Raw genomic sequence first — 57,088 nt, forward strand, 5'->3', positions numbered from 1 at the left:
AACGCGCTTTTTGGTTACTTTTTGGCGCTCGGCCAAAAAGTGACCCGCCCAGCAGGGCGGAACCATGCGGTCCAACAGCCGACAGCATGTCACCAACAGCGCCCACCCCCGACACCCCAAACACACTCAATAAACACCCCAGAATCCCCCCCCCCAAATCAGCCACACACCTTTGCACCCTGCAACACCCCCTCCCCCACCACCTCCATCCCCTCCAACGTCCCCACCACATGCTTGACCACCTGGTCGCAGAAGACCTCCCTCCCCTCCGCCAGAAACAACGCATGGTCCATACACCCATGCCGATGCACGGTGATATGCGCGAACGTCGCCAGCGCCTCAAGATCCCTGCCAAAACGCAACCGGGCCTCTTCGAGCCCCATGTCGTCCGACCCATACAGCATCGCGATCCGCACCCCACGCTCATCCAGGCTGCGCATCGCGGCGCGCGCGTAAGCCGTGGCTGACGCCAGATCTTCGCCACCGCGCAGCCGCGTCAAACGGAACGCCACGCGCTCGGTGGCGTTCCGGTATGCATGTCGCGCCATCGCCGCGGCGAGCGGGCCGATCCTCACATGTCCCTGCAACATCCGCTGCCAGTTGCCGCCGCGGCGCGCCGCCGAGAGCCAGCCCTGCCATGATCGCGTGCCCTTGCCCGCGCTCCGGTCGTCGGCGCGGTCCCAGCGGAATTTCACCAGGTTGGCCAGCACCAGTCCGTTCACGCCGGAGTTGGCCAGGGCGGCGTGCAGGCTGAGGAAGGCGCCGGAACACACCCCGGCCAGCACGATGTAGCGGAACCCGCGCGCGCGCATCCAGTCGACCGCGGCGCTCACGTCCGCGCGCGGCCCGGGCGAGTAGATCTCGGCAATGCTCATGCTGCGCGGCGCGCGCGGGCTGTCGCCCAGCGCGGACACGTCCAGCCGCAGCGACGCCACGCCCAGCCTTGCCAGCCGGCGCGACAGCATGACGAACATGCGGCCATCGCCGACATGGTGGTTGCCGCCGGTATTCGGGAAGATCACCGCGACCGGCGCGGGTGCCGCGTCGGGCGGCATGCAGAGGATGCCGAACTGGCGCCGCGCGTCGAGCCAGACCGACTCTTCCACCACGCCATCGACAGCCGCGCGCAGGGACGCCGCGCGCGCCGCACCGATGACGTGCCGCCGCATCGCCGGCAGCGCGGGCGATGCGGCCGACGCAGCCGACGCGGCCCGCATGGGCGCCAGCCACTGCACCAGTTGCCGCCACGTCTGCGCCGGCACCCCGGCAAACTCGGCCGATTGCATCATGTCGGCGTAATCGGGAAACGCGGCCGCATCGACCTGCGCGCCGCCGTCGGTGTAGTACTGCGCCAGCGCGCCGGTCGCGGAGGCGGTGCCGGGCCAGGGATCGAGCAACAGCACCCGCGGCGCGGGGCAGTCCGTGCCGCGGTCGAGCCGCAGCCGCTCGAGTTCGCGCACGGTGTCGGCGCCGAAGCGGAAGGCCAGCACGTCGAGCGCACCAGCCGGCGGCGGTGGCGGAGGTTCGGTCGGCCCCGCGCTGTTGAGCCAGTTCAGATGCAGCGCACGCAGCTCGCGCAGGTAGGCGCGGCCATTGACCACCGGCGCGAGCAGCACCAGCGCGGCAACGCCGCCGTGCCATGCCGGGTGCGCGCGCATCGCCTCGGCGGCGTGCACCGCGAGGCTGGCGCCGGCGCGCAACCCGCACAGCACGATGTGCTCGACACCGGCCAGCGCGCGCAGCTGCGCGGCCGCGGCGACGATGCTCGAGACGGCGCGGCCGAGGAAATGCGCCGCCTCGCAGGCCCCGGCGGAATCGCCGGTGCAGGGATAATCGAAGCGCAGCACCGGCATGCCGGCCGCGGCGAGATCGTCGGCGAGATGCCGCCATGCGCGGTGCGACCACATGGCCTCGTGGCCCAGCGGCGCGCACAGCACTACCCCGGTCTTCCCTTGTGCCTCGTGCAGCCAGCCGGCACAGCCTTCAAACATAAGCCGCCTCATGTCGCCTCCTGGCGAACGCATGTCAGCCGCTGACCTGTGCAACCGGTCCGGCAAGCGCACGCAGAAACGGGTACGCCCGCCGGCCGCAGCGGCCTTTATTCTCTCTTTTCTTCGCCATGCATCGCCTGGCCGATCCTGCGCGACATCGGCGCGGTTGCCGGCATGCCAAGGTAAGGATTGACGCTGTTGAACTCGGCCCGGTTGCTGCGCTTGGCGATGACACAGTTGAGGATGCCGCCCAGCAGGCGCGCGTCGGCCCGCTGCAGGCGCTTGAGCGTCTCATCGACCTGGCCCGGCAGCGTGGCATCGGCACGCAGCACCACCAGCGTCGAGCCCGCCAGGTTCGCGACCAGGCTGGCATCGGCCACCGCCAGCACCGGCGGCGTGTCGACCAGCACCAGGTCGAAGCGGGTGGCGCACTGCCGCAGCATTTCGGCCATGCCCGGGCGCATCAGCAGCTCCGACGGGTTCGGCGGCGGCAAACCCGCGGGCAGGATCGACAGGCCGTTGACGACGGTAGGCCGCACCGCGGCCGACAGCTGCACGCGCCCGGTCAGCAGTTCGGCCAGGCCGGATTCGGCGGGCTGGTCGAACCAGCTCGCCACACGGCCGCGGCGCAGGTCGGCGTCGATCAGCAGCACGCGCTGGCCGGCTTCGGCAAACAGCACGGCCAGGTTCACCGACGCAAAGGTCTTGCCGGCGCCGGGGGCCGGGCTGGTGACGGCGATGACATGGTCGGGCGCGCTGCGCAGCGCGAAATGCACCGCGGCGCGGATATTGCGCAGCCCTTCTACCGCCAGCGAGTGCGGCGCGTTGCGCGCCAGCAGGAACTGGTCGTGCAGGCCCAGCCGCAGCATCCGCTCGGCGCTGTCATCCTCCAGCGCGGAGACGTCGATCACCGCGCTCGACGGCCGCGGCCGCTCCAGGCGCGCCGACGGCGGCGCGGCATAGCCCGCGGCCACGCCCAGCAGGGCCTTGGCCGAAACCATGCGCTCGAGCGCCGCCTGTTCGCGGCTGAAGGCAATGTCGCCCAGCATGGTGATGCCGAGCTTGTCCTCGGCGTCATTGGCGGTGGCCACGGTGGGCCGCACGCGCTGGCGCAGCGTCAGCGCCCCGGCCGCCAGCAGCATGCCCAGCAAGCCGCCGCCCGCGGCCGGCGTCCACGGCCCCATGCCGACCGGCACGGTGGGCGTGAGTGCGTTGTCGACGATGCGCACTTGCCCGGTGCGGTCGAGCTGCGCCAGCGACAGCTGCTCGACCTTGTGGCGCAGCGTCATGTACATGTCTTCGGCCACCTTGACATCGCGCGTCAGCGCCACGGATTCACGCTCGGACGCCGACAGGTTCTGCATGCGCGCGTCCATTTCCTGGCGCTCGCGCGTGAGCTGCTGGATCTGGCTGTCGACGGTGCGGACCTCGTTGGCTTCGGTGGTGAAGCGCTGCAGCAGCTTGGTGCGCTCCAGGCGCAGCAGCGCGATCTGGCGCTGGTATTCCATGCTGCCGTTCAGGTAGGACTGCACGTCCTGGCTCGGCGCCAGCGAGCCCGAACGCGAGCGGTAACGCGTCAGTGCGCTTTCGGCGCGCTCCAGCTCGGCCTTGACCCGCGGCAGTTCGCCCGACAGGAAGGCCAGCGTCGCGGCGGTGTCGTCCTGGCGCTGCTCGGCCTGGCCCTTGATATAGGAATCGGCGATCCCGTTGACCAGCGCGGCCGCGGTGGCAGGGTCGCGGTTCTGCCAGCTGATGCGCAGCGTGGTGGCGTCGCTCGACTCGCTGTCGACGCGCAGTTCGCGCGTGACGGCATCGACGGTCAGCGTCAGGTCGCGCCGCGTGACCAGGAAGCGCGTGCCCGGGCGCGCCTCGATCCGGCCCACCAGCATCGAGATGCCACCGGCCTCGGCCACCTGGCCCGCGCGGCCCTCGAGCTGCGCATCCGGCCCGCTCAGCCGGAAGCCGTTGTCGGGCAGGATCTCCAGCGTCAGCGGCACGTTGAGCAGGCGCGCCGGCACGTTCAGGCGCTCCACCGCCACGCGCTCGCCGCCCCACGCATAGCCCAGCTCGGCCGGCCACGGCCCGCGCAGCTTGCCGGGCTCGGCGAAGTGATTGACCAGGCTGCCCAGCAGCGGCGCGCGCAGCGGCTCGATCTCGATGTCCAGGTGCAGGCGCTCGACCACCGGGCCGACCACGGCGCGGCTCTTCAGCATGCCCAGGTCGAGCTGCGGCGTGGCCATGCGACCGGCGGCGTCGCGGGTCTGCAGTTGCACCAGCGACTTGGCGCGATACAGGTCAGGGGTGGACAGCCACGCCATCCAGGCAAGGGCCGCGCCGGTCAGCCCGGCGGCGAGGATCCAGCCTGCGTGGTCCAGCAACACGCGCGCGTTGGCGCCGCTGCGCGGCGACACCTGGTCGGGTACCGGCACGGCTCCGGCAAATGACATTCTGCTCACGACATCTCTCCCGCCACACGCTGCCTCACGCCAATCACGCAGCAACCGGTGCGCGCCCGCGCGCATGCACTGGCCGCCGACCCCTTACTTGCGCCCGTAGTTGTCTTCGAACCTCACGATGTCGTCTTCGCCCAGGTAGGCGCCCGACTGCACCTCGATGATCTCCAGCGGCGTCTTGCCCGGGTTCTCGAGCCGGTGCAGGGTGCCGATGGGGATGTAGGTCGACTGGTTTTCCGAAAGAATGCTGATGTTGTCGCCGCAGGTCACGCGCGCGGTGCCGCGCACCACCACCCAGTGTTCGGCGCGGTGGTAGTGCATCTGCAGCGACAGGCTGGCGCCGGGCTCGACCACGATGCGCTTGACCTGGAAGCGGTCGCCGCGGTCGATCGAGTCATAGCAGCCCCAGGGCCGGCGCACCTTGCGATGGTTCACCACTTCATTGCCATGTTCGGAGCGGATGCGCTGGACGATGTTCTTCACGTCCTGCACGTGGGCCTTGTCGACCACCAGCACCGCGTCGGCGGTTTCCACCACGACCACGTCCTGCACCCCGACGCACGCGATCAGCCGGCCTTCGGAGTGCGCCAGGCAAGAGCTCGCGCCGTCGAACAGCACGCGTCCGCGTCCGGCATTGCCGCTGGCGTCCTTGGGGGCGATGTCCCAGATCGCCGCCCACGAGCCCACGTCGGACCAGCCCGCATCCAGCGGCACCAGCATGCCGGCGATATCCGGCAGGGTCTCGAGCTTCTCCATCACGGCGTAGTCGATCGAGTCGGACGGGCAGGCGTGGAAGGCGTCCTTGCCCAGGCACAGCACCTCGCCGGCGCAGGCGGCTGGTTCGCTCGCCGCATAGGCGGCGCGGCATTGGCGCGCCATCTCCGGCTGCAACTGGGCCACCGCGCGCAGCCATACCGAGGCGCGCACCACGAAGATGCCGCTGTTCCACCAGAACTCGCCGGACTCGACATAGTGCTTGGCCAGCTCCAGGTGCGGCTTCTCGACGAAGCGGTCCAGCATGAACGCGCCGTGGTCGGCGCCGCCGGCCGCGCGGATGTAGCCGAAGCCGGTCTCGGGCGCCACCGGCTTCACGCCCAGCGTGACGATGGCACCGTGGTCCGCATGCTGGATTGCCGTGGCAATGGCCTCGCGGAACGACGCCACGTCAGCCACGCTGTGGTCGGCCGGCGTCACCACCAGCACCGCATCGCCACCCTCGCCCGCGCCCGCCAGTGCATGCAGCGCGGCCACCGTCAGCGCCGGCGCGGTATTGCGCCCGCACGGCTCGGACAGCACGCGCGCCGCCTTGCCGGCGCGCTTCATCATGTCGGTGATCATGAAGCGGTGCTCTTCACCGCAGACCACGATCTGCGCCGCTTCCATGCCGTCGGGGCGGCCCGCCAGCGCGGCCACGCCGGCGAGGCGGTTGGCGGTGGCTTCCAGCAGCGTGTCTTCGGCAATCAGGTTCAGCAACTGCTTGGGGAACTGCTCGCGCGACAGCGGCCACAGGCGCGTACCGGCGCCGCCGGCGAGGATCACGGGCTGCACCACCGGCAACGCGGCGCAATGCGCCGCGCTGTCGCCCAGCCCTTGCAGCGCTGCATGGATTTCGCCGTTGACCGGCGGCGGCGTCTGGTTCTCTTCCCGGGTCCGAATTCGCATCATGCCTCCTGGCGTGTCGGCTGTTCCAAGCGTCCCGCGCGTTGCGCCCGGCCCTGCGCAGCCATTGCCGGCACTGCGGCGGTCTCGCAGAAACGGGTACGCCCGGCAGCGGTCCCTGACCGCCGTGACGGGGATGCCAGCCAGTCTAGGCAGGCGTCCTGGCGCAATCTGTTCGATTCCGCACACGCTACTTGCGCCGCCGCGGCGGGCCGCGCGCATGCGTGCCGCAGTGGCTCGCGATCGCGCGCGCTCTGTTGGAGAACGCACCGATGGCCACGGCCACCGGCGTTGCAATACAGTGGGCCGTGCAGGCGCTGCGCCTGCCATCGCGGCCCGGCGGCATGCGCGCACTGCGGAGGAACGACATGGAGCGGGCGGTGGCAACGACGGCTACGACGGCGACAATCGCGCCGAGGACAGCGACCACGGCAACCACGGCCACCGACCGCGGCGGCTACCGCTACGCGCGCCAGTCGCCCCACCTGGCCAGGCCGGTGCAGCGCTGGCTGCACCATGAAGCCTCTGTCTGGCAGGAGAGCAATTGCTACATGGACCTGTGGATCGAGCTGCTGTATGGCTGGGGCCTCGACCCGCGCGCGGCGCTGGCCTTCACCGTGGCGCAGGACTACGAGGGCGACCATTTCACCTTCTTCAAGTACCCGCCGGCGGACCTCGAACTGCTGTACGGCACGGTGGTGCAGGAGATGGCGGTCTACGACACGCTGCAGGCCCACCTGGCCGAACAAGTCGGGCGCGGCCACACCGTGCTGGTGGAGGTCGACAGCTACTACCTGCCCGATACGCGCGCCACCGCCTACCGCCAGGCGCATGTGAAGACCACCGTCGCGATCGACCGGATCGACCCCGCGGCGCAACGGCTCTCCTACTATCACAGCCTCGGCTACCACAGCGCCGAAGACGAGGACTACCGCGGACTGTTGCGCCTGACCCCCGCACTGCGCGACGGCAACATACTGTTCCCCTACGCCGAATGCGCCAAGCGCGTGCGCGCCCCGCTGCGCGACGCGGCCGCGGCCGACGCGGCGGCGGCGCTGATGCGCCACCACCTGGGCCGCCGCCCCGCGCTGAACCCGGTCACGCGCTGGCGCGCCGACTTCGACCAGCACGTCGCGGTGATCCTGGCGCGCGGCGATGCCTACTTCCATCACTACGGCTTCAACCTGCCGCGCCAGCTGGGGGCGAACTTCGAGATGCTGCATCACTGCCTCGCTTGGTTCGGCGAGCATGGTTACCATGTGCCCGCGCGCGTGGCACGGGCGGCGATCAGCCTGGCTTCGGAATGCAAGGTGCTGCAGTTCCGCCTGGCCCGGGCCATGGCGCGCGGGCGTCCGGACCGCTGCGCCGGGTCCCTGGATACGATGGAGTGCGCTTATGAAACGGTCATCGCAGGCCTGCTGTCGTCGTTCGGCGCCGCCGATCCGGCGCAGCCGGCGTACGCCTGACGCCAACGGCAAGTGCCGCGGGCGCACGCTGCCTGCCGTGCCGGGCGACGATGGCACGTTACGCGTGGGCCAGCGCGGGCAGCAGGCGGTCGTACTCGCGCTTGACCAGCTTGTAGCATTCGCAGGAATGCTTCTCGAGCCCGCAATGATCGAGGATGGTGATATGGCCGCGGCTGTGGTGGATCAGCCCCAGGTTTTCCAGCTTGCCGGCCGCTTCGGTGACGCCTTCGCGGCGCACCCCAAGCATGTTGGCGATGACCTGCTGGGTGATGACCAGCTCGTTGGAGTTCATGCGGTCGCGCGCCAGCAGCAGCCAGCGGCACAGTTGCTTGTTCAGCGAGTGGTGGCGGTTGCATGCCGCGGTCTGCGCGATCTGCGTCAGCACCGCCTGCACATACAGCAGCGTGACGCGCTGCAGGGTCGGCAGGTACGACAGCTCGGCGCGCAACGCGCGCGCGGGGATGCGGTAGGCGAAGCCGGGGCTGCGCACTTCGACGCGGCTGGGCATGGTATCGCCGCCCGTCACCACCGGAATGCCGACCAGGCCTTCATTGCCGACCGCGGCGAACTCGACCGTGGCGCCGTCCTCGAGCAGCGACAGCAGCGACACCACCGAGGTGGTCGGGAAATACACATGCACGATGCGCTGGCTGGTGTCAGTCAGCAGTTCGCCGGCACGCAGCCGGACCAGTTCAAAGTGGCGCGACAGCGTTTCCCATTCCTGCCGCGGCAGGGCATTGAGCAGATGATTGACATGCAGGTCCGACCGTTGCGTGATCATGCTGATTCTCCCCGTTGACCCGGGACCGGCACTGGGCCGCCGCTCGCGCACTGGCTGCGTGGTGCAAAGCCCGGCTGTACCGCTCCACCCGTGACTGATGCTTTCCGACTTGTTGACACCGCGTATGACTGACTGATGACGGCCCCAATCCGCTTTCCGTCCCGACGCGCAAGCCCTGCGGTGCGCTGTGTGCCTGCCTCGTCGTTTGACTGTATTAAGTGCTATGGCGCACTGAAGCGACAGTAGGCAGACGGCTGGTACTCGTTCATCCTTTGGTTGGTTGGTAGCAGGCCGGCGCGGCGCCCGCGGCTGGCGGCGAATGCAAGTACCGGGGCGCCGGAATGCCGGCGCAGGGCCGACGGCGGGCCGCCGGCGACACGCTGCCAGGCAAGGCATGACAAGGGAGGAGCCGGCCCGCAGTGGCGGCCGGTGGGGCCTGTACGCCCTATGCGCCCGGTGCGTCGTAGCTGGCGGGCCGGTCGGCGTTGATGGCGTAGATCTCGCCCGAAGGGATGGCGCCGGCCGCCGCGGCCGGGCCGCTCTCATGCATCAGGCGGATGCGCCGCGTTTCACCGGGGCCCAGGTGGAACCAGTCCTGTTCCGGCAGGAAGGCGTGATCCTCGATATGCACCCAGCGCGCGAAGCGGCGCGTGCCGACGCTCAGCCACCACTGGCCCTGCGCGCATTCGACGCTGCCATGCAGCTCGGGCGCCGCCAGTGCGGCGGCGCTGCGGTCAGGCAGGTAGACCGCCTGGCTCAGCGGCGTGCCGGCGCTGTCGTCATCGGCATGCAGCGTGGCCAGCACCACATCGTGCGCCGGCGGCCCGAAGCGGTAGGCGTAGGTGAAATCGAAGAACTGGTCGAGCATCGCCGCCGCGGCGATGCGGCAGGATGCGCGCGGAGGCAGCCTCAGCACCTGTTGCGCCTGCGCCGCCACCGCCTCGCCGTCGCGCAGGCAGCGCAGCGCCAGCCGCACCGTGCGCGGCTGCGCGGTTTCATTGATGACATGCACATGCAGGCCGTTCAGGCCCTCGTCGGTCAGCAGCACCTGCAGCGGCTGCCACACCGTGCGCAAGGCGTGCCAGGGTGACTTGGGGCGCCCGCACGCGTCGACGATGCCCCAGCCGGCACCGGGCAGCAGGTCCTGCAACTGCCACACCAGCCCGCCGGCGCAGGTCGAACCCACGCGGCGCCACTCGCTGAAGACCTCGGCCATCAGCTCGGCCACCACCGCGCGCGACAGCGCCAGGTAGCGCGCCGGATGCTCATAGCGCAGGCGCGGCGGATCGACCTGGTACAGCGCGCGCAGGTAGAAGTCGCGGATATCCTCGAAGTCCCACGCCGCGCCGGCATCGCGCGGCACCCGCGCCTTCCAGCGCGGATCGTGCAGCGGCTGGGTCAGGCCGTGTTCGCGCAGCGTGCGCGCGCATGGCACGTTGGCAAAGGCCAGGCACTCGGAAGCAAAACGCACGCTGGCCAGACGCGCATCCGCCAGCGGGCGCTGGTAGGCGCCCACGCCGTAGTAATGCGTGACGCCGGTGTCGGGCTGGAACGGCCACGCACCTTCGCTGGGCGAGTTGCGCACATAGACCACGTCGGCACGGTGCCTGGCCACCAGGCCGGGGATCAGTTCGTCGAACAGCGGCTGACGCCAGTCGCCGCGCGGCGTGCCCAGCATGGCCGCCTGCTGCTCGGCTTCGCTGCCGCCGCACAGCACCGCGATGGCCGGATGCGCGCGTGTCGACTGCAGCCACTGGCCGACTTCGCGCGCGGCATCGTCCATCAGGCCGCGCGACGCCTGCGGGTCCGCGCCGTAATCGAAATTGGCGAACATGAAGTCCTGCCACACCAGCAGGCCCAGCGCGTCGCAGCCGCGGTAGAAGGCCTCGCCGGGGTAGCAGGTGACGCCGCTGACCCGCACCATGTTCATGCCCGCGTCGCGTGCCAGCCGCAGCCAGTGGCCCACGGCCTCGTCGCTGTCGGCCAGTCCGGGCAGGTCAAGGCTGGACACGCAGGCGCCGCGGCAAAAGATGCGCTCGCCGTTGACGCGCAGCGCAAAGGCGCAGGGCTCGCCGTCGCGGTCTTCCGCCACGGTGCGAAAGCCCACTTGGGCGCAATGCAGCGCCTGCGTGCCGAGGCGGGCCTCGACCCGGTACAGCGCGGGCTCGCCATGCGTATGCGGCCACCACAGGCGGGCATGCGGCACGCGCAGCGTGCCGGCGAGCACATGTTCCGACGTGCGCGCCAGGCTGCCCCAGACTTCGCTGTCGCCATGCGCCGCGAGCCAGCGCGCCTGCGCCGGGGCCGGACCGGGGAAATGCAGCGCCAGCGCGATGATGCCGTCGGTGCCATCCAGCCTCGTGCTGGCCTCGGCGCGCACGCCGTGCAGCGGATCGGCACTGGCCGGATCGAGCAGCTCGATGCCGCGCCACGGCCCGACCGCATGGACCGGCGGACACCACCCCGGCATATGGCCCAGCAGCGTGGTGCGGACCGCGCGCAGCGTGGGCGGCACGATCATGCGCGGCTTCCAGCGGACCTGCCCGCGCTGCGTGCGCAGCCACGGATGCAGCGCACGAAAGCACAGGTGCAGGGTGTTGTCGCCGGACAGCTGCACCGCCACCTGGTGGGCGGCGAACATATGGCGCGTGGTCAGCACCAGGACCCCGTTGAGCCAAACCTCGGCCAACGTCGCCAGGCCATTGCAGCGCAGCGTGCGCGCGCCGCTGCCGGCAAAGCGCACGCGGTACCAGTAGTCATGCCGGTGCAGCGGCGGCGGCGCGCTGTCGTCCCAGCGGCCCGCCGCGCGCATGGCCGCGGCCACGGTGCCGGGCACGGGCGCGGGCAGCCACGGCGCATCTGGCGCCAGCTCGGACGGCGCCCGTGCCGCGCCCGCCAGCGTTTCCAGCCAGCACCATTCGCCGGCCAAAGCGCAAGGGCCCACGGCCACGCCGGGGGTTGGCGCCGGCTCGGTCGAGGCCGTTGGCACGGGGGCGGGAGCGGGGGCGGGGGCGGCGGCGGCGGTGGCGCTGGTGATTCCCGCGGACTGGCCTGGCACCAGTGCCGCCGGGTCGCGCGCGCTCATGCCACGCTCGCGCCGAAGTGCGAGGCCAGCGCCGGCACCGTGCCCTGGTAGGCCTGCTCGAGCTGGTCCAGGCAGTCCTGGCAGGGATCGGACTTGCGGCTGATGACCGCGCGCATCAGCCGGAACTGCATCACCATGGCTTCTGAGGCCATGGTGTAGCAGGCTTCGCCGATGCAATCGGGCAGCGAGTGCCCGTGCATCACCAGCCAGCGCAGGTAGCGGCCGAGCAGCTCGAAATTGACGCCCAGCTGGCGCAGCACGCTGGCCGCGTAGACCTGGAAGTTGGGCTCGCCGCGCGCCATCAGGTGTTCGAGATGGCCCGGGAACGCCATGCGGAACACGCTGATCGGGTTGTGCTGCGGACGGCGCGACAGATGATGGCGCAGCAGCTCCAGCGAGGTCCGCATCAGTGCGGCATCGGTCAGCGCGGCAAAGCGCCGCCGCGCCACCGAGGCATGCGGAAACGCCGCCACCTCGCCGTAGCCCACCGTCTCCGGGCGGAAGATGGCGGCATAGTCCTCGCCGCTGGCGGTGTGGTAGCCGTCGCCGTGGAAGTAGCCGACGGCGGCGGCCTCGGGCACCAGCACGTCGATGCCGATGCACGAGCGCATGTGCTGGCGGCGATAGGTGCCGGCCGGCTGCGGCAGCTGGTAGCTGTCGACTTCCAGCAGCACCACGTTGCCGCGCGCGGTCTGGGTGGCCACATGCGCCTCGAGCCGGTCATACATCGACAGCTCGTGCGTGACGATGCCGTACAGGCGTTCGAGGTCGTTGGCGGGGAACGCCGAGAGCGTGAACTGGTCACCCTCGAAGTCCTGCGCCACGGTGAACGGCAGCGCGGCAATGGGCTCCAGGTCCCAGCCCTGCAGCAGCTCGACCCACAGGTCGATATGCTGGTTCGCATGGGACCAGACCGGATTGCCGCCATGCCAGGTGGAGCGGCCTGCGCGAACCCTGGCCCTGCCGTCGCCGTACATTTATCCCCCCCACAGCGTGTCGCGCACGGTCTGGGGCCAGCGCGCCGGATCCAGTCCGTGGTGGCGCAACAGCGCCAGCGCCATGCGCTCGACCCCGATGCCGACGCAGCCCGTGTGCGCAACGGCGCCGTCCGCGCTGCGCAGGTCCCACATGTGGCCGAAGTGGTCCAGGTGGTAGTTGAAGCTCATGCACGCCGTGGGCGGCGCGCCATCGTTGATGGGCACCAGCAGCTCGAACTTAAGCCTGAGTTCGCGCTGGCTTTCGGCGACGAGCTTGCCGCCGCGGCCGAAGAACGGATCGTTGGCGACGTCGATCTGCACCGGCAGCTGCAGCGCCGCGGCCAACTCGGGCACGCGCTCGAGCCATTGCTCGCGGAACGCGGCGATGCGCTGCGGCGTCCCCAGGCAGACATACTCGCGCTGGCGAAACAGCTGCATGCGGGTCGGCTCGAGCGAGGACTCATGGCGGAAGCAGTACGACATCACGTCGACCACCTTGCCCTCCTCGGGCAGCGGGCCGCGCCGCGCGATCACCGGGTAGACCGGATAGCACGCGGCCGGGGTCAGCACTACGCCGGTCGGCTGCTGCTGGTCGGTCCAGTCGTCCTGGTCTTCCAGGCGCGCCAGCAGGCGGCGGTGGCCCTTGTCGTCGCCGCAGAAGCTGTGGACGGTGCCCGCCAGCTGCGGAAAGCTCTTCATGTAGCCGCTGGCCTCGAAGTCCGCCTGGCCCATGGCCGGCGGGAAGTGCAGGGTTTCCGCGCCGAGGCCGTGCCCGAGGCGCGTCATGACGGTGTTCATGCCTGCGCAGATCGATTCGAAGGTGGTGTTGCGACCATACAGTCCGGGCACGCCGGTCGGGATCATCAGGCCCTCGGCCACCAGCTGCTCGAGGAACGTGGGGCCGGATGCGCGCGGCGCCGGCTTGCCGCGCTGCGTGGCGGCGCTTGGCTCGGCCGCGGCGCCACCCTGGGCGGTACCGTCGGTCAGGGTATGGAGGTCCATGCGATCTCCCCTCAGGAACGATCGGCCAGCAACAGACTGGCTGTGTTGGTCAGGATGCGATCGTTGTTGATCATCAGCGGCGCCGACCACAGATCGCGCAAGTGGCGGCCCAGGCTGAACGGCGTGCCGTGCTTGTAGCCCGCCATGCCGCACACCAGCATGGCCTGCTGCACCGCCTCCAGCGCCAGCGTGGAGACCGCGGTCTTGAGCCCGTTCATGCCCGCGGCCAGCGCGAACGCGCCCGCCACCGGCGGCTCGGCATGGCGCCGGCGCTGTTGCTCCAGCGCCAGCTCCAGCCGCCCTTCGATCAGCTGCAGCAGGCTCACCGCCTCGGCCACGCGCGCCGCCGACGGCGGCAGCGCGCCGGGTCGCGCGCGCGCCTGCCCCTGGAAAAAGGTCTTGGCGCGCGCCACCGCATCGCTGCAGATGCCGAGCCACAGCGCACTCCACAGGATGTGCGACACCGGCGTCATGGTGGCGTCGGCGATCTCGCCGAACGGCACCGGCAGCACCTGCGCCAGGGTGCCGGTGGCCTCGAGCCGGAAGCCGTTGCTGCAGGTGCCGCGCATGCCCAGCGTGTCCCACGCGTTCAGGCTTTGCAGCGTGTAGTCCGGCTTCAGCGCGCACACCAGCACCTGGTCCGATGGCGCCGCATCGGCATGGCGGCGCGACGTGATCAGGATGCCGTCGGCATGCGCGCCATACGAAATCGTCGGCGCCATCTTGAGCAGATGGAAGCGTTCGTCCGCGACGTTGAGCGCGCAGCCGCTGCTGCGCAGCGCGCCGCCGATGGCTTCCTCGGAAGTCGCCGAAGCCAGCAGCAGCTGCTCGGCGGCTATGCGAGCGAGCAGCGCCTGGTGCCAGGGGCTTCCGCCGCCGTGTTCGATCACGCAGGCGACCTGGATCTGGTGCATGGCGTAGATCATGCCGGTCGACGCGCACGCCGCGCCGAGCACGCGGCAGATGGCTGCCACCGTGGCCAGCGAGGCGCCGGCACCGCCGTGCGCGGCGGGCACCATGGCGCCGATCAGGCCGTGCTCGCGCAGGCTGTCGATGGCTTCTTGCGGAAAGCGCGCATCACGGTCGACGGCGTCGGCATGGGCCTGCGCGACTGCGGCAGCGGCCTGGGCTGCGACCAGCAGCGCCTCGGCGCGCGCGCACACGGCGCCCGCGCCGGCATGTGCCAGTGCCACCCTGGCCACGGAGGTCATGCCGCCTCCTGCTGCCGCCGGATCTGCTCGACCGCGGTGGCCAGGGAATCGATGCTGCGGAACAGCTGGCGTGTCAGCATCTGGTCCGGGATCTCGATGTCGAAAGCGTTCTCGAGCGCGAGCATCACGTGCACGGTGGCCAGCGAGGAGAGGCCGGCGGCATACAGATCATCGCTGTCTGCCACGTCGGCGAGCGGCACATCGAGCCGGGCAACTTCGCCCAGAATGCTGCGGATGGTTGCTTTCATGGAACGTCTCCGGATTTTTATGGGTGCGGCCTATTGCACGCTGAACAGCCTGCGGCTTCGGTACGTTTGCGCACCAATCCGTGCGCCCCCCGGCACGCCGCAACTGCGCGCCTCAATACGCACTGGCGCCGGTCCAGCCATGCAGCGCGGTGCGCAGGATGATCTGCAGGTCGAGCTGGAACGACCAATGCTGGATGTAGTAGATGTCGAACTCGATACGCCGGCGCATCTTCTCGACGGTATCGGTCTGGCCGCGCAGGCCGTTGATCTGGGCCCAGCCGGTGATGCCCGGCTTGACCCGGTGCCGCAGCATGTAGCGGTCGATCAGTTCCTTGTAGAGCTCGTTGTGCTCCATCGCATGGGGGCGCGGGCCCACCACCGACATCTCGCCGCGCAGCACATTGAAGAACTGCGGCAGCTCGTCCAGGCTGGTGCGGCGCAGGAAGGCGCCGACCCGGGTCACGCGCGCATCGCCGCGTACCGCCTGCGTGACGCCCACGTCGGCGTGCTGGCGCATGGTGCGGAACTTGAAGACATCGAACGGGCGCCCGTCCATGCCCAGCCGCCGCTGTCGGAACAGCACCGGCCCGGGCGACGACAGCTTCACCAGCACCGCCACCACCAGCAGCAGCGGCGCCAGCCCGACCAGCGCGGCCAGCGCGAAGGCGCGGTCGAAGCTGGCCTTGAGCAGGCCGGTGATGCCCGACACCGGCGGGCTGTTCAGGTCGATCACGGGCAGGCCGAGGAACTCGCTGAAGCGGTGCCCGAGCAGCTCCACCGACATCACGTCGGGAATCCAGCGGATGTCGATCAGCTCGTTGCGGAACTGCCGCACCACGTCGTACAGGTCGCGGCACGCCACCATCGGCAGCGTCAGCCAGATCTCCCTGACCGCCTGGCTGCGCACGAACAGGTTGACCTCGTCCATGGTGCGCAAAGAGACCACCCCGTCGGGCACGGCGATCGGCTCCTCATGGTAGATGCCGACCACGCGGTAGCCCGCGGCGCGGATCTGGTCCACGCGCAGGTACATCTCGCGCCCCAGCGGCCCGTAGCCGAAGATCACCACGCGCTTGGCATTGATGCCCTGCTCGCGCACATTGCCCAGCATGCGGAACATGACGGCGCGCACCCCCGCCAGCGCCAGCAGGCTCGAAGCGAACCAGCCCAGCGACCAGACCCGCGACACCGCGGCGATCTGGTGCATCAGGAACGCCGTCATCAGCCCGACGATGAACACCGTGGTCCACGCAGCCAGCAGGCGCAGCACCAGCGCCGCACGGCTGCGGCCGCGCCACGATTCATAGATGCCGAAGGCGGGAAACACGGCCAGCACCGCGATCGAACAGAGCGCGGCAAGAAAGCCATGCACCGGCGCGGCGCCGCGGATGCCTTCCGGAAAGTACAGCGCACCGATCATCACCGCGCAGGCGCCGACCAGCACCGCGTCGGCCAGCCGGTACAACAAGTGCAGCGCCGTGTGGCGCTCTGCCGCAAAGGTCGAACTGGATGCCATGGCTGTCCACCGCGAATGCAATGCTCGATGCAGCGATGGTTGCCGAGCCGCCCGCCAGTGTCTGTTGGCGGGCGCACACAGTCCGTGGCGGGAAAATCGGCGCGGCGCGGCCGCGCTCAGCAGGGTCCGGTGCGCGCCGCGGCGTGCGCCCTGGCGTACCCGGGCGCCCGCCCGTGCATGGCCCATTCGCCGCGCTGGAAGGGGCGGTCGCGGCCGGACAGCAGCATGGCAAGTTGCTGGATCAGCGCGTGCGAGGCGCCCACGGTGCCGGTCATCGGCATCACCAGCGCGGTGGCCAGCACCGCGCTCGCCAGCACCATCGCCAGCGGACCATGCGGGGTGGTGCGCCGCAGGATGAACGGCACGCTGACGCACAGCCCCAGGCCCAGGCCGCCCGCCACCTCCGACACCGAGTGCGCATGCAGCGCCAGCCGCGACACCCCCACCAGCAGCGCCATGCCCAAGCCCGCGGCCGCCGCCAGCCAGCCCAGGCGCCGCCACGCGGCCGGCACCGCCAGGTAGAGCAGCACCGGCAGCACCGACGCCGCCATCATCGCGTGACCGGAGAAGCCGGTGAAGTTCAGCGCCGCACTGCCGATGCCCCAGCCCATGAACGCGAGCTTGGATGCCAGCACCAGTAGCGCGGCCGCGGCGAAGGCCAGCACCCAGTGGCGCGCGCTGGCGGGTGCGCCGCGCCAGTACAGCCACCACGCCAGGAACACGGCGCAGGGCAGCAGGTACGCGGACTCGCCGAACAGGGAAACGAGATGCCAGTGGCTCATGGGCGGGCGCAAGCGGTAAGCGTCAGGGTCTGGGGGTGCAGCGTATCACTGTGCGCACGTGCAGCGCGGCCCCGGCCTCGCCGAGCAGGGTGCAGACAGGTTGAGAGTGCATGACTGCATTGGCCGTCTGGTGGATAGAGAGTCTTTGCGCAATTCGATATGTTCAATCGGGATCGCTGCCCTTGCATCACCGGGGCAGCGTTTTCAAAGCCCGCATGGTCCCCCGGTCGGCGGGCTTCTTTTTTTGCCGGCCGGGAAGGCATCGTCGCGACGGCGGCGGATCAACGGCGAGGTCATGCGGCCCACGCAATGCGGCCTCCACCGGGGCGGCTCCACCGAGGCGGCCAACACAATGCGGCCCGCACAAAAGCACAGCGGCACCGGGCGCTCGCGCCGGGTGCCGCTGCACAACAGCTGCGCGTGCCTGCTGCTTCAGCTCACCAGTGACGGCGGCACGCGGTGCCGATGCTGCGCGATGATCAGCGCCTTGAGGCTCTCCACGCGCAGCAAGGCTTCGCGCTCGCCGGCCGCGCGCGCGGCATCGGCGGCGGCCAGCTCGCAATCGAACTGGCGCCCGTGCAGTTCTCCCCGGTACAGCAGCGGCTCATCGCTGCCGGCAGCGCCATCCGCGCCGCAACCTTGCCCTCGATGGGCGGCGAGCCTGATCTCGAAGCAGCACGCCCACTTTCCCCGGCCCTCGCGCACCGCAAAGCCGCGCACGACGAGGAACTCCAGTCCGGCCTCCATACGACCCCCTTCTCCCCGGGACGGCCAGCCTGCAAACGAGGGCCAGCTTCTGCCTCCGGGCGAATCAAGCATAGGCCATCAGCAATATTGCGCCCTCATCCGGTGGTTGTAGGAGGGATCGCACAAAGGAGGGAGGACGCGGGCGCACGGGTCCCGCCCAGCGACAGCGCCATGCGCGGGAAACACTGTCCGCCGGCCCACACCAGCGCCGTGGCCGCGCACACCAGGTCCATCGCCGCGGGCAACGCAAGACAGCCGCTGGCGCCGAGCAGCGCCGCATGCAGGATCAGCGCCGGATCGAGGCGATCCGACAACACCAGCCAGCGCCGCGGCGCCAGGCGCGCGTGCAGCTGGTCCAGCCATGCGCGCGGATCGCCTTCGAGGCCGCTGCAATCGATCACCGCAATATCCGCGGGATCCGGCGACGGCTGCGCGCCGGCGTGCGCAGGCGTGAAACCCGGGACGGCCTGCAGGTCCTGCGTTGCGGTCTGCATCGGCGCGGCCGATGTCGGGGCGTGCGCCGAGGCTTGCAGCCATTGCGGCGTGCGGCAGTTGATCGGCTTTGGCAGGTCCAGCGCGTGCAGGCGTCGCGCCAGGACCCGGCACATCATTTCATTGCTGGCGATCAGGTAGGTCGGCATTGACTCGGTCCGGCGGCAACCCGGGCGACCATGGCAGTGGTCGCGCGGTCGGGGCCGGGCTGCGGGGCGGCCCGGTGGGGAAGCCATCGCGCCAGCGCCAACCCGCCGGCGTCGGTCTGTGCGGATGTCTTCCCTCAGAAGGTAGCAAGCCGCTGCCACCCCTGCCTCATGCTTTTGGCGGAGCGTCGCGCAGCAGAAGGATGAGGCGCGAGTGGGCCCGCGACCGGCGTCGCCCGCACGGCTCAGGCCGCCTGTCCTACCGGCGCCGGCAGACGCGCCGGCGGTGCGGCCGGTTCCGGTCCTGCCCAGTTGAGCGTGGCGCCCCTTTGCAGCGCCACGTAGACCGCTTCGCCCTTGTTGCGCACATGCAGGCGCTGGTACAGGGTGCAGGCATGCGTCTTGGCCGTGGCGATCGAGATGTTCAGCATGCGGCTGACGGTCTTGATCGGATAGCCGCGCGCCAGCAATGCCAGCACTTCGTACTGGCGCTCGGTGATGTTGAGCAGGTGCGCGCCCGCCGAGGGCGTCTCGTACGCGGTGGCGTGCGCGGCGAACTGCCGTGGCGCCGCGGGCGCCGCGCTGTCGTGGCCGGCATTGTCCACACCGGGGCGCAGCGCCACCACCCGGGCATCGCCGGGGGCGGCCGGCGCCACGGGCGCCGCGACGGCCTCCGTGCCGGCGTGCCGGACCGGCAACGGCTGGCTCGACGCGGGGAAGCACTCGCCGCCGGCGAGCACCAGCCGCACCGCCGCATCCAGCGCGTCGGCGCTGCAATGCTTCGGTACGCAGCCGCGCACCGGCTCCGGCACGCCGGCCTCGGGCAACGCCGGCATGGCATGTTCGCTGAGGACCAGCACCCGCCGCGGCCGCAGCCGCAGGCACAGCTGCTCCAGCAGGGACCAGCCGCCGGCCTGGTCGGCCGGCAGTCCGTAGACCATCAGGTCAGCATCGTTGAGCCACAGGTCGGAATCGATGGGCGCCAGCGGATCGAGGTCCAGCAGGTCGCCGTCCAGGTGTGCTTGGGCCAGCAGATGGCGCAGACCCAGGCGCAGGAGGGGGTGAGGCTCGATCAAGAGGATGGTGGCCATGGCCGCTCTCTTATTATTGCGGCAAGCCCGGACCCCGCGAAAATCCGTGCCTGCTTGTCGGACGTGCCCCGCTATCCTGCGGTTGCACCTCCATACGATCCGCCATGGCTCCGGGCCCGCCGTGCAACCTTCCCGTCTGGCTGCATTTCGTCCTTACCCTGGAGATACCGGATCGCCCCGGTTTGCGTGTGAAACGCTTATGTTGCAAGAGCCTTAGATTCGGCTGAAGTCTGATCTAAGTATTTATAACTCCTGAGCTGCAGCATATGAAACGTGCCCGGCGAATGCAAGGTAATGGTGCGCTGCGGCGGGTAATCCCCAACCTGCGCCTTGCGCCATCGCGCGGCCGGTCTATGCCGGCTGAGGGCAGCATACGGACGAAACCTTGCCGGCGGCCCTGTGCATCCTGCGCCATCGCGCATAAAATTATCGGCATTGCATTTTGCTATGCATTTCGGGTCGGACGATTTCTGCCTCGCTCCGGGTGCCTTATAAATCAATAAGTTAGCGATACTGCGCAAGCTGCCGATGATTCCTGCCGCGCCCTCTGTCAGCCTGACCCGCAGCGAGTTCGCCGCCGTGCGTGCCTATGTCCAGGGCATGCCGGCCGCGATGGTGGTCCCCCGCTATCTCTCCGACGATACGGACGACGATGACGCCGGCGCCGAGTCGGCGCTGCGCATCCTGCTGGCCCTGCGCGACCGCATGGTCCAGCTCGCGCACCTGCACGGGCGCGCGGACCTTGCCGAATTGCTGCTGGCCGGCCCCGGGCGCTCGAATCGGGGCATGGACCGCCGCGTCGATGCACTCGGTGAGCTCGAGCGGCTCGGCACGGCAGCGCCCCAGCCCCAGCACAGTGTGGAATTGTGGTTTGCGCCAGCGCTGGCGCGGCGTCTGCGCGACGCCAATATTGTGACTCTTAAAGCTCTTTTGGATCTTGCCAATCGGCGCGGCACCGCCTGGTGGCGGGCCGTGCCGCGGATTGGCGCGCTCGCCGGTACGGCCGTCAACCGCTGGCTCGGCGAGCATCGCACCGTCTTCAAGGGGGCGGATGGCGCGCCGCTGCTGCATGCGCACGTCGGCAACCGCGCGCCGCTGCAACCGGCGTCGCTGAGTCCGGCGCTGCGCCAGCCATTGCCGCTGGAGCTGATCAACGACGCGCCGGCCGGTGACGGCCATACCGCGCGTACCGATGCCTGCCCGTACAGCCACGGCGTGGCCGTAGTCAAGGCGTGGCTGCGCGCTGCCACCGGCGGGCACGGCAGCACCTTTGCCGCGTATCGCAAGGAGGCGGAGCGGCTGTTGCTGTGGGCGGCGCTGGAGCGCAGCAAGGGGTTGTCGCAACTCGACCTGGACGACCGCCAGGCTTACCTGGGTTTCCTGGCCAGCCCCGAACCCGCGAGCCGCTGGTGCGGGCCGCGCGCACCGCGCCACCTGGCCGGATGGCGGCCACTGACCGGCGCGCTGAGCCCCCCCAGCCAGCGCCACAGCCTGCGTGTGCTGGCTGCATTGTTCCGGTGGATGCACGACAACGGCTACCCGTGCGCGGCGCGCTGGCCCGCGCAGACCGACGCTGACATGTCAGCGGCACCGGCGGCGAAGGCCGCTGCGCCCCCCGCCCGCGCTGCGCTGCCGGACGACAGCATCGCTGCCTTCCTGTCATGGCTGGCGTCGCAAGCCGAAGCCAGCGACGGGCAGCGCTACCGCGCCGCGCACGCCGCCATCCTGCTGTTGCGCGAGCAGGAGCTCAGCCTCGACCAGCTGTCATCGGCGACACTGCGATCGCTGTCCCTGGCCGGGCCCGCGGACGGCATGGTCGTCGAATCGGCCCCCCTCGGCAATCCTGTGGACGCGCCCGCCGCGGCGAGCGGCCTTGCCCCCGCGACACGGATGGCGCTGGCGCGCCACTGGCTGGACCGCAATTTGCAGTGGGGTGGTCCATGCATGGAGGACGCCTGCCTGATCGGCCCGGCGACGGCGCCGCCCACCGGGCGTGCCCGCCGCAAGCGTGCGGCACAGCCGCTGGGCGGCTATTCGGTGCGCGGCCTGCATGCCGTGCTGGCGGCCACCCTGGCGCGCTATCGCGAACGCTGTGATCCGGCATTTGCGGCACGTTCACCGCGCGATCTGCTGGCCTGAAACAAAGAGGGGCAGTGTCGCCACTGCCCCCCGTAAAGTCGTCCCGCCAGGCATGTCGGCGCGGAGCCGAAGCGGCGGTCTTTCAGCGTTTCAAAGCAACGTCTTGTCGAGTCCGAAGCGAGACTTCAGGGCTTCGACCAGCGCCTCGCGCGCACTGCGGTCGGTCAGTTGCACGTCCAGCATCACGCGTCCGGAATCCCATTCCTTGATGGTTCCCAGCAGCTGGCCGCTGTCGGTGCGGATCTTGTACTGGCGGCTGATTTCCTTGACCTTGCGCGCCTTGCCTTCCTGCGCCTGCTTGCGGATCGCCTCGACCTCGCGGCTGGACAGCCCGTCGTGGATGATCCGCCCCGCCAGTTCGCGGGTGCGTTCTTCGCCCGCCAGCTTGAAGTACAGCGTCAGTTCATAGCCGGCGGCAATGCCAATCGCGCTCGGGCATTCGCGCATCACGCCCAGCACCGACTCCGGCAGGCGCAGCAACGCGAGGGTCTTGTTCACGGTGCCAGCGGAAATGCCGGTCAGCTCGCAGATTTCCTCTTCCTTCTGGACCTTCCCTTCATCGAGCAGCTGGCGCCAGGCAATGGCATTGTCAAGCGCAGACTGGTCCGAGCGCTGCTCGTTCAGCATGAACGACAGCCGGTAGAAATCCAGGTCGCTCAGGTCGTTCTCGACAAAGCATTCCATCTCGAGCTTGCCGGCCGATGCCAGGGCTCGCTTGCGGTAATGACCGTCGATCAGGATGTAGTGGCCCGGGCGCGCCGGATCCGGCGCCGCGAGGCCCGGAGTCTTCTGGCCGTGCGTGGCGATCGACGCGGCCCGCTCCTGCACCACGGCAGGATCGTAGATGCGGCGCGCGTTCAGCGGGTTGTCATGCAGCTGCGCCAGCGGAATCCGGATCAGCTGCCGGCCCGCGGCGACGTCGTCGAGACTTTCAGCGCTGAAAGCGGCCAAGGTTTCGGCAGCTCCCCTGCCATGCAGCAGGCCATTGGGATGCTGGGAAATGGCCGCTTCCGCCCGCGCGAAGCGGTCCATCGTATCGTTCCGGCTCTTCTCGGCCGCCATGCCGGCGAGCATGCCGGCCTTCAGGCTTTTTAGTTTGGTAGCCATGCCTATTGCTCAATCAAAGACAACACTTCGTCGACCATCATGTCGACCTCCTGCACCGCCTCGCGCGCGCCAGCCACGCCATGGACGGTGCAGCCGATCGCCTGGCATTCTCGGAATGCCGAACGCGAGCCGATCATCGAATTCAACAGCGGGACGTCCCCATCATCGCCAAGGATTTCAATCGCCTGGCGCGCGATCGATACCCGGCGCTGGACCATATTGGCCATGACGCGAATCAGCAGCGATTCATTCTGTACCTGGGCGTGCTGGGCCAGCGTCTTGGCGGCCACCGCTGCCCACAGGTCCGGCGGGGACGGCACGACGGGAATGATGGCGAGATCGGAAATCAGCAACGCGCTGGATGGCGCCGCCGAATGGACTGCAGGCGGGCAGTCCACAACGATGTAGTCATAATCCTGGACGAATTTTCGGACCTCGCGGTGCATGGCGCCCCCGGATGGCGCCAGCCCGATCACCGATGCCGGGAACGGCCGCTCGTCGCTGGCCTGTGCCGCCCATCGGGTGGCGGTGCCTTGCTCGTCCATGTCGACCAGCATCGAGCGCGCACCGCGCAAGCCCAGCGTGCCGGCAAGGTGCATGCTGACCGTCGTCTTGCCGCAACCGCCTTTCTGGTTGAAGACCGTAATGATTTTGGCTGGCACTGCGACCTCTCTTTCAGCGCTGAAAGCGCGGTTGATTCTTAAGGCGCAACTGTAGCCAAAACCAGGTGACGTATCAACCTTTTTCCAATTTAACAAATATTGTGTTTCAAGGGCGTGGGCGCCGGACTGCGCTTTCGGCGGGCGAAATCAGGCAAGTCGGTAAAATTGCTTGAAAATCGGACCGGAATGTGCCTAAAGTATCTGTAGTGCGCATTACGCCGCACATGACACCGTAATCCAAAGTGGTTATGATGCGCGCTACAGTCGAGTCAAGTCGTGTCACCTCGTCGGCTTCCGTTCGGTATCTACGAGAACTCAACGTGCTTGAACGGTTGTTTGCGTTGTGTACAAGAACTTGCTTCGAAAAGGAAATTCCTATGGCAACCGGTACGGTCAAGTGGTTCAACGAGACCAAGGGCTTTGGCTTCATTACCCCGGACGACGGTGGTGCAGATCTGTTCGCGCACTTCTCCGAAATCCAGGGCTCGGGCTTCAAGACCCTGAAGGACGGGCAGCGCGTGACGTTTGAAGTCAAGCAAGGCCCGAAGGGCCTGCAGGCTTCGGCAATCAAGCCGGCCTGATCCAGCCTCGGCTGAGCTCTCACCCGCCGCGACGCGTTCGCGGCGGGCAACAAAAAAGGCAAGCGCTTCGCGCTTGCCTTTTTTGCGTCCGGGACCCGTGCGCCCGTGGTGCGCGTCAGCCCAGCTTGCGCACGCTGGTGCGCGACGGCTGCAGGATCAGCGCCTTGGACGAATCCGCGTCTACCTTGGCACCGGGGTAGACCACCAGCACGTCTTTCAGCGCCTTGCGGAACAGCGCGCGGAACTTGCGTTCACTTTCGGTTTCCGTGCCGAACTGCATCTGCAGCGCTTCCCAGGGGATCTCGGTGCGGCGCTGGATCGTAAAGAACCGGTAGGTCAGCCACGAATACACGTCGAGCGCGAACGGTGACTGCTTGAGGGCCTTCAGCGCACGCATGTCCACCGGCACCGGGCGGTTGACCAGCTCGTTGAAGAACGGCTCGGACAGCACCACGAAGCTCTCGAACATCGAGCCCTGGCCCGGCTGCATCGGATCCCACCAGGTCGACAGCTGATCGGCCAGCAGGTAGCCCACGCGATCGATCGACAGCGGCTCGTGGTTGGGATTCTGATTCTGGCTCGGCGTCGACTTGTTCTGCACGATGGCGATGGTCGCCGAGAACAGCCGGATCATCTGCTGGCGCACCAGCGTCATGGTGCCCCGCTTGCCGCCGGTGGCCATCGGGATGCCGAGGTTGTACATGAACTCCGACAGCGAATTACCAAGCGAAATACGCCGGTCTTCCACCGTGCCGGTGAATTCGCCGCGCTTTTTCTTCGCCATGATCTCCTTGCCGATCCAGGCCAGCATCAGGCGCGGATAGGAGCCATACGGGTATCCCAGCGATACCGTCTCCGACACCAGCTTCTGGCGGCCGTTGGCGGCGCGCTCGGAGCGTTGCTGCGTGAAGTAGCCCGGCTGGATCATCAGCGAGATATTGCCGCTGGTGCGGGTCCAGACCGGCGGCGCGCCCTTAGGCGCGCGATATGGCAGCGTGACCTGCACGCTGGCGCGGCTGAGAAAGCCGACCTCGCCGCTTTGCCAGGCGTCTTCGCGCTCCATGGCCTGCGCTTCGTCGAACAGGCGCTGGAATTTCTCGGACGGAACCAGGTTGTTCTCGTTGCCGGGAACAATGATGCGCGAGGGTTCGGCGTCCAGGTCGAGGACGCTTCGATCCCCCGTGGCGGCCGGGGAGCGTTTGATGGGCATAGTGGCTTGCTTCGGATTACCCGCCTTTGTACTCGAAGCCGCAAAGCTTGTCACGCAGAAACAGGTACACAAGCGATCGCATTGCCAGCGGGGTTCTTGCCAGCCCGGAGGATCTAATGGCTGGTCGCATGGTGGCGGACGGTGGGCAACCCGGCAGGGTTGTCCACGGTTCGCCAGCCATCAGCTACCAGTAAACGATACCGATACGGGTTAACTACTTGTAAACCGTATACGTGAAGCCAAGCCCTTTGATTCATAAGGGGAAATCACCGCCCGGCGAACCCGATTCTGCGGCGTTCCGTACCCGATTCAGCGAAGGGCCGAACCCGTATCTGCGGCCACCCGAACCCGTATCTGCGGCAGGCGCGAACCGGATTCTGCGGGGATAACCGCGGTCGCCCACAGGCTTCTCCACAGGCAAGACCGCGCAAAGCGTACCCGATTCTGCGGGATCGACGCGGGCCAGGGGCGTCGGGGCGCAGGTTCCCGCCAGAAACGGTGGATAACTGCCCCGCCAGGCTGTTATCCACGCAGAAACAAGTTCGCGTCGGCGTGCCCAACTGGCGCAACGGACCGCGCTGCGTACCCATTTCTGCGAAAAGCCCTGCCAAAGCGTACCCGTTTCTGCGCCAGCCTCAGATCGACAGCGGCCGGCTGTGCCAGCGTACCTGTTTCTGCGGCGTACCCATTTCTGCGACCGGCCTGATCACCCCGGCGGCGCTCGTCGGCGTACCTGTTTCTGCGTGCTCGGGCCATGAAACGATCCCACGGGGCGTACCCGTTTCTGCGTCCGATTTTGCCGAGGTGTGGGCGGAGCATTCACCAAGTTTCCATTATACACGGGACTTATCAAGAAAGCTAGTACTTACACCCAGCGTATACGTGATGAAATGGGGATTTATTTCGGCGTACCCATTTCTGCGACGCTTCCGGCGGGCGTTCCGGCATCCTCAAGCAGCTCCAGGCCGATGCCTGCTCGATCCGTACCCGATTCTGCGAACACGCATGGTGACCAATCGGCGCAAAGGCGTACCCGATTCTGCGAACGGACCACGTGGGGAGGCGGCAGCGACCGGGTTCCGCAACGCAATATGGTGCGTACCCGTTTCTGCGCCGGCAGATCCGAACTGCGGATGTGGATAGATCAGGCCTGGACGGCCTGGGAGAGCGCAGACCGGGGCACGAAAAAAAATTCGCTGCGTACCCGTTTCTGCGTGCCAAGAGGAAGCGCGGGCCGAGGCGGGGCGAATGCGTACCCGTTTCTGCGTGGTAATGGGCCGGAAAGCCGGAGGCTCACGGAGGCGATGCGTACCCGATTCTGCGAGCGTTGGCCAGGTGGCTTGTCGCCCCGCGGCGCAACATTGCGTACCCGTTTCTGCGAGGCAAATCGCTCAAGGCGACCAGCGGCTCGCGCTCAGGGGTGGCGCGCGAAGAGACGGAAAAGAGGAGGGAAGAAGGAGGAGGAAACCCATGTCGCGCCCTGATGGCGCGACAGAAAACAAAAAACCCCGCCGTGGCGGGGTTCTTACGCTGTACGGCGCACACCAGGTGCGCCGGGGCGGTCAACGCTTACAGCGGGGTGATGTTCGCGGCCTGCAGGCCCTTCGGGCCGTTCTTGACTTCGAACTGCACGCGCTGGTTTTCCTGCAGCGACTTGAAGCCGTCGGCGCGGATTTCCGAGAAGTGAGCGAAGAGGTCGTCACCACCTGCGTCCGGCTTGATGAAGCCGAAGCCCTTGGCGTCGTTGAACCACTTGACGATACCGGTTTGCATGATTTGCTTTCCAGAAAAAGGACAAAAAAGATCGCAATGACGAACACGTCATCCGACACGGAACTCAAGGAAAGGACACCATGGACAACCGAAGTACCAGACGGTGGCTAACGAATGAACTGTTGCCTCGTCGCTTGAATCTAGCCGCGTTTATACGGGGGATTGCCGCCAGCGTCAAGATGGGGACGGCCCCATGGCACCTGCTGGCCGCCTGCGTCCCGGGGCTGGCCCGCCCTGGCGGCGTCGTGGGATCATCACGCCTTTTGCATGTTGCTTATTCGTGCCCGCCGTGACGGCGCCGGGCCGGGCGGTACAGAGTACGCCTGCCGATCGGGGGGGCGCGGCGTCAGGCCCAGCCCGATCGGCACCGGTACGGAGCCATGGGTTCCAGTTGCCGCGGACACGATAAGACACCAGGAGACCATTCATGTCGATGCCGGATCCCGCTTCCAAGTCGGGCACCTCCACCCCAGCAGCGCCCCAGGCCGCGCCGTCGCTGTTCGAGCGGGTATTCAGGCTGCGCGAGCACCAAACCGATGTCCGTACCGAGATCCTGGCCGGCATCACCACGTTCCTGACGATGGCGTACATCATCTTCGTCAATCCCTCCATCCTCGGCGACGCCGGCATGCCCAAGGACGCGGTGTTCGTCGCCACCTGCGTGGCCGCGGCGATCGGCACGCTGATCATGGGCTTCTACGCCAACTATCCGATCGCGATGGCGCCCGGCATGGGCCTGAACGCGTACTTTGCGTACACCGTGGTCAAGGGCATGGGCTTCCCGTGGGAAGCGGCGCTGGGCGCGGTCTTTATCTCCGGCTGCCTGTTCCTGCTGGTGACGCTGTTCCGCGTGCGCGAGATGATCGTCAATGGCATCCCGCATTCGATCCGCGTGGCGATCACCGCGGGCATCGGCCTGTTCCTCGCCATCGTTGCGCTGAAGAACGCCGGCATCGTCACCGCGAGCCCGGCCACGCTGGTGACCATCGGTGACCTGCACCAGCCTTCGGCGGTGCTCGCGATCGTCGGCTTCTTCGTGATCGTGGCGCTGGACCACCTGCGCGTGAAGGGGGCCATCCTGATCGGCATCCTGCTCACCACGCTGCTGAGCTTCGCCTTTGCGGGCAACACCTTCCACGGTGTCTTTTCCGCGCCGCCGTCGCTCAGCCCGACGCTGTTCAAGCTCGATATCTCCGCGGCCTTGTCGATTGGCATCATCAACGTGGTGCTGGTGTTCTTCCTGGTGGAGCTGTTCGATGCGACCGGCACGCTGATGGGGGTCGCCAACCGCGCGGGCCTGCTCAAGGCCGGCAAGATGGACCGGCTCAACAAGGCGCTGATGGCCGACAGCACTGCCATCATGGCGGGCTCGTTCCTGGGCACGTCGTCCACCACCGCGTATATCGAAAGCGCCTCGGGCGTGCAGGCCGGGGGACGTACCGGCCTGACCGCGGTGACGGTGGCCGTGTTGTTCCTCGCGGCACTGTTCATCGCACCGCTGGCCGGGACGGTGCCCGCCTATGCCACCGCGCCGGCGCTGTTGTATGTGTCGTGCCTGATGTTGCGCGAATTGCTGGAAATCGACTGGAACGACGTCACCGAGGTGGTGCCCGCGGTGATGACGGCGCTGGGCATGCCTTTCACCTATTCCGTCGCCAACGGCGTGGCGTTCGGCTTCATCACCTATGCGGCGCTCAAGCTGCTGACCGGGCGCGCACGCAGCGTGCCGGTGATGGTGTGGATCATTGCCGCGGTGTTCATCTTCAAGTTCTATTACCTCCCGGGGCACTGACCGGCGCGCGAGCGGACCACGACAGGTCTTGCTGTCAGGGCGGCCCCAGGGCCGCCTTTTTTATCGCGGTGACGGCACGCCGTGCAGCGCGCACGATGTGGCGGCGTACCCGTTTCTGCGCGCTTCCGATGCGGCGCGACCGGTGCAGCGTACCCGATTCTGCGTGCCCGCCGAGGCCGCGGATACGTGACCGATTCATGGCTGATTCATCACCGATGGATGGCCGCAGCGTGCGCATGTCCCTGCCGTGGTGGGGTGTCGGTGCGTACCTGTTTCTGCGTAGTATGTCCGCGGCCGTATGCGCGCGGGGGCGCGCTGCGTCGCGGCTGCCAGCATGCTCGCGTGTGTGCGCGAGGGCTCATACCAACGGATGAGATTGGCTGTAAGTCACCCACTCAGAGCTGGACAAACCGCCGCAAATGCACTGAACTATAGGCGTGGCAAAGAGGGGCGCGGCAAGCGCCCCTTCTTGACTCCGGTGTATGCGGGCAGGGTGGCCGGGGCCATGCTGGAAGCGCGTCGGCGCAATGCGCCAGGGCGGCAGCGCTTTCGGAACAGAGACCGACAAGAGCAATGACGGCGCCGTCCACAATCCGGGAGCGTGCGGACAACATGCGCGCCACGCAGACAAGAAAATTCAAAACTGAAAAGTGGTAAACCGTAGACGTGCAGTGCCGGGGGATGTTGTTCAACGGGGATAATCATGACCGCAGGAGAGATCCGGCGACCCGTCATCGGGCCTGTCAGGGAGTCCAGTAACCGATCCATCCGATCCATGCATCCGGCCTGGGCTGCCGTGGGGGAAGCCGCAGGCGAAGTGCCCGCCAAACGCAACGTCTGCGAGGCGGCGACCGCGGATGTTGCCGCCCTGCTCGCCGAAGACAGCGGACTCAGCGATAGCGCCCGTGCGGCGGTGTCCAACCTGCTGCGTCGCCATCGGCTGCTCGAAGGGGAACTGGCGCGCCAGCGCACGCTGCTGCAGGAATGGATCCTGAGCCAGCTGACCTACAAGACCCTCTACTATCAATACTCCGGCCAGTCGCCGCAGGCGCCTCGCGTGGAGCTGATGCGCGAGAAGGAGGCCGTGCGCCGGCGCATCCGCGCGCAACTCCAGCCGGGCGCGGATTACCTCGCCGCGCCTGATGAAGCCACCCGCAGTCTGTCCAGCTCGTGACACCGACGTCGACCGCGGGCCCATGCCCGCAGCCAGTTCAGCCCCACCGTCCGCCACGGACGCGCGCCGCTGCGGCGGCCGCGGGTGCCGGCACCAAGAACAAGCCTAACGTCCGGGAGATCGTGATGGACCGACTGTGCAAGGCGTCACGCACTGCACAGCTCGTGGTCGTGTCGCGTCATGAAGATTTTGGTTTCGACCCCTCCGTGATCGGCACGGAATGGGAAATCCGCCGCGTCTCGCAGGTTCGCGACGCCGAGCGCGCGGTGCGCGCCTGCCCGCCCACGGCCGGCGTGATCGACCTGCAGTCCGACTACAGCGAGGCCGAGTTCGCGCAGCTGGAACAGGCGCTGCAGTACCTGCATATCACCTGGGTGGCGATCACCTCCGACGCGATGCTGGCCGACGAGCGGGTACGGCAGATGATCCGCGACTATTGCGTCGACTACGTGCGCCTGCCGTTCTCGATGCCGGAGTTGTTGTACACGCTGCGGCATGCGCGTGGCATGGCGTCGCTGCACGGCACGCGCCCGCAGGAGAGCGCGTCGCGCGGCACCATGATCGGCGAATGCGCGGCGATGCGGGCGATGTTCCGCTCGCTCGCCAAGGTGGCGCACAATGAAGCGCCGGTGTTCATCTCGGGCGAGTCCGGCACCGGCAAGGAGCTGGCGGCGCAAGCCATCCACGATGCCTCGAGCCGGCGCAAGGGCCCTTTCATCGCCATCAACTGCGGCGCCATTCCCTCGCACCTGGTGCAGTCGGAGCTGTTCGGCTATGAAAAGGGCGCGTTTACCGGAGCCAACCAGCGCAAGATCGGCTGGATCGAACAGGCCCAGGGCGGCACGCTGTTCCTCGACGAAATCGGCGACCTCCCACTCGAAAGCCAGGTGGCGCTGCTGCGCTTCCTGCAGCAGGGCACGATCACGCGGCTGGGCGGACACCAGTCGATCCCGCTCAACCTGCGCATCATCTCGGCCACGCACGTGGACCTGGTCGCGGCGCAGGGCGACGGGCGCTTCCGTTCGGACCTGTTCCACCGGCTGTGCGTACTGACGCTGTCCATCCCGGCGCTGCGTGAGCGCGGCGAGGACATCCTGCTGCTGGCCAATGCGGTGCTGGCCGAGCACGGCCACGAGGCGCACCGGCGCATCCGCGGGTTCTCCGCGTGCGCGACGCAGGCAATGATGCAGTACGCCTGGCCGGGCAATGTGCGCGAACTGATCAACCGCGTGCGCCGCGCCATCGTGATGACCGACAACCGCAAGATCACCGCCGAAGACCTGCAGCTGCACAACGGCGCCGAGTTGCCGCGCAAGACCCTCGATGCGATCCGCGAAGAGGCCGAGCGCGAAGCGATCCGCACCGTGATGGCCAGCCACGGCTTCCACGTGGTGCCGGCTGCGCGTGAGCTCAACGTGTCGCGCGTGACCCTGTACCGGCTCATGCACAAGCACAACATCCGTGTGGAGAGCCACGCGACCGCGGGGGAATAGCGGAAAAGAGGCAGAAGGGAGTCAGGACATCGGTCGCGCGCGTGCCGCACGGCCGGTCCCTGTGCCAGCACGGGCGCCAGCGGGAAAGGGGAACCGGCGACGTCCGCTCGCCGGTTCCGCCTTTCCCCGTGCCGGCCGGCACGTCAGCGCACTACCCGCGGGGGCCTTGCGGCCCCCTTTCCGTCCGCGAACCCGTCCGCGAACCCGCCCGTGAACCCGCCCGTGAACCCGCCGCCGGACGCCTGCGCGGGCGCGGTGGCAAGGTTCATGCTGATCTTGCCGCGCGCCCGCCGCGGCGGCTCGCAGGCATCCTGCGAAGGCCACGGCACGATGTCGCGGCCGCGCTGGCCGTCGCGTGCGTGCCGCGCGGGCGGCGCCGGTGCTTCACCGCCCGGCGTGTCCGGATCCAGCCGCAATTCTCCCCAGGCCCAGCCGAAGCTGCGCACATAGCCGTCATGACTGACCGCGGCGTGGCTGGTTGCGGCCTCCGCGTCGGGGCGGTCGAACCACGCGTAGCTGGCCGCTGCAGCGCTGCCCGAGCCGATCGCCAGCGCTGTGGCGAGCATTGCAGCTTTCATGGTCGGCATCTCCCTGTGGAAAAAAAGTGCCCGCCGGGGGACGGAACACTAATCCGCGCGGTCACGCTGGTTCGCGTGCCGCTTGTTGTGTCAGTCCGTCATGCGCGCCGCTTGCCAGCGTGGCGGCGGCAGGCCGGACTGGCCTGCGCCGGTCCGCGGATCGCCGCGCAAGCCATGCCATGCGCGCTGCGCGCGGCCTGCACCCGCGCGCGCGGATAAGGCAGCAGCGGCGCCGACACCAGGTCTATCTCTGACGGCGGCGGGCCGGCCAGGCGGTATGCGCGCCGGCGTGCCGTCATGCGGGAAGGCGGATGACGCATGTGGTGATCTCCAGCGCGCAACGACGGGGTTGACGGAACTGGCGCAGGCAAGCACTTGCGCGCCCCGGCCAAAGCAGAGCGACAAGTGTGCCAAGGGCCGCAAACGCTTGTGCCACGCGGCTTTGCGAGACCGTTCGCGATGCCTGGCCGCCACTGCGCCGCGGCGCCGGACCAATCGGTTGCGCCAATGCAACGCGGTGCCCAGGCGCCGTGGCGGCGCCGGCATGGCGCTGAAGTCCGCCGGGGCGCACTGGCCGGCGCTTTCCCGTGCGCGCGACACCCGCGTCACGGCCTCGCGGCCCGTTGCACGGTTGAAACTAGCCTTACATCAGTCATGCACGCGAGTAACTACGGTGCATCGCGCCGCCCCGGAAACAGCGGTGTGTGGCTACGCAGAAACGGGTACGCGCAGGGTGCGGCAATGGCGGCAAATGGGGGCGGCAAATGACGCGGCAAATGACGCGGCAAATGACGCGGCAATGGCGCCGTCAGCGGGGCTGGCCCGAGGTACCCGCGGGATTGGCCGGGCTGGACGGTGTCGCGGCAGGCGCTGCCGAGGGCATGGCGCCCGATGCGGTGCCGGAGATGGGCTTGGGGCCAGGCTGGCTGCGCTCGCAGCCGGCGCAGCCGAGCACGGCGATGATTGCCAGCACGGCCGCCGGGCGTGCGCGGAGGTTGCAGGTCACGGGTGCCTCCTTGCGCCGGCGCGCGGGCAACGGATGCGCCGGCAGGTATGCCTGGTCTTACTGTAGCAGGTCGCCTGCGGCGCGCCGCGCCAGGCGCGCCTTGGGCAAGGGGCGCAATGCGCAGTATGATGAACGCAGCGCCCGCCGCGCGCGCACGCGCCATCCATCCGCGCGCCCGCGCCGGATCGCGCCAGCACCAGGCCGTGACTGACAAGACCGAACCTTCCTCCCCGTCCGCCGCCGAAGGCGTGCCGCCGCCGCGCCGGCACCGCCCGCACTGGCTGCCCGACCGCCACACCGGTGCGCGCACGCTGCGCGTCGTGGGCGCCGCGGTCACCTCGTGGTTCGCCCACCGCGCCGCCAGCAAGGGCGCGGCACTGTCCTTCTACATGCTGTTCTCGCTGGCGCCGATCCTGGTGCTGGTGATCTCGATCGCCGGCCTGTTCTTTGGCGCCGAGGCTGCGCGCGGCGAGATCTTCGCGCAGCTCGCCGGACTGGTAGGCGACCAGGGCGCGGCCGCCATCGAGGGCATCCTCGCCGCCACGCACCGCGCCGGCGGCAGCGGCATGGCAGCGCTGATCGCCACCGGCATCCTGTTGGTCGGCGCCACCAGCGCCTTCGCCGAACTCAAAAGCAGCCTGGACGACATCTGGCACGTGCCGGTGCCCGACACGGCCGGCTGGCGCCAGTTGCTGCGCACACGCCTGCTGTCGTTCAGCCTGGTGCTGGTGCTGGCCTTCATGCTGCTGGTGTCGCTGATCGTCAATGCGGCGCTGGCGGTGGTCGAGCGCGTCTGGGGCCAGCTGTGGACGCAGTCGTGGTTCGCGCCGGTGGCCGAAGCGGTCTCCTCGCTGTTCTCGTTCGCGGTGGTGACCGCGCTGTTCGCGGTGATCTTCAAGATGTTGCCCAATGCGCGCATTGCTTGGCGCGACGTCACCATGGGCGCGGTCATCACCGCGCTGCTGTTCTCGATCGGCAAGCGTTTGATCGGGCTGTACCTGGGCAACAGCGCGGTGGCCTCGTCCTATGGCGCCGCCGGCTCGGTGGTGGCGCTGATGCTGTGGGTGTATTACTCGGCACAGATCTTTTTCTTCGGCGCCGAGCTGACGCGCCAGTACGCGCTGCAGTTCGGCAGCCTGCGCGGCAAGCCGGCGGACAAGCTGGCCGAATAGCGGCAGCACGCCGGAGCGGACAGGCGGAGGTCGCGCGCCGACCGGCGATAACGCAAATCCCGTAGCGGCGCCCAAACCGGTAAAATAACGCCCCATTCCCTTCGCGTGCCCGCAGGGCCCGGCCCTGCGGCCGCCCGCGGCGCTGCCGGTCCTGGTTCCGGCCATCGCCGGGCCATCCCAATATTCCCAGTCAGATTCCGCTGCCGTGAGCTCGCTCGTTCCTGAAATTGCGCGTCGTCGCACCTTCGCCATCATCTCCCACCCCGACGCGGGCAAGACCACCCTGACCGAAAAGCTGCTGTGGTTCGGCGGCGCGATCCAGGTCGCGGGCGAAGTGCGGGCGCGCAAGGCCGACCGCCATGCCACCTCGGACTGGATGGAGCTGGAAAAGCAGCGCGGCATTTCGGTGACCTCGTCGGTGATGCAGTTCCCGTACCGCCGCGACAGCGCGGACGGCAAGGCGCAGGAGAATATCGTCAACCTGCTCGACACCCCCGGCCACGAGGACTTCTCCGAAGACACCTACCGCACGCTGACCGCGGTGGACTCGGCGGTGATGGTGATCGACTCGGTCAACGGCGTCGAAGCGCAGACCATCAAGCTGCTGAACGTCTGCCGGCTGCGCGACACGCCCATCCTGACCTTCATCAACAAGCTCGACCGCGAAGGCCGCTCGCCGATCGAGTTGCTCGACGAGATCGAGGACGTGCTGCAGATCCAGTGCGCGCCGATGACCTGGCCGATCGGCATGGGCAAGGCCTTCCGCGGCGTGTACCACCTGATCGACGACAAGGTGCAGCTGTTCGACCCGCACGGCGACAAGGGCACCGCGGCGATCCTGGACGGCCTGGACAATCCGGAGCTGGACCGCATCCTCGGCAGCCAGGCCGAAGAGCTGCGCATCGAGATCGAACTGGTGCGCGGGGCCTCGCACACCTTCGACAAGGAGGCCTTCCTCAACGGCAAGCAGACGCCCGTGTACTTCGGCTCGGCCATCAACAACTTCGGCGTACAGTCGCTGCTGGATGCGCTGTGCGAGCTGTCGCCGCCGCCGCTGGCGCGCAATACGGATTCGCGCGTGGTCGAGCCGCAGGAGCCGAAGTTCACCGGCTTCGTGTTCAAGATCCAGGCCAATATGGATCCGCGCCATCGCGACCGCATTGCCTTCGTGCGCGTGTGCTCGGGCCGCTTCGAGCGTGGCATGAAGCTGCTGCACGTGTCGGCGGGCAAGACCGTGGCGATCAACAACGCCATCACCTTCATGGCGCAGGACCGCAACACCACTGAAGAAGCCTACGCCGGCGACATCATCGGCGTGCCCAACCACGGCACCATCCGCCTGGGCGATGTCTTCACCGAGGGCGAGCCGCTCAAGTTCACCGGCATCCCGTCGTTCGCGCCGGAATTCTTCCGCCGCGCGCGCCTGAACAACCCGCTCAAGGTCAAGCAGCTGCAGAAGGGCTTGCAGCAGCTGGCGGAAGAGGGCGCCACGCAGATGTTCCGGCCGCTGGCGTCCAATGACCTGGTGCTGGGCGCCGTGGGTATCCTGCAGTTCGACGTGGTGGCGCACCGGCTGGAGCATGAGTACGGCGTCGACGCCATCTTCGAATCGCACGAATGCGCCACCGCGCGCTGGCTCAAGGGCACGCCGGCCGAGATCGAGAAGCTGATCGCCAAGGCCGGGCACAACGTGGCGCTGGACGGTGCCGGCGACCATGTCTACCTGGCGCCGAGCATGGTCAACCTGCGCCTGACGCAGGAGCGGTTCCCGGAGCTGCAGTTCCTGGAGACGCGCGAGATCGTCTGATCATCGCGCTCGTGCAAAGCAAAACGGCTCGCCATGGCGAGCCGTTTTGCTGTGCGGAGGGTTTGCCCGGCGCTTTTACAGCCAATCAATACGCCAGCGACGCCTGGATATAGAACGTCCGCGGCATGCCCACATACTTGCCCGCATTGTTGTCGGTCGAGCGCGTGAAATAGCGCTTGTCGAACACGTTCTTCACGCCCACCGCCAGCTTCAGGTTCTGCGCCGCCTTGCCGAAGTCATAGCCCACGCGCAGGTTCATCAGCGCATAGCCTGGGATATCGCCCAGCGCGCCGTTGGCGCTCTCCGCGGTCTGGTAGGTGGTCGACGTGCTCGGGTCGCCCGGCGAGTGCTGCTTGGACTGCGCAAAGCCGTCGACATTGAGCGACCAGCGGTTGCGCGCATAGCGCATGCCCACCGTGGCCACATGGCGCGAATAGAACGGCAGGTCGCGCCCGGCGAAGTTGCCCTGGTTGTAGGTGGCTTCGGTGTAGGTGTAGGTGGCGTAGGCCGACAGGCCGATCAGCGACTTGTCGAGCGCGCCGAAGTCATAGCGCAGCGACGACTCCACGCCGCGGTGGGTGGTGGCGCCGAGGTTGGTCCACGCATCCGGCGCGCCGCCGGTGCCGCCGCGCAGCTGCAGCTCGTCGTCGAAGTCGATGTTGAACAGCGTCAGCTCGCCGCCCCAGCCATTGGCGTTGAAGTGCGTGCCGATCTCGTAGGTCTTGGCTTTTTCCGGCGTCAGGCCATTGGTGGTCTGCGCGATCTGGAAATACTGCAGCGGACCGAACGAGATCCCGGCGTTGGCGAACAGCTTCCACTGGTCGCTGACGTGGTACATCACCGCCAGCGACGGCAGCGGCTCATCCGAAGACACGTCGCGGCGCACGTTGCTGAAGCGGTCGGTCACGTACGAACGGATGAACTCGTAGCGCAGCCCGGGCGTGATGGTCCAGTTGCCGACGTTGATGGTGTCGTCGAGATAGACCGCGTTGGCGGTGGTGCCGCCGGTGCGCCACTGGTAGACCGGCGAAGGCAGGGTGGTGGCATCGACCGAACCCGGCACGTAGTACGCGGTGCGCGAGGCCTGCTCGTCGCTGGCTTCGCGCAGGAAGCGATAGCCGACGCTGACCTCGTGGCTCATGCTGTCGCCGCGGAACAGCTGCGAGTAGCGCGGCTCGATCGCGAAGGTGTGGTAATTGCGCGGGGCCGCGGTCAGGCGGCGCCGGCCCGCCTGTGCGCCGGTGCCTTCCTGCTCGATATTGCTGCCGCGGAAGCTGTCGGTGTAGTACGTCAGCACCTCGAACTTGCGGTCGGCGTCGTTGTGGCTGTATTTCAGGCTGAAGTCGTGGCGCCGGCCGCTGAAATTGTCGTAGGGGCGCACCGACAGGAACGGGTCGGCCGCGTACTGCGCCGGCGTCAGCCCGCCGGGCATGCCGGCCGTGCCTTCGTAGTAGTGGAACGCGGCGCTCAGCGAGTCGGTCTTCGAGATCCGGTACGCACCCTTGAGCAGCAGGTCGTCGATATTGACGTGGTCGTTGCTGGCGCGGTAGCCGTTGCCGTGGATGCCCGAGTACAGCAGCGCCCCGCCCAGGCCCTGCTCGTTGGTGCCGCCGATGAATGCGGTCGGGTTGGTCTTGACGTTGCCGCCGTGGCTGTAGATGTCGGTCGAGACCGAGGCGTCGGCGGCGAAGGTCGTCGGGATCGGGCGCGTCACGAAGTTGATGATGCCCCCCACGTTCTGCGGGCCGTAGCGCACCGAGCCCGCGCCGCGCACCACGTCGATGGTCTCGAGGTTGCCCAGCGACAGCGGCGCCATCGACAGCTGCGGCTGGCCGTAGGGCGCCACCGCCAGCGGGATGCCGTCCATCAGGATGGTCGAGCGCGGCGACAGCCGCGAGGCCAGCCCGCGCACGCCCACGTTCAGCGAGACATCGCTGCCGCCGGTGCCGTTGTTCTCCTGCACCTGCACGCCCGGAATGCGGCGCAGCACTTCGCGCACATTGTTGGCGCCGGCTTCGGCAAAGGTCTCGCGGTCGACGATGGTACGCGCGCCCGGATGCTCCAGCACCTTGGCCTCGTTGGCGTTTTCCAGCCAGTTGCCGACCACGGTGACCGTGTTCAGCGTGGCCTCGGTATTGGCGGCGGCAGTGGCGGGGGTTGCGGAAGCCGGCTCGGCGGCGTGAGCCGGCATGGCGGCGAGCTGGGCAAACAGCAGGGCGGCGCCGATGGCACCCCCGGTCAGGCGGAAAGCGGGCTGCAAGGTGAGGTTCCTGGGAGAGCGGCGCGTCCCGCTGCGCCGGAAACGGTGGTCCGGGCGGTCGCGCCAATGGGCGGCGATTATAAATGCGAGTGATTCTCAAAGGCGAGAAGCCCGACGCTGCGCTCCCTGCGCCTGTCGCGTCTCCGCATCATTGTGCGGACAATGAGCGGTGATTTGCGCTTCATTTCGCACATTTGGTAAACCACGTGTACAGAAGTGGGCATCTGCATGCATCAATTAAGCGCACGCTTTAGAATCTGCCCTTTGCGCCCGGCGAACCGCTCCGCTGGCGCAAGCCCAGTTCCCTTCCTGCCCCCGTCCATGTCTTCCCCTGCCACCGTTCCGGCCGCCGAGCCGGACAGCGTCTTCCGTGATTCCGTTTTTCGCCGCTACTGGTTCGCGCGGCTCTGCACCACCATCGGTTACCAGATCTTTACCGTGGCGGTGGGCTGGCAGATGTATGACCTGACGCGCGACCCGCTGATGCTGGGCATGGTCGGGCTGGTGCAGTTCCTGCCGTCGGTGGCGCTGATCCTGATGTCCGGCCATGTGGCGGACCGCTTCGACCGGCGCCGCATCGTGCGCACCTGCCAGTCGCTCGAAGCACTGCTGGCCGCCGGCATGGCCGCCGCCAGCCTGGGCGGCTGGATCGAGAGCCACCACATCTTTGTCTTCGTCGCGTTGATCGGCGCTACGCGTGCATTCGAGAACCCGACGCTGCAGGCGCTGTTGCCCAGCGTGGTCACGCCGCGCCAGCTGCCGCGCGCGGTGGCGCTGGCCAGCTCGGCGGGGCAGGCCGCCATCATCATCGGCCCGGCCATCGGCGGCTTCGCCTATGTGGCCGGCCCGGGCGTGGTGTATACGCTGAGCGCGACGCTGTTTGCCGTCGCCGCCGTGCTGGTGGGCGGGATTCGCCTGCGCCAGGCGGCGCAGCGGCTGACCGCGCCGGTCAGCGTGCGCACCGTCTTTGCCGGCTTCGCCTATATCCGCAGCCGCCCGGTGCTGCTCGGCGCGATCTCGCTGGACATGGTCGCGGTGCTGCTGGGCGGCGCCGCGGCGCTGTTGCCGATCTACGCGCGCGACATCCTGCATACCGGGCCGTGGGGGCTGGGGCTGCTGCGCTCGTCCCCGGCCATCGGCGCGCTGGCGATGGCGCTGTGGCTGGCGCGCCATCCGCTGAACCGGCGCGCCGGGCGCGTGATGTTCGCCGCGGTGGCGGTGTTCGGCGTCGCCACGGTGGTGTTCGGGGTCTCGACCTGGTTGCCGCTGTCGATGGCGGCGCTGGTGGTGCTGGGCGCTTCCGACATGATCAGCGTGGTGGTGCGCTCGACGCTGGTTCAACTGGACACGCCCGACGACATGCGCGGGCGCGTGGGTGCCGTCAATTCGGTGTTCATCGGCGCTTCCAACCAGCTGGGCGAGTTCGAGTCGGGCGTCACCGCCGCGCTGTTCGGCCCGGTGGGCGCGGTGGTCCTGGGCGGTGTCGGCACGCTGCTGGTGGTGGCGGTGTGGATGCGCTTGTTCCCGGCGCTGGCGGCGCGCGACAAGCTGCATGAACATCCCGCCTGAACAGGCATGGCGCGCGCGGGCCTGCATGGCGATGCCCGGAGCGTACCCGTTTCTGCGTGCGCGGCGGCAGCGCTGACGGCGGTATAGTGATGCCTCGCGCGCCAACTTTCGTCGCTGAAAGTCGCGCCGCTCATCACTGCCCGCATCCCGCCACGCCTTGCGCCACATGACCTTGCCGACCGATCCGCTCCAGCGCCACGCGGTGTTCGCCGCGCTCAGCGGCTCGCGCGCTTCGCTGGAGCGCGCCGCCGCGCTGGGCGACGGCCTGGGCGTGGCGCTGTGGCGCAACCGGAACGACAGCACCGGCTACGCCCGGCCCGGCCACCACACCATGTCGGTCTACCTGCAGGGTGGTCACGGCACCTACCGGCGCGACCAGCCCGGCAACAAGGGCGCTCCGGGCAAGCTGTGCCTGTTGCCGGCCGACCATGAGTCGCGCTGGCACGTCGGCGATTCGCAGCGCTTCCTGCATCTGTATTTCCGTCCCGAAACCCTGGCCTGGCACTGCGTGCGCCTGCTCGACCGCGAACCGCGCTCGGTGGCCTTGCGCGACCTGACCTTTGCCGACGATCCGCGCCTGCATGCCCTGAGCCAGCGGCTTGCCGGGCTCGACTGGCTGTCGCCCGAGGCACGCATGGCCGGCAATGCGCTGGCGCACGAGGCGCTCTGCCACCTGGTGCTGACCCACGCCGGCCGCGCCGCCCCGACCGACTGGCGCGGCGGCTTGTCCGCGCAGGCACGGCGAACCGTGCGCGACTGGATCGAGAACCATCCCGAGGGCAACCCGACGCTGGGCGAACTGGCGGCGCTGGCGGGACTGTCGGAATTCCACTTCGCGCGCATGTTCCGGGTGTCGTTCGGCATGCCGCCGCACGCGTGGGTGCTGCAGAGTCGCCTGGAGCGGGCGCGGCGGCTGCTGGCCGATCCACGCCGTCCGCTGCACGAGGTGGCCGCCCGCGCCGGGTTTGCCTCGGCCAGCCACCTGAGCCGCCGGTTCCAGGCCGCGTTTGGCGTGCCCCCCGGCGCCTGGCGCGCGGGGGCGTAGCTTTTCCGGATCCGGCCGATCCGGCGCCAGCCGTTGCGGCGCAAGGCCTGGCGCCGGCGCCTGCCGGATCCTGCGCGAGATCGCGGGAACCCGCTACCGCTTCGCTTGTCCCCTCCTATGTGTCGTGTTTCCGGCTTTGTCGGTGATCGTCTGACATCTTGCATTCAAAGTTCATGAATTTGTCAAACGTGATCCCGCGTCCGGCGTTCCGGCAAGTCCATCCGGAGTGCTGCCACGGCACGCAGAAACGGGTACGCATCGCCGCCCCAGGCCAGCACCGTCGACAACCCTGACAACAACCGCAAACGGAGCCGCTCCCATGGATCTCAACTTCATCGATGCCGACCAGCTTGAGGCGGGCTGGTCCTACCTGGTCCGCTTCGCCATCAACCAGGGCATGAACTGCCTGGCGGCCATCCTGATCCTGATGATCGGCTGGTGGCTGTCGGGCCGCGTCGGCACCGCGGCGCGCGCAGCGCTGGGCCGCACCCATGTCGATGCCACCATGCGCCCGCTGCTGGCGAACGCGCTGCAGTGGATGGTGCGCGTGCTGACCATCGTGCTGGTGCTGTCGCAGTTCGGCGTGCAGACCGCCAGCATCATCGCCATGCTGGGCGCCGCCGGCCTGGCGATCGGGCTGGCGCTGCAGGGCACGCTGCAGAACATTGCCGCCGGCATCATGCTGGTGCTGCTGCGCCCGTTCCGCGTGGGCCAGTACATCGATGCGCAGGGCATCGCCGGCACGGTGCGCGAGACCGGGCTCTTCATGACCGAGCTGACCACCTTCGACGGCGTCTGCCTGCGCGTGCCCAACGGCAAGCTGTGGGGCAGCGCCATCACCAACTACAGCGAGAACGCCACGCGGCGCGCGGACATCGAGGCCACGGTGACCTTCGACAGCGACGTGCAGCGCAGCCTGGAAGCGCTGCGCGCGATGCTGGCGCGCGAGCCGCGGCTGCTGGCCGAGCCCGCCGCCGAAACCATGGTGGTCAACTACACGCAGCAGGGCATTACGCTGAACGTGCGTTACTGGACCTCGAACGACGATTACTGGAACGTGCGCTTCGCATTCTATGAGCGCATCAAGCAGGTGCTGGAGCAGGCCGGCAGCAAGCTGGCGGTGCCGATCCAGGAGCTGCACGTGCCGGGTTCGTCGTCGGTGCCGGACGCGGTCAAGGTAGCCGACGGCGCGCCGACTTCTGCGCCGCGGCCGGCCGCTCCGTCATCGCGCCAGCCCTCGCACCAGCCCTCGCACCAGCCCTCGCGCCAGCCCGCGCGCCAGCCGGGCTAGCCGCGCGCGTCCTGTGCCTCGCCCTCGTCCGAGAACAGCGTGCAGGCCCCGCTTTCTGCCGTGCTGACCTGGCGGCGGAAGGTCGCGAACAGGTCGCGGCCGACGCCATGGCGGTTGGCGCCGAGGTCAGGGCGCGCGGGCGTGCGCGCCTGCCATTCGTCGTCGGACACCAGCACGTCGAGCGTGCCCGCGGTCGCGTCGACGCGCATCATGTCGCCGCTGCGCACGCGCGCGATCGCGCCGCCACGCAGCGCTTCCGGGCAGACGTGGATGGCGGCCGGGACCTTGCCCGATGCGCCCGACATGCGTCCGTCGGTGACCAGCGCGACGTGGAAGCCTCGGTCCTGCAGCACCGTCAGCGCGGGCGTGAGCTTGTGCAGCTCCGGCATGCCGCACGCGGCCGGGCCCTGCCATGGCAGCACCGCAACGAAGTCGCGCTCCAGCTCGCCGCGCTTGAAGGCGTGCAGCACGTCGTCCTGATGCGCGAACACGATCGCCGGCGCCTGCACCACCTGGTGCTCGGGCTTGACCGCGGAGGTCTTGATCACCGCGCGGCCGAGCTTGCCGTCGAGCAGCTTGATGCCGCCGTCCGGGGCAAAGGGCGCCTCGGCGCCGCGCACGATGCTGTCGTCGAGCGGCGCGGCGGGGCCGTCGATCCACGTCAGCTTGCCGTCGCGCAGCACCGGCTCGCGCGTGTAGTCCTGCAGGCCCTGGCCGACGACGGTGGTGACGTCGTCATGCAGCAGACCGAGTGCGAGCAGGCCGCGGATCACCACCGGCAGCCCGCCGGCGGCCTGGAACTGGTTCACGTCGGCCTTGCCATTGGGGTACACGCGCGCCAGCAGCGGCACCACCGCCGACAGCTCGTCGAAATCGTCCCAGCTCAGCACGATGCCGGCCACGCGTGCCATCGCGATCAGGTGCAGCGTATGGTTGGTGGAGCCGCCGGTGGCCAGCAGCCCGACGATGCCGTTGACGAAGGCGCGCTCGTCCAGCACCTCGGCCACCGGCGTATAGCGCTCGCCGCCGTGAACAAGCTTCAGCGCCTGGCGCGCGGCCTCGCGCGTGAGCGCCTCGCGCAGCGGCGTGTTGGGATTGATGAAGGCCGTGCCCGGCAGATGCAGGCCCATCATTTCCATCAGCATCTGGTTGGAGTTGGCGGTGCCGTAAAAGGTGCAGGTGCCCGGTCCGTGGTAGGAGCGGGTTTCGGCCTCGAGCAGCTCCTTGCGGCCGATCTTGCCTTCGGCATAGAGCTGTCGCGTATGCGCCTTCTCGTCATTGCTGATGCCGGTGGTCATGGGCCCGCCGGGAACGAACACCGCGGGCAGGTGGCCGAAGGACAGCGCGCCCATCACCAGGCCGGGCACGATCTTGTCGCACACGCCCAGGTACAGCGCGCCATCGAACATCTGGTGCGACAGCGCCACCGCCGTGGCCAGCGCGATCACGTCGCGCGAGAACAGCGACAGGTCCATGCCGTCCTGGCCCTGCGTGACGCCGTCGCACATCGCCGGCGTGCCGCCGGCAAACTGCGCGGTGCCGCCGGCGTCGAGCGCCGCTTCCTTGAGCCATTGCGGGAACGCCGCCAGCGGCTGGTGCGCGGACAGCATGTCGTTGTAGGCCGAGACGATGGCCAGGTTGGGCCGCTCGTCGGCCTTGAGCCGGATCTTGGCGGCGTCCGGCATGGCGGCCACCGCGTGGGCGAGGTTGGTACAGGAAAGCTGCGCGCGTTCGACCTTGTGCCCGGCCATGGCGCGGGTGCGGTCAAGATACGCCTGGCGCGAGGCGGTGCTGCGGGAGACGATGCGGGCGGTGACCCGCTCGAGCACTGGATGACGTGGCATGGGGTTCTCCTGCGGGGGAGCTTTCAGCCTAGCGCACTTTGCCGGGCCCTGCACGGCGCAGGCGTGCTGGTGGCCAGCCGGGTCCCGGCGCGAACCACGCAGAAATGGGTACGCTTGCCTCGCCAAGCCGTAGCGACTCACGTAAACTGGCCGCTACTCCGGCCGGCCATCGCGCGCCGGCCGCGACAACTCGAATCCTCAAGGAGCGCAGGGTGAGCATGCCTGATTTCGACATGGTGCTGTTCGGCGGCACCGGCGACCTGGCGCGGCGCAAGCTGCTGCCGTCCCTGTTCGATGCGCACCACGCGGGGCTGCTGCATCCGGCGGCGCGCATCCTCGCCACCGGCAGCCAGCCGATGTCGAGCGCGGACTACATCGCCTCGCTGGAACAGACCGTGCGTCCCGCGCTGGCCCATGCGCCGCCCGAGTCATGGGACAGGTTCTGCGCACGCATCGTCTACGTGCAGGCCGATGCACGCGTGCCGGCGCACTTCGATGCGCTGGCCGGGCAGGTGCTGTCGCGCAAGCCCGAGGTGGTGGTGTGCTATCTCGCCACCGCGCCGCACCTGTTCGTGTCGATCTGCGAACAGCTGGCGCGCACCGGGCTGAACACGCGCCACGCGCCCAACGTCCGCATCGTGCTGGAAAAGCCGCTGGGCCATGACCTGGAATCGAACGAAGCGATCAACTCCGCGGTGGCCAAGTTCTTTGCCGAAGAGCAGATCTACCGCATCGACCATTACCTGGGCAAGGAGTCGGTGCAGAACCTGATGGCGATCCGCTTCGGCAACGCGCTGTTCGAGCCGCTGTGGCGCCGCGAATGGGTGCAGGACGTGCAGATCACCATCGCCGAAGAACTCGGCGTGGAAACGCGCGGCGATTTCTACGACCGCACCGGCGCGCTGCGCGACATGGTGCAGAACCACCTGCTTCAGCTGTTGTGCATGGTGGCCATGGAGCCCCCTGCCAGCTTGAGCGAAGACGCCATCCGCGACGAGAAGATCAAGATTCTGAAGGCGCTCAGGCCGATCACGCCGCAGGACGTGGCCGAGAAGACCGTGCGCGGCCAGTACCGCTCCGGCGCGATCGGCGGCAAGCCGGTGCCGGGCTACCTGGAGGAAGAGGGCATCGCGCCGGACAGCCGTACCGAGACCTTTGTCGCGATCAAGGCCGAGATCGCCAACTGGCGCTGGGAAGGCGTGCCGTTCTACCTGCGCACCGGCAAGCGCATGCAGTCGCGCGTGGCCGAGATCGTGATCCACTTCCGCGACGTGCCGCACGCGATCTTCCCGCGGCCGCTGACACAGTCGCCGCAGAACCGGCTGGTGATCCAGCTGCAGCCCGAGGAAAGCATCCGCCTGTACTGCCTGGTCAAGCAGCCGGGCGATACGCTGGAACTGACGCCCACCTCGCTCGACCTGGACTTCGCCAACTCGTTCAAGGTGCGCCGCGCCGGCGCCTATGAACGGCTGCTGCTGGACGTGATCCGCGGCCGGCTGGGCCTGTTCGTGCGCCGCGACGAGCAGGTGCAGGCGTGGCGCTGGGTCGAGCCCATCATCGACACCTGGGAAGCCAGCACGGTCCCGCCCAAGCCCTATACCGCCGGCACCTGGGGGCCGGCGGCGTCGTCGGCGCTGATGTCGCGCGACGGCGGCCTGTGGCACGAAGAAGCCTAGAGCCATCGGCTCGCATCACTGCAAAGGAGGCCGGCATGCGCCTGTTTGAACATCCCACGCCGATGGACCAGGCCGAGGCCCTGGCGATATCGATCGGCAATGCGCTCGAGCTCGCCGTGCGGGTCAAGGGCTGGGCGGTGCTGGCGGTCTCGGGCGGGCGCTCGCCGGTGGCGATGTTCGAGCGGCTGCGCCACCGGCACGTGCGCTGGGAAGCGGTGACCATCACGCTGGTCGACGAACGCGTGGTGCCGCCCGACCACGCCGACAGCAATGCCGCGCTGGTGCGCGCCCACCTGCTGCGCGAGGCCGCGGCCAGTGCCGCCTTCGTGCCGCTGATTGCCGATGCGCAGGACGCCGCCTCGCCCGCGCAGGCGTTGGCGCGCGCCAACGCCGCGTTCCGCCAGCCCGACGTGGTGGTGCTGGGCATGGGCGAGGACGGCCATACCGCCTCGCTGTTCCCGGATGCGCCCGAACTGCAGGACGCGCTGAGCGAGCCGCAGCCGGGCTACGTCATCACTCGTCCGTCGGTGGCGCCGCATGCGCGCATCACGCTGAACCTGGCCGCGCTGCTGGCCGCCGAGCGCGTGTTCCTGTCCGTCTCCGGCGCGGCCAAGGCCGCGGTGCTGGAGCGCGCGCTGCAGGGCCCCACGCCGTCATTGCCGGTGAGCCTGGTGCTGTCGCGGCACCGGCACGGGCTTGACGTGTTCAGGACCTGAGCGCCGCCCCTGGTCCCATTTTTCCGCGAGGAACGAGATCCGCAGCCATGGCCACTACCGCATCCTTCTCCGCTGACTTCCCCCGCCTGCTCGGCGATGTAGGCGGCACCAACGTGCGCTTTGCGCTGGAGACCGCGCCGATGCGGATCGGGCCCGTGACGGCGCTGAAGGTGGCGGATTTTCCGTCGCTGGAGGCCGCGCTGCGCCAGTATCTCGACGGCCTGGCCGGCGCGCGCCAGCCCATGCCGCGCCATGCGGCGATCGGCCTGGCCAATCCGGTGACCGGCGACCAGGTCCGGCTGACCAACCACAACTGGACCTTCTCGATCGACGGCATGCGGCGCGCGCTGGGGCTGCAGACGCTGGTGGCCATCAACGACTTCACCGCGCTGGCGCTGGCCCTGCCGCACCTGCCCGCCGACGGCCTGGCCCAGGTGCGCGCCGGCAGCGCGGTGCGCACCGCGCCGCTGGCGCTGATCGGGCCCGGCACCGGGCTGGGTGTTTCCGGTCTGGTGCCGGCGCCGGGCGGGCAGGCGGTGGCGCTGGCGGGCGAAGGCGGCCATATCGAGCTGATGCCCGACACCGACGACGAATGGATCGCCTGGCGCGCGGCCCATCGCAACGTCGGCCGGGTCTCGGCCGAGCGGCTGCTGAGCGGCAGCGGCCTGTCGCATATCCATGCCGCGCTGGCCGCAGAAACGGGTACGCTTTTGCTTGCGCCGCTGCAGCCGGCGCAGGTCACCGCCGGCGCGCTCGAGCGCAACGACCCGCTGTGCCAGCGCGCCATGGCGGTGTTCTTCGGGCTGTTGGGCTCGGTCGCGGCCGATGTCGCGTTGGTCATCGGTGCGCGCGGCGGGGTGTACCTGGGCGGCGGCATCCTGCCGCGCTTCGTGCCGGCGCTGCGGGATTCGGTGTTCGCCGAGCGCTTTGTCGCCAAGGGCCGCATGCGCGGCTGGCTCGAGGCGGTGCCGGTCCATGTCATCACCGCCAGCCATCCGGCGTTGGCAGGGCTGGCGCAAGCGCTGGCCGAACGCCTTGGCGGCACGGCCGGGAACGCCTAGCCATGCGCGTGCTGCTGGTCGAAGACGACGCCATGATCGGCGAGGGCGTCAAGCTGGCGCTGCGCCAGGAAGGCTTTGCCGTCGATTGGGTACGCGACGGCGATGCGGGCCTGGCGGCGGCCAGCACCGCGGCGGACGGCCAGGCGTGCTACGACCTGATCCTGCTCGACCTGGGGTTGCCGCGCCGCCCCGGCCTGGAGGTGCTGCGCGCGCTGCGGGCGCGCGGCGTGCCCACGCCGGTGCTGATCCTGACCGCGCGCGACGCCGTCGCCGACCGTGTCGCCGGGCTCAATGCCGGCGCCGATGATTACCTGGTCAAGCCCTTTGACCTGCAGGAACTGGCTGCGCGCATGCATGCGCTGGCACGGCGCGCCGCCGGGCGCGCCGAACCGCTGGTCACCTATGGCGACATCGTGCTCAATCCCGCCACGCGCGAAGCCACCTGCCGCGGCGAACCGGTGCGGCTGTCGGCGCGCGAATTCGCGCTGCTGTCGGCGCTGATGGCGCGCCCCGGCAAGGTGTGGTCGGTGCCGCAGCTGCAGGAGCGGCTCTATGGCTGGGACGACGAAGTCGGCAGCAACACGGTCGAGGTCTATATCCACGCGCTGCGCAAGAAGTTCGGCGCGGCGCTGATCCGCAATATCCGCGGCGTGGGCTATGTGGTGCCGCGCCTGGACAGCGAAGCGGCGGCGCATGGCGACGGGGAGGGCGGCTGATGCGCTCGATCCAGCGAACGCTGCTGGGGTGGCTGGCGGCCGGGCTGGTGGCCGGCATCGCCATCGCCACCGCGCTGATCTACGGGCAGGCGCGGCAGGAGGCCAACGCGCTGTTCGACTACCAGATGAAGCAGATGGCGGCGGCGCTGCCGAGCCAGTTCGCCAATCCGCTGGCGCCGCCCTTCGTCGGCGCGCCCGGCGACCTCGGGCATGCCGACGAGGATGTGGTGATCCATATCTGGGACGGCTCCGGGCGCAGCCTTTATTTGTCGCACTCGCACCCGGCACTGCCCGCGCGCGCCGAGCTGGGGTTCTCCAACGTGACCACGCAGCAGGGCGAATGGCGGCTGTACAGCATGCAGCTGGGTCCCGCCGTGGTGCAGATCGCGCAGCCGATGAGCGCGCGCCGCACGCTGGCCGCGCGCATGGCGCTGCGCACCGTGGCGCCACTGCTGCTGTTGCTGCCGCTGCTGGGCTGGCTGGTGTGGATGGCGGTGGGCCGCGGCCTGCGCCCGCTGCGCGAGATCGCCACCGAGGTGCGCGCGCGCGACGCCAACACGCTGGCGCCGCTGGCGGTGCGCCCGATGCCCGACGAAATCGCGCCGCTGAGCGCGGCGCTGAACCAGCTGCTGGCGCGGCTCTCGCATGCCATCGACACCCAGCGCGCCTTCGTCGCCGATGCCGCGCACGCGCTGCGCACGCCGCTGACCGCGCTGCAGCTGCAGGCCCAACTGGTCGAGCGGGCCGACGACGGCGCCGCGCGCGACGAAGCCATCGCCAAGCTGCGCCAGGGGCTGGAGCGGCTCACCCACCTGGTCACCCAGCTGCTGACGCTGGCGCGGCAGGAACCGGGCGCGGCCGTGCCCCCGCACGAACCGGTGGAGCTGCATCAACTGGCCGCGGCCGTGGTCGCGGAGATGGCCCAGGCCGCGCTCGATCGCGACATCGACTTGGGCCTGGACGGCAGCGCCGACGCCACCCCCGCGGTGGTACGCGGCGACGCCGATGCGTTGCGCATCCTGCTGACCAACCTGCTGGACAACGCGCTCGCATACATCCCGGCCGGCGGTCGCATCGACGTGGCGGTGCGGCGCGGCGCCGACGGCCGGAGCGTGGAACTGGTGGTCAGCGACAACGGACCCGGCATCCCCGCGCAAGAGCGCGCGCGCGTGTTCGACCGCTTCTATCGCGTGGCCGATGCCCCGACCGGCGGCAGCGGCCTGGGGCTGGCCATCGTCGCCGAGATCGCGCAGTCGCACGGCGCGCGGGTGGTGCTCGAGGATGCGGGGCCTGGCTTGCGGGTCAGGGTGGTGTTCCGGCAGGCCTGAGCGCCGCTGCTCAGGCCACCGGCGTCAACACCTGTTGCCCGGCAAAATGCCGCCGCGCATTCTCGAGAAACTGCGCCACCGAGGCAGCAATCGCCTCGGGCGACCAGCCCGCGACGTGGGGCGTCAGGACCACGTTGGGGCAGTCGAGCAAGATCGAGGGCGGCTCGGGCTCGCTCTCATAGACATCCAGCCCCGCGCCGCCAAGCTGGCCAGCGCGCAGCGCGCTCGCCAGCGCCTCGGTGTCGACCACGCTGCCGCGCGCGATATTGACCAGGAAGCCGGCGGGGCCCAGTGCCGCCAATACCCTGGCATCCACCAGGTGGCGGGTGTCGGGCCCGCCCGGCGTGGCCACTACCAGGTAATCCGCCCATTCGGCCAGTGCGCCGATGTTGTCGAAATAGCGGTAGCCGGCGTCACCGCGCGGCGTGCGGTTGTGATAGCCGATCTCCAGGTCGAAGCCCTCGCCGCGCCGCGCGATGCGCCGGCCGATAGTGCCGAGGCCGACGATACCCAGCCGCTTGCCCGACACATTGGGCCGCAGCGGCAGCGCGGTGCGCCAGGTGCCGGCGCGCGTGGCCGCGTCCAGTTGCGGCACCGCGCGCACGGTCGCCAGCAGCAGCGCGAAGGCGTGGTCGGCGACGCAGCTGTCGTTGGTGCCAGCGCCATTGGCCACGACGATGCCGCGCGCGCGGGCGTGCGCCACGGCAATGTTCTCGAATCCCGCGCCCAGCGCGCACACCAGTTCCAGTGCCGGCATCGCGTCGATGTCGGCAGCGCTCAGGCCGGTGGAGCCGATGGTCAGTACCGCGCGGATGCGCTCGCCATGGGTGGCGAGCTGATCGGCACGGCTTGCGGCATCGGGCGCATAGAGGATGTCGAAAACTGCCGCAATGGCATCGCGGTGATGAGGAGAGACCTGGGTCAGGATCAACAGCGTGGGCTTCATGGCGGGGCAGTGGAGCGGAAAGGTGGCGGTAAGTGCGGGCCGCCGCCATGGTTGGCAGCAGGTGGGCTGATACGGGCGCGGACCACGGCAGGGGCACATTCTAGCGCCGCGGCACCAGGCTTGCCGAATGCGACAGGCCATCCATCGGATACGCAGAAACGGGTACGCTTTGCACCGGCAGGCCAGGAATGCGACGGGTCGAGTGCGCGGGTTGCGCAGGTAAATCCAGCGTTATCGCGGGTCAACCGGGCTCGCATAGCAGCCTTGGCCGGACCCGCCCGCAGCACGCAGAAACGGGTACGCCTTGGCCGCGCAGACCGCCTTGCCGCCGTGCCGGCGCGACGCCATTGCGTATCATGCGTGTTCCTCTTCTCACTGGTGCAACGACAGCATGCGCGCGATCGGCAACTTCCTCTGGTTCATCCTTGGCGGCGTGGCGATGGGCCTGGCCTGGTGGCTGGCAGGGCTGCTGGCCTTCATTTCGATCATCGGCATTCCCTGGGGCAAGGCCTGCTTCGTGATCGGCAGCTTCACCTTTTTTCCGTTCGGCAAGCAGGCCATCAGCCGGCGCGAACTGACCGGGCGCGACGATGTCGGCACCGGCGCGCTGGGGCTGGTGGGCAATGTGCTGTGGTTTGTCTTTGCCGGCGTGTGGCTGGCCATCGGCCATGTCATGGCGGCGGTGGCCAACTTCGTCACCATCATCGGCATCCCGTTCGCGATCCAGCACCTGAAGCTGGCCGGCATCGCACTGGCGCCGATCGGCCAGACCGTGGTCAGCAACGAGTTGGCGGAGGCCGCGCGCCGCGACGGCGCCCGCGCCCAGGTGGACCAGTTGCGCCGCTGAGCGCTCAGGCGTCCGCGTCGTCGTCGGGACCTTCCCCGTCCTGCTGGCCGGCGTGGGCCACCAGCCGGTCTAGCAGGTCGCCCAGCAGCGCCTGTTCGGCTTCGCTCAGGCAGCCAAAAATCTCCTCATTGCGCCGGGCGATCATGGCGATCGCCTGCCGGTACAGCGGCCTGCCCTGCGCGGTCAGCGACAGCACCACGCCGCGCCCGTCGGCCGCGCTGGCCTCCTTGCTGACCAGCCCGCGCGCCACCAGCGCCTGCGCCGAGCGGCTGGCCTGGCCCTTGGTCAGGTTGGCACGCTGTGCCAGGGCGTTGACCGACAGCGGCGCGAAGGCGCCGATCGCGGCCAGGCAGCGGCCCTCGCTGAGCAGCAGCCCGCATTGCTCCAGGTAGGCGGCGGCGCTGTCCTTGTCGCTGAGCTTGTTGACCTGGTGCAGGCGGTAGCTCAGGAACTGTTCGAGGCGTGGCAGTGGCTTCATGGCGTTTCCGTTTCGGGCGTCGGCATTGTAGAGCCGCCGGCGGCCTCTTGGCGGCTGCGCGCCTCGGCTTCGTCGATCAGCGCCAGCACCGGCGCCAGCGCTGGCTGCCGGCTCATCAGGCCCAGGCATACCATCGCCAGCAGCAGGGGCGCACGGGCCTCGCCGGTGCGTCCCATGGCTTCGCACAGTCGGGTATAGGCCTGGTCGAGGTCTTCAGCTTGCATGGCGGGCTCCGGTTTGCAGCAGGGGGGCGAGGGTGGCGCGCACGGCGTCCCATGACGGTTCGCGCCAGCGTGCCAGCACGTAGCCATCGGGCCGGATCAGGTACAGCGTGCCGGGGCTTGCACCATAGCGGGCGTGGGCCTGGCCGTCGACGTCGGCCAGCGCGGCGGCGCCGGCCGGGGTGCCGCTGACCACCTGGTACGCTTGCAGCGCTTGCGGATGTTCCTGCGCCAGCGCGGCCAGCTGTTCGGGCAGCGCCGGCCGGTCGGCGCCGTGCCGGAACCACAGCATCGTGAAACGCTGCCCGAAGCATTGCGTCAGATGGCGGATGCCGTCCGGGCCGTCCACGCGCATCTCCGGCGCCGGCACGCCGGGCGCAGCGCCCGGGCAGTCGGCGCCGAAGTCGCTCGGACCGTTCAGCGCCGAATCGGCATAGGCAACCGGTGCCGACTGCCGCGGATTGATCAGCGAACGCACCGCCGGCTCGGATGGCGCCAGCCGCAGCGTAGCCTCGCGCATCAGCCTGAAGGCGAAGTCTGGCGGCGCCATGAACTCGGTGCTCTTGGCGCCGTAGGCAAGGTTCTGGCGCGTGGCGTGCAGCCGTTCGGCGGAGTAGCTATCGAGCAGGCTGTCGCTGGCCTGGCCGCGCAGCACCCAGGCCAGCTTCCACGCCAGGTTGCCGGCATCGTCCAGTCCCGAATTGAGCCCGCGCACGCCAAAGATCGGCACCAGGTGCGCGGCGTCGCCGGCGAACAGGATGCGGCCATGGCGATAGTCCCGCAGGGTCAGGCACTTGGCGTTGTACATGGAGATCCACAGCGGCCGCCACGGCTCGGTCTCGCCGATCATGTCGAGGTGGCTCTGCACGCGCGGCAGCACGTTCTCGGGCCTGACCGCCTCGTCGGGGTCTTCGTCGTCGCGGAGCTGGTAGTCGATGCGCCAGACGTCGTCGGGCTGCCGGTGCATCAGCAGGGTCGAGCCGGGGTTTGAGGGCGGGTCGAACCAGGCCAGCCGCTCTACCTCGCGCCGCGTCTTCTGCACGATATCGACGATCACGTAGCGGCCTTCGTACTGCGTGCCTTCCATGCGCAGGCCCAGTTGCTCGCGCACCGTGCTGCGACCGCCGTCGCAAGCCACCAGCCATTGCGCATCGACCTCCACCGCGCCGGCCCCGGTCTCGATCCCGGCGACCACGCCGCCGGCGTGCTGGCGCAGCGTCCGCAAGCGCGCGCCGAAGCGCACCTCGGCGGGCGACGCGCCGCGCAGCGCGGCATCGTGGGCGAAGGCCTCCAGGTAGTACTGCTGGATATTGACCATCGGCGCAAAGCGCTCGCCCGGCTCGCTCGGCATCTGGAAGTGCAGCACTTCCGTGTCGCGGTAATAGCTGCGCCCGCCGACCCAGGGCAGGCCGGTCGCGACGGTGGCCCGGTCGGCGCCCGCCCAGCCCAGGATTTCCAGCGAGCGCCGTGCCATGCAGATCGCGCGGCTGCCGGCGCAGTAGCCGTCGTCGGCTTCCACCACCAGCGCGGCAATGCCCTGGCGCGCCAGCAGCGCGGCCAGGGTCAGGCCGACCGGGCCGCCGCCGGCGATCAGCACCGGGATGCGCTGCGGCCAGGGGCGGGACGAAGCGGGTGGGGGTGCGGGCGGCACCGGCAGGCGCGGGGCGGGCAGGTCTGGCATGGCGGGCAAGGGTCTGCGGGGGTGGTTGTGGGCGCAACTATATCGCCCAAATAGTTGCGTGCGAAACTAGTGTAAACCCCGCCGGCCGGGGCCGGCACGGCGGTAACGCAAAGCAGCCGCCGCACCCAGGCCCTTCGCCTATGCTTCGCAACAGGCACACTGTTCCGCTGAAGGGGCCGCGCCATGCCCGTCCTGCCCTCCGATGCCGCGCCGCGCGCGGCCTGGCTGCCATCGCCGGGCAGCTGGCAATACCACCTGATGCTGGGCGCGGCCGGCATGCTGGTGCTGGGTCCGCTCGGTGGCGTCGCCGCGGCATACATGAATTTCTCGCTGGGCTTCTTTGTCGGCGGGCAGGTGCTGGCGGGCATCCTGGGCTCGGTGGTGACGGCCGGCTATGGCGCGTCCGGCCGCCATGGCGCCAACTACATCCAGACCGCGGCGGCGTCGGTGGCGGGCATGGGCGGCATGGCGGTGGTGCTGCAGGCGATGGCGTGGCTCGGCATGGCGCAGCCGCCACTGTGGCAGCTGGTGCTGTACCTGCTGTGCATCGGCATGTTCGGGGTGGGGGTGGGCATGCTGTACACGCCGCTGCTGGTGGACCGCATGCAGCTGACCTTTCCCTCGGGGCTGGCTGTGGCCAACATCCTTCGCGCGCTGACCGATCCGGCGCTGCTGCGGCGCTCGGTGGCGCGGCTTGGCGGCGGCATGGTGCTGGGCCTGGCCAGCGGGCTGGGGGCCGGGCGGGTGCCGGGGCTGGCGGCGCTGGACCTGTCCGCGGCCACTTTCGGCGCGGGCATGATCGTCGGCGCGCGCGTGGGCGTTGCCGCGCTGGTGGGCGGGCTGGCCGGCTGGGCCATGACGCCGTGGTTTATCGACGCCGGCTGTCTCGCGCCGGGCGAGCCGTACCGCAAGGCCACGTTCCTGGTGGCGCTTGGCATGATCATGGGCGCGGCTGTGGTCGACCTGGCGCAACTGCTGGCGCAGGCCTGGCGGCGCTGGCGCACGCAGCGCCAGCAGCCGAGCGCGCCGCGGCGCGGGCCCGGCATGGGCTGGGTGGCGGCGTGGGCGCTGCTGTGGGGCGGTGCCACGGTGGCGGCGGGCGTGACGTGGTTCGGGCAGCCGCTGGCCTTCCAGCTGATTGCCGTGCTGCTGGCGCTGGTGTTCGCGCTGGTCAACGGCATCTCGGTCGGCATGGTCGACCAGAATCCGATTTCATCGGCGTTCGTGCTGTCGGTGATCGTGATGGCGGGCGCCGGCCTGCGCGCGCCGCAGGTGGGCCTGATCGCCGCCACGGTATTGCTGGTGGCTACGGCCGAAGCCAGCGACATGCAGCAGGACCGCTCCACCGGCTGGCGCCTGGGCAGCGACCGCATGGTGCAGTTCGGCTACCAGGTGGCGGGCATCGTGGTCGGCGCACTGGTCGCGGTGGCGATGGCGCGGCTGTTCCTGCAGGCCTATCCGGTGCTGGCGCTGGACCAGACCACCCTGCCGGCCGACCAGCAGCCGGCGCGCTGGACTTCGGCCATGACCTACAAGATCGTGGGCGTGCTCCATGGCCTGTCGCAGGACCGCACCGGCCAGTACCTTGCGGTTGGGGCGGGCCTGGCGATCGGGCTGGCGACGGCGCTGTTGCGCCGCGCCATCCTCGGCCATCCCGCGTGGCAGCGCTTTGCGCGTTCCGGACGGGGCGGGCAGGCGGCGGATTTCATGCTCGATGCCGTGATCCTGCCTTCGCCCTATGCTTCGTCGTTCGGCGGTTTCGTCAACCTGGCGGCGGCGGCATGGATGGCGGCGGGCGGTGTGCTGGCCAGCGTGGGCGGCGTGGTCGGCGCACACGGGGTGCGCCGGCAAGGCTTGCCGCGCGACATGAACACCGCGTCGCTGCTGGGCGGGGGGCTGATTGCGGGCGATGCGCTGGCGGCGCTTGGCATCGGCATGGCCGGCTTGCTGTTGGTCCCGTGAGAGCATGACGCGGCCAATTGTCAAATTTGGCTGACGCTTCTGTCCAAGATCCAGTGGATTGTCAAATCGCCCCACCGGCGTACCATAGGCGGCCAGACTGACATACTGGCTTGACCCGGAGAATCACCATGGCCCTAGACCAAGAATCCTTTGCCCTGCTGCGCGCCTCGGTGCAGCGCTTCATCGACGAACGCCTGAAGCCCGCCGAAGACACGCTGGAGGAAACTGACGACGTGCCCGCCGACATCGTCGCCGACATGAAGGAGATGGGGCTGTTCGGCATCTCCATCCCCGAGAACTACGGCGGCATCGGCCTGTCGATGTCGCAGGAATGCGATGTGGTGTACGACCTCGGCCATACCGCGTTCGCCTTCCGCTCGGTATTCGGCACCAACGTCGGCATCGGTTCGCAGGGCATCCTGATGGATGGCACCGAGGAACAGAAGCAGCAATACCTGCCGCGCATCGCCAGCGGCGAGATGATCATCTCGTTCGCGCTGACCGAGCCCAACGCCGGCTCCGATGCGGCCTCGCTGCAGACCCGAGCGGAGCTGGACGGCGACCACTACGTCATCAACGGCACCAAGCGCTTCATCACCAACGCGCCGCGCGCGGGCGCCTTCACGCTGATGGCGCGCACCGGTGGCCCGGGCGCCGGCGGCATCTCGTCCTTCATCGTGCCGGCCGACACCCCGGGCATCTCGCTGGGCAAGCCCGACAAGAAGATGGGCCAGCGCGGCACCAAGACCTGCGACGTGGTGCTCGAGAACGTGCGCGTGCCGGCCGCCAACATCATCGGCGGCGTGCCGGGGGTGGGCTTCAAGACCGCCATGAAGGTGCTCGACCGCGGCCGCCTGCACCTGTCGGCGCTGGCCTGCGGCATGGCGCACCGGCTCATCACCGACGCCGTGGCGTATGCCAAGGAGCGCAAGCAGTTCGGCCGCCCGATCGGCGACTTCCAGCTGATCCAGGCGATGCTGGCCGACAGCCAGGCCGAACTCTACGCGGGCCTGTCGATGGTGCGCGACTGTGCCCAGCGCTACGACGCCAAGCCCGCCGGCAAGAGCGATCCGGAAGTCAGCGTGCTGGCCTCCTGCACCAAGATGTTCTGTACCGAGATGGTGGGCCGCGTCGCCGACCGTGCGGTGCAGATCCACGGCGGCGCGGGCTATATCGCCGAGTACAAGGCCGAGCGCTTCTACCGCGATGTGCGCCTGCTGCGCCTGTACGAGGGCACTACGCAGATCCAACAGATGATCATCGCCAAGCACCTGCTGCGCGACTGACCCCCAACGGCCCGCGTGGC

46 protein-coding genes are annotated in these 57,088 nt (G+C 69.0%); 19 read left to right on the forward strand and 27 right to left on the reverse strand.

The genetic code is table 11. The annotated features are described in order from the left end of the window. Positions 1-158: 158 nt before the first annotated feature. From A3AG_RS0112505 to A3AG_RS0112515, 3 genes are all read right to left on the reverse strand, one after another. Positions 159-2,063, reverse strand: coding sequence for an alpha/beta hydrolase family protein (locus A3AG_RS0112505; RefSeq protein ID WP_204321158.1), 1,905 nt, complete (start codon positions 2,061-2,063; stop codon positions 159-161). Between the two features lie 35 nt (positions 2,064-2,098). Beyond that, the gene (locus tag A3AG_RS0112510; RefSeq protein WP_018005730.1) at positions 2,099-4,438 is read right to left on the reverse strand and encodes a polysaccharide biosynthesis tyrosine autokinase; all 2,340 of its coding nucleotides are present in this window, start codon (positions 4,436-4,438) and stop codon (positions 2,099-2,101) included. 93 nt (positions 4,439-4,531) lie between these two features. Then, on the reverse strand, positions 4,532-6,106 hold the full coding sequence (locus A3AG_RS0112515; protein WP_240619834.1) for a mannose-1-phosphate guanylyltransferase/mannose-6-phosphate isomerase: 1,575 nt from the start codon (positions 6,104-6,106) through the stop codon (positions 4,532-4,534). Between the two features lie 269 nt (positions 6,107-6,375). On the opposite strand from A3AG_RS0112515, the gene A3AG_RS0112520 reads away from it, so the two are divergent. Continuing rightward, a complete protein-coding gene (locus A3AG_RS0112520) occupies positions 6,376-7,569 on the forward strand; it encodes a DUF1839 family protein (RefSeq protein WP_018005732.1) in 1,194 nt (397 codons plus the stop codon). A 58-nt stretch (positions 7,570-7,627) separates the two neighbouring features. On the opposite strand, the gene A3AG_RS0112525 is transcribed toward A3AG_RS0112520, so the two are convergent. The 11 genes from A3AG_RS0112525 to A3AG_RS0112575 all read right to left on the reverse strand — a co-directional run bounded on the left by A3AG_RS0112525 (position 7,628) and on the right by A3AG_RS0112575 (position 19,647). Beyond that, positions 7,628-8,350 carry a Crp/Fnr family transcriptional regulator gene (locus A3AG_RS0112525; RefSeq protein WP_012354880.1) on the reverse strand — a complete coding sequence of 241 codons (723 nt, stop codon included), beginning with the start codon at positions 8,348-8,350 and terminating at the stop codon, positions 7,628-7,630. Positions 8,351-8,795: 445 nt separating this feature from the next. Next, a complete protein-coding gene (locus A3AG_RS31615) occupies positions 8,796-11,435 on the reverse strand; it encodes a glycosyl hydrolase 2 galactose-binding domain-containing protein (protein ID WP_240619835.1) in 2,640 nt (879 codons plus the stop codon). Beyond that, on the reverse strand, positions 11,432-12,412 hold the full coding sequence (locus tag A3AG_RS0112535) for a DUF1839 family protein (protein WP_018005734.1): 981 nt from the start codon (positions 12,410-12,412) through the stop codon (positions 11,432-11,434). Before A3AG_RS0112535 ends, A3AG_RS31615 begins: the two co-directional genes overlap by 4 nt. After that, positions 12,413-13,414, reverse strand: a complete 1,002-nt coding sequence (locus A3AG_RS0112540) for an amino acid--[acyl-carrier-protein] ligase (RefSeq protein WP_018005735.1) — start codon at positions 13,412-13,414, stop codon at positions 12,413-12,415. Positions 13,415-13,425: 11 nt separating this feature from the next. Further along, positions 13,426-14,625: an acyl-CoA dehydrogenase family protein gene (locus tag A3AG_RS0112545; protein ID WP_018005736.1), complete on the reverse strand. Its 1,200-nt coding sequence runs from the start codon at positions 14,623-14,625 to the stop codon at positions 13,426-13,428. Further along, a complete protein-coding gene (locus A3AG_RS0112550) occupies positions 14,622-14,873 on the reverse strand; it encodes an acyl carrier protein (protein WP_018005737.1) in 252 nt (83 codons plus the stop codon). Before A3AG_RS0112550 ends, A3AG_RS0112545 begins: the two co-directional genes overlap by 4 nt. A gap of 112 nt (positions 14,874-14,985) precedes the next feature. Then, a complete protein-coding gene (locus tag A3AG_RS0112555) occupies positions 14,986-16,389 on the reverse strand; it encodes an undecaprenyl-phosphate glucose phosphotransferase (protein WP_018005738.1) in 1,404 nt (467 codons plus the stop codon). 116 nt (positions 16,390-16,505) lie between these two features. Next, positions 16,506-17,171, reverse strand: coding sequence for a phosphatase PAP2 family protein (locus A3AG_RS0112560; protein WP_018005739.1), 666 nt, complete (start codon positions 17,169-17,171; stop codon positions 16,506-16,508). A 432-nt stretch (positions 17,172-17,603) separates the two neighbouring features. Beyond that, complete coding sequence (locus tag A3AG_RS0112565) at positions 17,604-17,918, reverse strand: hypothetical protein (protein ID WP_018005740.1); 315 nt, start codon at positions 17,916-17,918, stop codon at positions 17,604-17,606. Positions 17,919-18,013: 95 nt separating this feature from the next. Beyond that, positions 18,014-18,559 carry a helix-turn-helix domain-containing protein gene (locus A3AG_RS0112570; protein WP_018005741.1) on the reverse strand — a complete coding sequence of 182 codons (546 nt, stop codon included), beginning with the start codon at positions 18,557-18,559 and terminating at the stop codon, positions 18,014-18,016. Positions 18,560-18,801: 242 nt separating this feature from the next. Continuing rightward, positions 18,802-19,647: a helix-turn-helix transcriptional regulator gene (locus A3AG_RS0112575; RefSeq protein ID WP_018005742.1), complete on the reverse strand. Its 846-nt coding sequence runs from the start codon at positions 19,645-19,647 to the stop codon at positions 18,802-18,804. A gap of 528 nt (positions 19,648-20,175) precedes the next feature. On the opposite strand from A3AG_RS0112575, the gene A3AG_RS0112580 reads away from it, so the two are divergent. Beyond that, positions 20,176-21,786: a phage integrase family protein gene (locus A3AG_RS0112580; protein ID WP_018005743.1), complete on the forward strand. Its 1,611-nt coding sequence runs from the start codon at positions 20,176-20,178 to the stop codon at positions 21,784-21,786. 90 nt (positions 21,787-21,876) lie between these two features. Here A3AG_RS0112580 and A3AG_RS0112585 read toward each other — a convergent pair whose 3' ends face one another. Both A3AG_RS0112585 and A3AG_RS0112590 read right to left on the reverse strand, forming a co-directional pair. Continuing rightward, complete coding sequence (locus A3AG_RS0112585) at positions 21,877-22,893, reverse strand: ParB/RepB/Spo0J family partition protein (RefSeq protein ID WP_018005744.1); 1,017 nt, start codon at positions 22,891-22,893, stop codon at positions 21,877-21,879. Positions 22,894-22,895: 2 nt separating this feature from the next. Then, positions 22,896-23,555 (reverse strand): AAA family ATPase, encoded by a 660-nt coding sequence (locus tag A3AG_RS0112590; protein WP_012354867.1) that lies wholly within the window; start codon positions 23,553-23,555, stop codon positions 22,896-22,898. 377 nt (positions 23,556-23,932) lie between these two features. On the opposite strand from A3AG_RS0112590, the gene A3AG_RS0112595 reads away from it, so the two are divergent. After that, entirely contained in the window at positions 23,933-24,136 is a 204-nt protein-coding gene (locus A3AG_RS0112595) for a cold-shock protein (RefSeq protein ID WP_006159056.1), read from the forward strand. A 115-nt stretch (positions 24,137-24,251) separates the two neighbouring features. Here the strand turns inward: A3AG_RS0112595 and A3AG_RS0112600 are convergent, their stop codons facing one another. Both A3AG_RS0112600 and A3AG_RS0112605 read right to left on the reverse strand, forming a co-directional pair. Then, positions 24,252-25,346: a replication protein RepA gene (locus A3AG_RS0112600; protein WP_012354866.1), complete on the reverse strand. Its 1,095-nt coding sequence runs from the start codon at positions 25,344-25,346 to the stop codon at positions 24,252-24,254. A gap of 1,569 nt (positions 25,347-26,915) precedes the next feature. Continuing rightward, positions 26,916-27,119 carry a cold-shock protein gene (locus A3AG_RS0112605; protein ID WP_010811149.1) on the reverse strand — a complete coding sequence of 68 codons (204 nt, stop codon included), beginning with the start codon at positions 27,117-27,119 and terminating at the stop codon, positions 26,916-26,918. A 427-nt stretch (positions 27,120-27,546) separates the two neighbouring features. Between A3AG_RS0112605 and A3AG_RS0112610 the strand changes: the two genes are divergently transcribed. The 3 genes from A3AG_RS0112610 (at position 27,547) to A3AG_RS0112620 (ending at position 31,578) form a co-directional block, all read left to right on the forward strand. Continuing rightward, entirely contained in the window at positions 27,547-28,911 is a 1,365-nt protein-coding gene (locus tag A3AG_RS0112610; protein ID WP_018005745.1) for an NCS2 family permease, read from the forward strand. Between the two features lie 703 nt (positions 28,912-29,614). Beyond that, positions 29,615-30,085 carry a hypothetical protein gene (locus A3AG_RS0112615; protein ID WP_018005746.1) on the forward strand — a complete coding sequence of 157 codons (471 nt, stop codon included), beginning with the start codon at positions 29,615-29,617 and terminating at the stop codon, positions 30,083-30,085. A gap of 125 nt (positions 30,086-30,210) precedes the next feature. Further along, on the forward strand, positions 30,211-31,578 hold the full coding sequence (locus A3AG_RS0112620; protein WP_018005747.1) for a sigma-54 dependent transcriptional regulator: 1,368 nt from the start codon (positions 30,211-30,213) through the stop codon (positions 31,576-31,578). A 143-nt stretch (positions 31,579-31,721) separates the two neighbouring features. Here A3AG_RS0112620 and A3AG_RS31620 read toward each other — a convergent pair whose 3' ends face one another. From A3AG_RS31620 to A3AG_RS0112635, 3 genes are all read right to left on the reverse strand, one after another. Next, positions 31,722-32,156 (reverse strand): hypothetical protein, encoded by a 435-nt coding sequence (locus tag A3AG_RS31620; RefSeq protein ID WP_240619836.1) that lies wholly within the window; start codon positions 32,154-32,156, stop codon positions 31,722-31,724. A gap of 98 nt (positions 32,157-32,254) precedes the next feature. Further along, positions 32,255-32,476, reverse strand: coding sequence for a hypothetical protein (locus A3AG_RS0112630; RefSeq protein WP_240619837.1), 222 nt, complete (start codon positions 32,474-32,476; stop codon positions 32,255-32,257). A gap of 488 nt (positions 32,477-32,964) precedes the next feature. Further along, positions 32,965-33,162, reverse strand: a complete 198-nt coding sequence (locus tag A3AG_RS0112635) for a hypothetical protein (RefSeq protein ID WP_240619838.1) — start codon at positions 33,160-33,162, stop codon at positions 32,965-32,967. A 116-nt stretch (positions 33,163-33,278) separates the two neighbouring features. On the opposite strand from A3AG_RS0112635, the gene A3AG_RS0112640 reads away from it, so the two are divergent. Further along, on the forward strand, positions 33,279-34,334 hold the full coding sequence (locus A3AG_RS0112640; protein WP_026164147.1) for a YihY/virulence factor BrkB family protein: 1,056 nt from the start codon (positions 33,279-33,281) through the stop codon (positions 34,332-34,334). A gap of 205 nt (positions 34,335-34,539) precedes the next feature. Beyond that, on the forward strand, positions 34,540-36,141 hold the full coding sequence (locus A3AG_RS0112645) for a peptide chain release factor 3 (RefSeq protein ID WP_018005752.1): 1,602 nt from the start codon (positions 34,540-34,542) through the stop codon (positions 36,139-36,141). An 85-nt stretch (positions 36,142-36,226) separates the two neighbouring features. On the opposite strand, the gene A3AG_RS0112650 is transcribed toward A3AG_RS0112645, so the two are convergent. Further along, a complete protein-coding gene (locus tag A3AG_RS0112650) occupies positions 36,227-38,401 on the reverse strand; it encodes a TonB-dependent receptor family protein (protein ID WP_018005753.1) in 2,175 nt (724 codons plus the stop codon). A gap of 321 nt (positions 38,402-38,722) precedes the next feature. Here A3AG_RS0112650 and A3AG_RS0112655 point away from each other — a divergent pair, with 321 nt between their 5' ends. The 3 genes from A3AG_RS0112655 to A3AG_RS31625 all read left to right on the forward strand — a co-directional run bounded on the left by A3AG_RS0112655 (position 38,723) and on the right by A3AG_RS31625 (position 42,306). Continuing rightward, on the forward strand, positions 38,723-39,970 hold the full coding sequence (locus tag A3AG_RS0112655) for an MFS transporter (RefSeq protein ID WP_026164148.1): 1,248 nt from the start codon (positions 38,723-38,725) through the stop codon (positions 39,968-39,970). A 166-nt stretch (positions 39,971-40,136) separates the two neighbouring features. After that, entirely contained in the window at positions 40,137-41,015 is an 879-nt protein-coding gene (locus A3AG_RS0112660; RefSeq protein WP_018005755.1) for a helix-turn-helix domain-containing protein, read from the forward strand. A gap of 319 nt (positions 41,016-41,334) precedes the next feature. Beyond that, the gene (locus A3AG_RS31625) at positions 41,335-42,306 is read left to right on the forward strand and encodes a mechanosensitive ion channel family protein (RefSeq protein WP_018005756.1); all 972 of its coding nucleotides are present in this window, start codon (positions 41,335-41,337) and stop codon (positions 42,304-42,306) included. On the opposite strand, the gene edd is transcribed toward A3AG_RS31625, so the two are convergent. Continuing rightward, on the reverse strand, positions 42,303-44,150 hold the full coding sequence (edd, locus tag A3AG_RS0112670) for a phosphogluconate dehydratase (protein WP_018005757.1): 1,848 nt from the start codon (positions 44,148-44,150) through the stop codon (positions 42,303-42,305). The two genes, A3AG_RS31625 and edd, sit on opposite strands and share 4 nt — an antisense overlap. A 218-nt stretch (positions 44,151-44,368) precedes the next feature. On the opposite strand from edd, the gene zwf reads away from it, so the two are divergent. Genes zwf through A3AG_RS0112695 form a run of 5 tightly spaced genes read left to right on the forward strand, consistent with a single transcriptional unit; the run spans position 44,369 to position 49,647 of the window. Continuing rightward, positions 44,369-45,826, forward strand: coding sequence for a glucose-6-phosphate dehydrogenase (gene zwf / locus A3AG_RS0112675; protein ID WP_018005758.1), 1,458 nt, complete (start codon positions 44,369-44,371; stop codon positions 45,824-45,826). Between the two features lie 35 nt (positions 45,827-45,861). Then, entirely contained in the window at positions 45,862-46,542 is a 681-nt protein-coding gene (gene pgl / locus A3AG_RS0112680; RefSeq protein WP_018005759.1) for a 6-phosphogluconolactonase, read from the forward strand. 47 nt (positions 46,543-46,589) lie between these two features. Next, positions 46,590-47,603 carry a glucokinase gene (gene glk, locus A3AG_RS0112685; protein WP_018005760.1) on the forward strand — a complete coding sequence of 338 codons (1,014 nt, stop codon included), beginning with the start codon at positions 46,590-46,592 and terminating at the stop codon, positions 47,601-47,603. A gap of 2 nt (positions 47,604-47,605) precedes the next feature. Continuing rightward, entirely contained in the window at positions 47,606-48,319 is a 714-nt protein-coding gene (locus tag A3AG_RS0112690; RefSeq protein ID WP_018005761.1) for a response regulator, read from the forward strand. Then, the gene (locus tag A3AG_RS0112695) at positions 48,319-49,647 is read left to right on the forward strand and encodes a sensor histidine kinase (RefSeq protein WP_018005762.1); all 1,329 of its coding nucleotides are present in this window, start codon (positions 48,319-48,321) and stop codon (positions 49,645-49,647) included. Before A3AG_RS0112690 ends, A3AG_RS0112695 begins: the two co-directional genes overlap by 1 nt. Positions 49,648-49,657: 10 nt before the next feature. On the opposite strand, the gene A3AG_RS0112700 is transcribed toward A3AG_RS0112695, so the two are convergent. Then, the gene (locus A3AG_RS0112700; protein WP_018005763.1) at positions 49,658-50,593 is read right to left on the reverse strand and encodes a 2-hydroxyacid dehydrogenase; all 936 of its coding nucleotides are present in this window, start codon (positions 50,591-50,593) and stop codon (positions 49,658-49,660) included. 391 nt (positions 50,594-50,984) lie between these two features. On the opposite strand from A3AG_RS0112700, the gene A3AG_RS0112705 reads away from it, so the two are divergent. Continuing rightward, entirely contained in the window at positions 50,985-51,440 is a 456-nt protein-coding gene (locus A3AG_RS0112705; protein WP_018005764.1) for a YccF domain-containing protein, read from the forward strand. 4 nt (positions 51,441-51,444) lie between these two features. Here the strand turns inward: A3AG_RS0112705 and A3AG_RS0112710 are convergent, their stop codons facing one another. From A3AG_RS0112710 to A3AG_RS0112720, 3 genes are read right to left on the reverse strand one after another with little or no spacing between them, the layout of a single operon-like run. Then, positions 51,445-51,918: a MarR family winged helix-turn-helix transcriptional regulator gene (locus A3AG_RS0112710; RefSeq protein ID WP_018005765.1), complete on the reverse strand. Its 474-nt coding sequence runs from the start codon at positions 51,916-51,918 to the stop codon at positions 51,445-51,447. Further along, complete coding sequence (locus tag A3AG_RS0112715; protein ID WP_018005766.1) at positions 51,915-52,142, reverse strand: hypothetical protein; 228 nt, start codon at positions 52,140-52,142, stop codon at positions 51,915-51,917. The genes A3AG_RS0112710 and A3AG_RS0112715 overlap by 4 nt, the downstream gene beginning before the upstream one ends. Further along, positions 52,132-53,820 carry an FAD-dependent oxidoreductase gene (locus tag A3AG_RS0112720; RefSeq protein WP_018005767.1) on the reverse strand — a complete coding sequence of 563 codons (1,689 nt, stop codon included), beginning with the start codon at positions 53,818-53,820 and terminating at the stop codon, positions 52,132-52,134. The genes A3AG_RS0112715 and A3AG_RS0112720 overlap by 11 nt, the downstream gene beginning before the upstream one ends. A 183-nt stretch (positions 53,821-54,003) precedes the next feature. Between A3AG_RS0112720 and A3AG_RS0112725 the strand changes: the two genes are divergently transcribed. Beyond that, positions 54,004-55,782 carry an OPT/YSL family transporter gene (locus A3AG_RS0112725; protein WP_018005768.1) on the forward strand — a complete coding sequence of 593 codons (1,779 nt, stop codon included), beginning with the start codon at positions 54,004-54,006 and terminating at the stop codon, positions 55,780-55,782. Between the two features lie 128 nt (positions 55,783-55,910). Continuing rightward, positions 55,911-57,068, forward strand: a complete 1,158-nt coding sequence (locus A3AG_RS0112730) for an acyl-CoA dehydrogenase family protein (RefSeq protein WP_018005769.1) — start codon at positions 55,911-55,913, stop codon at positions 57,066-57,068. Positions 57,069-57,088 lie beyond the last annotated feature (20 nt).

This window comes from Cupriavidus neocaledonicus, from assembly GCF_000372525.1.
Taxonomy (GTDB): Bacteria; Pseudomonadota; Gammaproteobacteria; order Burkholderiales; family Burkholderiaceae; genus Cupriavidus; species Cupriavidus neocaledonicus.

Bases quoted from the DNA above. Each gene is read 5' to 3' on its own strand.
- A3AG_RS0112525 (WP_012354880.1), bottom strand. From the start codon at position 8,350: ATGATCACGCAACGGTCGGACCTGCATGTCAATCATCTGCTCAATGCC.
- A3AG_RS0112640 (WP_026164147.1), top strand. From the start codon at position 33,279: ATGCGCAGTATGATGAACGCAGCGCCCGCCGCGCGCGCACGCGCCATC.
- A3AG_RS0112575 (WP_018005742.1), bottom strand. From the start codon at position 19,647: ATGGCCACCATCCTCTTGATCGAGCCTCACCCCCTCCTGCGCCTGGGT.
- zwf (WP_018005758.1), top strand. From the start codon at position 44,369: ATGCCTGATTTCGACATGGTGCTGTTCGGCGGCACCGGCGACCTGGCG.
- A3AG_RS0112545 (WP_018005736.1), bottom strand. From the start codon at position 14,625: ATGACCTCCGTGGCCAGGGTGGCACTGGCACATGCCGGCGCGGGCGCC.
- A3AG_RS0112710 (WP_018005765.1), bottom strand. From the start codon at position 51,918: ATGAAGCCACTGCCACGCCTCGAACAGTTCCTGAGCTACCGCCTGCAC.
- A3AG_RS0112655 (WP_026164148.1), top strand. From the start codon at position 38,723: ATGTCTTCCCCTGCCACCGTTCCGGCCGCCGAGCCGGACAGCGTCTTC.
- A3AG_RS0112610 (WP_018005745.1), top strand. From the start codon at position 27,547: ATGTCGATGCCGGATCCCGCTTCCAAGTCGGGCACCTCCACCCCAGCA.
- A3AG_RS0112595 (WP_006159056.1), top strand. From the start codon at position 23,933: ATGGCAACCGGTACGGTCAAGTGGTTCAACGAGACCAAGGGCTTTGGC.
- A3AG_RS0112720 (WP_018005767.1), bottom strand. From the start codon at position 53,820: ATGCCAGACCTGCCCGCCCCGCGCCTGCCGGTGCCGCCCGCACCCCCA.
- glk (WP_018005760.1), top strand. From the start codon at position 46,590: ATGGCCACTACCGCATCCTTCTCCGCTGACTTCCCCCGCCTGCTCGGC.
- A3AG_RS0112725 (WP_018005768.1), top strand. From the start codon at position 54,004: ATGCCCGTCCTGCCCTCCGATGCCGCGCCGCGCGCGGCCTGGCTGCCA.
- A3AG_RS0112660 (WP_018005755.1), top strand. From the start codon at position 40,137: ATGACCTTGCCGACCGATCCGCTCCAGCGCCACGCGGTGTTCGCCGCG.
- A3AG_RS0112540 (WP_018005735.1), bottom strand. From the start codon at position 13,414: ATGGACCTCCATACCCTGACCGACGGTACCGCCCAGGGTGGCGCCGCG.
- A3AG_RS0112695 (WP_018005762.1), top strand. From the start codon at position 48,319: ATGCGCTCGATCCAGCGAACGCTGCTGGGGTGGCTGGCGGCCGGGCTG.
- A3AG_RS0112690 (WP_018005761.1), top strand. From the start codon at position 47,606: ATGCGCGTGCTGCTGGTCGAAGACGACGCCATGATCGGCGAGGGCGTC.
- A3AG_RS0112560 (WP_018005739.1), bottom strand. From the start codon at position 17,171: ATGAGCCACTGGCATCTCGTTTCCCTGTTCGGCGAGTCCGCGTACCTG.
- A3AG_RS0112605 (WP_010811149.1), bottom strand. From the start codon at position 27,119: ATGCAAACCGGTATCGTCAAGTGGTTCAACGACGCCAAGGGCTTCGGC.
- A3AG_RS0112700 (WP_018005763.1), bottom strand. From the start codon at position 50,593: ATGAAGCCCACGCTGTTGATCCTGACCCAGGTCTCTCCTCATCACCGC.
- A3AG_RS0112565 (WP_018005740.1), bottom strand. From the start codon at position 17,918: ATGGAGGCCGGACTGGAGTTCCTCGTCGTGCGCGGCTTTGCGGTGCGC.
- A3AG_RS0112715 (WP_018005766.1), bottom strand. From the start codon at position 52,142: ATGCAAGCTGAAGACCTCGACCAGGCCTATACCCGACTGTGCGAAGCC.
- pgl (WP_018005759.1), top strand. From the start codon at position 45,862: ATGCGCCTGTTTGAACATCCCACGCCGATGGACCAGGCCGAGGCCCTG.
- A3AG_RS31620 (WP_240619836.1), bottom strand. From the start codon at position 32,156: ATGAAAGCTGCAATGCTCGCCACAGCGCTGGCGATCGGCTCGGGCAGC.
- A3AG_RS0112515 (WP_240619834.1), bottom strand. From the start codon at position 6,106: ATGCGAATTCGGACCCGGGAAGAGAACCAGACGCCGCCGCCGGTCAAC.
- A3AG_RS0112510 (WP_018005730.1), bottom strand. From the start codon at position 4,438: ATGTCATTTGCCGGAGCCGTGCCGGTACCCGACCAGGTGTCGCCGCGC.
- A3AG_RS0112620 (WP_018005747.1), top strand. From the start codon at position 30,211: ATGGACCGACTGTGCAAGGCGTCACGCACTGCACAGCTCGTGGTCGTG.
- A3AG_RS31625 (WP_018005756.1), top strand. From the start codon at position 41,335: ATGGATCTCAACTTCATCGATGCCGACCAGCTTGAGGCGGGCTGGTCC.
- A3AG_RS0112570 (WP_018005741.1), bottom strand. From the start codon at position 18,559: ATGCCGACCTACCTGATCGCCAGCAATGAAATGATGTGCCGGGTCCTG.
- A3AG_RS0112705 (WP_018005764.1), top strand. From the start codon at position 50,985: ATGCGCGCGATCGGCAACTTCCTCTGGTTCATCCTTGGCGGCGTGGCG.
- A3AG_RS0112585 (WP_018005744.1), bottom strand. From the start codon at position 22,893: ATGGCTACCAAACTAAAAAGCCTGAAGGCCGGCATGCTCGCCGGCATG.
- A3AG_RS0112615 (WP_018005746.1), top strand. From the start codon at position 29,615: ATGACCGCAGGAGAGATCCGGCGACCCGTCATCGGGCCTGTCAGGGAG.
- A3AG_RS0112520 (WP_018005732.1), top strand. From the start codon at position 6,376: ATGGCCACGGCCACCGGCGTTGCAATACAGTGGGCCGTGCAGGCGCTG.
- A3AG_RS0112550 (WP_018005737.1), bottom strand. From the start codon at position 14,873: ATGAAAGCAACCATCCGCAGCATTCTGGGCGAAGTTGCCCGGCTCGAT.
- A3AG_RS0112630 (WP_240619837.1), bottom strand. From the start codon at position 32,476: ATGCGTCATCCGCCTTCCCGCATGACGGCACGCCGGCGCGCATACCGC.
- A3AG_RS0112600 (WP_012354866.1), bottom strand. From the start codon at position 25,346: ATGCCCATCAAACGCTCCCCGGCCGCCACGGGGGATCGAAGCGTCCTC.
- A3AG_RS0112580 (WP_018005743.1), top strand. From the start codon at position 20,176: ATGATTCCTGCCGCGCCCTCTGTCAGCCTGACCCGCAGCGAGTTCGCC.
- edd (WP_018005757.1), bottom strand. From the start codon at position 44,150: ATGCCACGTCATCCAGTGCTCGAGCGGGTCACCGCCCGCATCGTCTCC.
- A3AG_RS0112535 (WP_018005734.1), bottom strand. From the start codon at position 12,412: ATGTACGGCGACGGCAGGGCCAGGGTTCGCGCAGGCCGCTCCACCTGG.
- A3AG_RS0112555 (WP_018005738.1), bottom strand. From the start codon at position 16,389: ATGGCATCCAGTTCGACCTTTGCGGCAGAGCGCCACACGGCGCTGCAC.
- A3AG_RS0112730 (WP_018005769.1), top strand. From the start codon at position 55,911: ATGGCCCTAGACCAAGAATCCTTTGCCCTGCTGCGCGCCTCGGTGCAG.
- A3AG_RS31615 (WP_240619835.1), bottom strand. From the start codon at position 11,435: ATGAGCGCGCGCGACCCGGCGGCACTGGTGCCAGGCCAGTCCGCGGGA.